A 57,671-nucleotide genomic window follows, 5' to 3' on the forward strand; every position below is an offset into this window, starting at 1 on the left:
TCCGATCGCTGTTATCCCCAGATTTCTTTAATAAATTTTTAAAGGTGGAAATCCAGTGATAAAGGCGCACGCTCCGCTTCTTCAGGTTATTTCTGTCCTCTCCGTTCTCGCATTTTTGTTTCTTCAGATTGGTTCTGCACTCTTCCTTATCGTGCTATGCCAGATTCACAAAAATCGTGTACATATTTTTTTATATAATATAAGACTATTAAGACTCTAGCGCATTGAGAGCAAATTATTGCATACGGATAATTCGGGTTCCGATCGTTTCTCCGCCAAGCACACGGCTCAGGATCTGTGGTTCGCTGCCATCTACGATGATGACCTCACGCACTTTGCCGTGAATACAAGCGATGGCTGCACGCACCTTTGGAATCATGCCGCCATAGATTTCTCCGGTTTGGATCATATCCTCGATCTCTTGTACAGAGACGGATGGTAGTACTTTTTTCTCGCCGCCTACATTCTTCATAATGCCAGGAACATCAGTCACTACGATCATCCGGCTCACTCCGAGATGGGAAGCTACCGCGCCTGCGGCTGTATCCGCATTGATGTTATAACGCTGACCGGATGCATCCACACCAACTGGTGCGATAACTGGCATATAGCCCATTCCCACAATACCTTGAATAATCTCCGCGTTAACGCCCGTCACGTCACCTACCCAACCGATCTCTGCGTGGTTGCTAACCGGTTTCGCCTGGATCAAACCACCGTCCACACCCGACAATCCCAGCGCACGTCCACCAACACGTTGGATTAAACGTACGATCTGTTTGTTAATACTCCCCGCAAGAACCATCTCCACGACGTCCAGCACGGGTTCCGTTGTTTTACGCAATCCGTTCACAAACTCGGTCTCAATGCCCAGCTTCGCCAAGTTATCCGAGATCGCAGGACCGCCGCCATGTACGATGACAGGCTGAGTTCTCTGGGACTGCAAGTCACGCAGATCTGCAAAAAAGGATTCAGGCAACGCCGCCAGCGTGCTGCCTCCGCATTTCATTACAAACGTCTGCTTCTCGGCACCTGCTGCAGTTCCGGTACTCTCATTTTGCAATGTTGAAGTCATGAGGGCACTCCTTTCGTTCAAATATTCTAAATGGCCTAACACTTAATAAATCCATATTAGACGGGTCTAGCCGTTACAAATTCGGATCGTTCTTTTGATCGCTGTTGTCTCCAGGTTTTTTGATTCCCTTTTTAAAGGGAAAACCCGGAGACAAAGGCGCACGCTTCGCTTCTACAGAATCGATTCCGACTTTTTCACTATCCCCGTCAATGATCAAACTCAAAAAGTTTAATCCTTATAGATGTTCTACATATTTTTGTAAAGCAGCTTTTCAATAATGAAGCTGCTAGATTAACTAAAACTAACCACAAAATATTAAGTGCGGTATGCCGCGTTAATTCGTACATAGTCATACGTCAGGTCACAGCCCCATGCAATGGCTGTACCCTCGCCGTGGTGCAGATCGACCACAATCCGTACGGTATCCGTCTGCAAGTAGGCCAGCGCCGCTTCTTCGTCGAATATGACTGGACGGGATTGAGCGAGAACAGAGATATCTCCTAGACGGATATCAACCGTTTCCGGGTTCACGGGCTGTCCCGCGCGCCCTACGGCTGCAATAATGCGTCCCCAGTTGGCATCCGCACCAAACATCGCGGATTTCACCAGGCTGGATCCAATGACGGTCTTTGCAATAGCTTGCGCGGATTCATCACTTACCGCACCCGTTACCTGTACTTCTACCAGCTTGGTTGCTCCTTCGCCATCGCGCGCAATGGCTTTGGCAAGCACTTCGCACACATAAGTGAATCCGGCAGCAAAAGCATCCCAATCCGGATGTTCCACGGTCAGTTCTTCGTTCCCTGCCAGACCGCTGGACATTGCTACAAGCATGTCGTTCGTGCTTGTATCTCCATCCACTGTAATCATGTTAAATGTATGATTCGTCGCCTGACGCAGCAGGCGCTGCAACGCTTCTGCACTAATGACCGCATCAGAAGTCATAAATGCCAGCATGGTCGCCATATTCGGATGAATCATCCCCGATCCCTTGGCAGCACCAGCAATCGTAATCGTTTTGCCGTTCACCTCAACGGAGACGCAGGCTTCCTTTTTCACCAAATCGGTTGTCAGAATAGCTTGGGAAAAATGCTCCGCCTCTTCTGCTTCCTTGCCCAAACGTGCCGGAAGTCCGCTAATCCCCGAGTGTACAGCGTCCATCTTCAGCAATTCACCAATGACACCTGTAGAAGCGACAGCAACATCCTCTTCTGCTACCCCCAATTCACGTGCGGCCGCCGTACGCATGGCGTATGCATCCTCTTCACCTTGTTGTCCAGTACATGCATTGGCATTCCCGCTGTTCACGATGACTGCCTGAAGGCGTCCATTGCTTAAGCTCTCACGTGTGACTTTCAGAGGTGCGGCTTGGAATACGTTCGTTGTATACACCGCAGCTGCAGTTGCCGGCACATCACAGCGAATCGCTCCGATGTCGTTACGAGACGTTTTTTTCAATCCGCAGTGCAGTCCACCAGCAGTGAACCCGCGCGGGGTTACAATCGTTCCGTTCTCAACAATAGTAAAAGCCTTTTGCTCCACATTCGTTCCCATATGTTATCCCCCGTTATGCGTTCGGCTGCATGCCGATTGTCCGCTTGCTTTGCCTGATCCGTCTTCCTCACATGGTTTCGAGAGTGCGTCTAAGCGCACTCCCAATGATTCAAACCTTATGGATATACCGGCGTCATGTTCAGCCCGAGGTTCTCCTCCCATCCCATCATCAGGTTCATATTTTGAATGGCTTGCCCGGATGCACCTTTCACCAGGTTGTCGATGACCGAAATAATCGTCAAACGACCTGTACGAGGATCAGCCGCAAATCCAATGTCACAATAGTTCGATCCGTACACTTCCTTCGTTGAAGGCCAGATCCCCGGCTCACGTACACGCACGAACGGACGATTTTCATAATATTTACGGTACAGATCAACGATTTCACGGTCACTATGTTCACCAGTTAGATTGGCATACATCGTACTCATGATTCCGCGAGTCATCGGCACCAGTTGAGTTGTGAACGTTACTGTGACTGGAGATCCAGTGATATTTCCCAGCACTTGCTCAATTTCGGGAATATGCTGATGTTTGTTCAGTTTATATGCTTTGAAATTCTCATTCATTTCTGCATAATGATTCGTCAGACTTGTTCCCCGTCCCGCACCCGATACGCCGGATTTGGCATCAATGATGATACTGGAAGGGTCAATCCAACCTGCCTCAACAGCTGGAATCAATCCGAGTAACGTAGCCGTTGGGTAACAGCCTGGGTTGGAAATAAAGTTTTTGCCCTTCACTTCGTCGCCATACACCTCTGCCATGCCGTATACCGCCTGTTCCAGCAATGAAGCAGATGGTGCCGGATGTTTATACCACTCTTCATACACCGTTCCATCCTTGAGTCTGAAATCTCCAGACAGATCAATGACCTTAAGACCTGCTTCAAGCAGACTCGGAACGAGCTTTGCGCTTACACCAGACGGGGTTGCTGTGAACACCAGATCTGCACGACTTGCGATCTCAGCCGGGTCTACGCCGTCGAGTGGCCTCTGAATCACTTCCGTCAAATGCGGGAATCCATCTGCGATGGACTCACCACTGCTGGATGAAGAGATTACCGAAGTAATTTCAACCTGCGGATGGTTCTGGAAAAAACGAATCAGTTCCACCCCGCCGTAGCCGGTGGAACCGACGATTGCCACTTTTAATTTTTTATTCACTCTCGCTCCCCCAATCTTGTCGTATGCGCTACTTATACTGTTCTCCTGCTCCCAATGAGCTTTCATACAGCAATTCCGTCGCTTCTATGCATATTTGTGTATTATTATACGACTCTAGTTATATAAATACAACACTCTATCATCAATTTTACATGGATTCTCATCGCTTCCGAACATATCTTTCCAACATCTGCGGACGAACCCGGATACTTCTGCTAAAATACGTATTATAGGAAACATTACAACCTAGGGTCTAATTCATAATCAATCTACACGAGGAAGGGTTTATGAATGGATTCATGATGGTCATTATGAGACATGGGGGACTACAGTGCATATCGAATCCATTTTACTTGTTATACTCCTGGGCCTGAATATTATTTTCGCTGCAGCGGTCGTTTTCTTCGAACGAAAGGATGCCAGTGCATCCTGGGCTTGGCTGCTCGTCTTGAACTTTATTCCGGTGTTCGGGTTTGTACTCTACTTATTAACAGGGCAAAACCTGACGCGCTACCGACTTTTCCAGTGGAAAGAGCGCAAGAAGCTTGGGCTTGAAGAACGTATTGCTGCCCAGCTTGCACAGCTGCAAGACAATAGAACACCTTTCCGTAATCAAGCGACAGAGAGTAGTCAGGACATGATTTATATGAACCTGAAGCAAAACGATGCTCTGTTGACAGAAGACAATGCGGTCGAGATTATTACCGACGGAACAGACAAATTTCAGCGGTTGCTCGATGATATCGAGGCAGCGAAAGATCATGTTCACGTGCAATATTACATTTATAGAGGCGACCGACTCGGTAAAAGAATCCGGGATGCACTCATCCGTAAAGCGCGCGAAGGTGTCAAAGTTCGTCTGCTGTATGACGCACTGGGATCGCGGCGGGTATCCAAACGCTTTTTCAAAGAATTGCGCGAAGCAGGCGGTTTGGTTGAAGTCTTTTTCCCATCCAAATTCAGTCTGATTAACCTGCGTATGAACTACCGAAATCACCGTAAAATCGTCATCATTGATGGCAACCTTGGATATACAGGCGGGTTTAATGTAGGGGATGAATATCTCGGCTTGAATTCCAAGTTTGGTTACTGGCGTGATACTCATTTGCGTATTCAGGGTAATGCTGTTCATGCTCTTCAGACCCGTTTTCTTCTCGATTGGAATGAAGCGTCTAAGCAGCACGATACACCATATGTTCCGGCGCATTTCCCTCATATTGAGGGCACAGGAACAACTGCTATGCAGATTGTATCTAGCGGACCGGATGCAGAGACAGAGCATATCAAGAACAGTTATTTGAAAATGATTAATGGAGCCAAACATTCCATTCTGATTCAGACGCCTTATTTTATTCCAGATGCCAGTGTATTCGAAGCCATTCGTCTTGCGTGCCTGTCAGGAATCGATGTTCGCATTATGATTCCAAATAAACCGGATCACGCCTTTGTATATTGGGCTACGCTATCTTATATCGGTGAGTTGTTAAAAGTGGGAGCAACCGTGTTCATCTACGATAACGGCTTTATTCATGCCAAAACGCTCATTATCGACAGTATGGTCGCATCTGTGGGAACCGCTAATATTGATTACCGCAGCTTCCGATTGAACTTTGAGGTAAATGCATTTATGTATGATGAGGCGATTGCGACTACTCTTGTGCAGACGTTTGAACATGATCTTCTTGTATCCCGTGAGATGACGCTGGAAGAATATAATAAACGCAGTGTGAAGATCAAATTTAAAGAAGCGATTTCTCGTCTGCTGTCTCCGATTCTGTAGATACAGTAGTAGTAGTAGGATTATCATTCAAAAGAAGAACAAAAAGCAGGTGCTTCCTTTCCAGCCATGTCTGGTGAAGGAGTACCTGCTTTTTTAGATTATAAATTTTTTCTTATTATAAGTTAACGAATGACCTCTACACTGCTCTCCTTTATCATGTGAATGTTAAGTTTGATTTATAGAGTGCCCTACTCGCTGTACCTTACAATTCCCCACGCTTAAAGCCTTCGCCCAGTACTTCATGTGCATTGCTAATAATGACAAAAGCCCCCGGGTCCACGGACCGGATCAATGCTTTCAGTCTAGGCACCTCATTCTGTCCGACCACCACCATCAGTACAGTTCGCTGATCGTCGGTGTAACCACCTTTTGCCTCCAGCTTCGTCAGTCCCCGATCCAGATCATCCAGAATCACCTTCGTAATCGGTTCGGTCTGGTTGGAAATAATATAAGCTACCTTCGAGTTACCAAGCCCCATCTCGACGGCATCAATGACTTTTCCGGTAACGTATAACCCGATTAGAGCAAAGAGTGACTGCTCCAATGACAATACAAAGGCAGCCATTATAATGACCGTAGCATCCATCATCACAACGCAAAGAGAGTAACTCAGTCCACTATATTTTTGTACGATCCTGGCCAGAATGCTCATGCCCCCTGTTGAACCTCTACCCCGATACACGATTCCAATCCCGAGACCAACCCCAATTCCTCCATAGAGTGAACCAAGTAGTGGATTCGTTGTTGGAATGGCCCAGTCTTTCGTGAGGTATACAAACAGCGGCAGTACAATGCTGCCGAGTACAGAACGTATCCCATACTGCTTGCCAATCAGGAGAAAACCCGCGATCAGAAGTGGAATATTAATAGCCCACTGGGTGTATGCCGGCTCAAGTCCCAGCCAATGTTTGCCCAATATTGATAATCCGGATACTCCGCCTGAAGCAATCTGGTTCGGAAGTAAAAATAAATTAAAGGCCACGGCAATCAAAAACGAACCTAAAATAATGGATACGGTATCTACAACGTTTCTCCATGGGCCGTTCAGGGGAATGAGCGTGGTTAGCCTCTTCTTGCGGTTATTGTTTAACAGTTGTTGCTGTTGCATGTCATCTTGCTCTCCTTTTTTTGTATATATGCTCAAAAAAAAGCCCCTGTATACACCCAGCATACGCCTACACGTATCGGGTCTATACAGGAACTTTTGATTAATCGGTATCTACTTTAATCTGGCTGCGCAAATAACCATCGATGAATCCATCGAGGTCGCCATCCATTACTGCTCCTGTGTTTCCAGTCTCCACGCTCGTACGGTGATCCTTTACCATACTATAGGGATGGAACACATAGGACCGAATCTGGCTACCCCACGCAATATCCGACTGTTCTCCTCGGATTTCGTCCAGCTGTTGTTTTTGTTCTTCGATTTTACGTTCATACAATTTGGAACGAAGCATCGTCATCGCTCGCTCACGGTTCTTAATCTGTGACCGTTCATTCTGACACGTTACAACCACACCTGTTGGAAGGTGAGTAATCCGTACAGCTGAGTCGGTGGTATTGATATGCTGTCCACCCGCGCCGCTCGCACGGTACGTATCGATCTTGAGATCTTCTGTTCGAATGTCCAATTCAATCGTGTCATCAATCTCAGGAACCACATCACAGGATACGAAGGAAGTATGCCTGCGTCCTGAGGAGTCAAAAGGTGAGATCCGCACCAATCGGTGGACACCCTTTTCGGCTTTCAGATACCCATAAGCATTGTGACCCTTGATGGATAGCGTGACACTCTTGATTCCTGCTTCATCTCCTGCCAGATAATCCAGCACCTCAACCTTGAAGCCACGTTTCTCGGCCCAGCGTGTATACATTCGCATCAGCATCTGTCCCCAGTCCTGTGACTCGGTACCACCAGCACCAGGGTGAAGCTCGAGAATGGCATTCATCTTGTCATAAGGCTGATTCAGGAGAAGTTGTAGCTCGAACTCTTCTACCTTGCTCACGATGGCTGTCACGCTGTTGCCGATCTCCACAGCCAGATCATCATCGCCTTCTTCGTCAGCCAGTTCTGCCATCATGACCGCATCATCATAATCCTGCTGCAGCTTGGTGTATTGATCCACAGATCCCTTCACCGCGTTCAGCTCGGCGATTAAGGATTGTGCCTTATCATTATCATCCCAGAAATCCGGGGCGGACATTTTCACTTCGAAGTTCTCAATCATCTCTTGCTTAAGATCTAAGTCAAAGAGACCCCCTAAGATTTGTTAGTTTCTTGCCTATTTCACGCAGGTCCTGCTTCACGCTTGGATCGATCATGTGCAATTCCTCTTTTCATTAAGATAAGCTCCCCGCATCCAGGGCATTCCTCCAGATCAAGTATCCGATGCTTCACCTTGGAGTCTAGGTTACCTTTATGTCGGCAATCCCCTTCTCCATGATCTTGGTCACATAGTTATAACTATGCACCAATTACAGGTTATGCATCCTTCACTTGATCATTTGGAATACCCGGCTGCAAGGAGCCGTTCATGTCATTCTATTTAAGTTGAGCCAGCATTCGTTACACCTTACCACTCCAATTGCAGTAGCATCTTCCGATCGCTCTTATCCCCAGATTTTCTCGATTCCCTCTCACAAGGGAAAAATCCGGTGATAAAGGCGAACGCGTAGCTTCTCCAGATTGCTTCCGCACTCTCCGTTATGGTGTAAAAAATTCAGATCCAACTTATACACAGGGTAATATAAGAGAGTCTACTCTTGACCGTGGCAGTGTTTAAACTTTTTGCCGCTGCCACATGGACAAGCATCGTTGCGTCCGATTTGGTCAGACACTTTTACCGGACGTTTCTCCGTAGGTTCGCCGCTTGTCGAGATCTGACTTTCGTCAACAACCGCTTGACGCTCCTGATTGCTCTCGATTTGTGCTCTCATCACATAGGTTGCCACTTCTTCCTGAATCGAAGCGATCATCTGATGGAACATTTCGAAGCCTTCGAACTGGTACTCACGCAGTGGATCTGTACCGCCGTAGGCACGAAGGTGGATACCTTGACGCAATTGATCCATCGCATCAATATGATCCATCCATTTGCTATCTACTGCGCGAAGCACAACCACTTTCTCGAATTCACGAACCATCTCTTCACCGATTCGCTCTTCACGTGCATTGTACTTGTTCTGAACTTTCTCAAACAGGTAGTCGATAATCTCTTCTGCTTCTTTGCCCCACAGATCATCTTTCGTTACTGAGCCTTCATCCAGCAATTTGCTGTTCATGTAGTCGGCAACTTCCTGCAGTTCCCAGTTTTCCGGAATATCATCACTGCAATGAGCTTCCACGATACGTTCAATGGAAGGCTTGATCATATCCATAACGATCTGTTTAATATTCTCGGACTCCAGCACCTCGCGACGCTGTTTATATATAATTTCACGTTGTTGGTTCATGACATCATCATATTGGAGAACGACTTTACGTACGTCGAAGTTATTACCTTCAACCCGTTTTTGTGCCGACTCTACTGCACGGGTAATCATCCGGCTCTCAATCGGTTGGTCTTCTTCAAAACCAAGACGCTCCATCATGTTCAGTACATTGTCTGCACCGAAACGTCTCATCAGCTCATCACCCAGTGACAAGTAGAACTGTGTAGAACCCGGGTCACCCTGACGTCCTGCACGTCCACGCAGCTGGTTATCAATCCGGCGGGATTCGTGACGCTCTGTACCAATGATATGAAGGCCGCCCACTTCAGCTACACCTTCGCCCAAGATAATATCCGTACCCCGTCCAGCCATGTTGGTTGCAATCGTTACTGCACCAGCTTGTCCAGCTCCTGTGATGATTTCCGCTTCTTCAGCGTGATATTTGGCATTCAATACCTGGTGACGGACACCACGGCGTTTCAGCATATCGGAAATACGCTCGGAGTTTTCGATGGAAACCGTACCCACCAGAACAGGCTGGTTCTTGCTGTGACGTGCCACGATTTCTTCCACAACCGCGTTGAACTTGCCATCGATGCTCTTGTACACCACATCAGCCATATCATCCCGTTTGTTTGGACGGTTGGTTGGAATCTGCAATACTTCGAGACCGTAGATTTTTTTGAATTCTTCTTCCTCGGTCTTCGCTGTACCCGTCATTCCCGCAAGCTTGCGGTACATCCGGAAATAGTTCTGGAATGTAATTGTAGCAAGAGTCATGCTCTCGTTCTGTACTTCAATGCCTTCTTTGGCTTCGATCGCTTGGTGCAATCCATCGCTATAACGACGTCCTGCCATCAGACGGCCTGTGAACTCATCGACGATCAGTACTTCTTCATCACTCACCACATAGTCAACGTCACGACGCATGATTACGTTGGCTTTCAATCCCTGTACGATGTGATGGTTAAGCGTAACATTGGCATGATCATACAAGTTTTCGATACCAAAAGCCTTCTCCGCCTTCGCCACACCAGCTTCAGTCAAAGCTACGGATTTCACCTTGATGTCCACCGTAAAGTCTTCTTCTGGAACCAGACGTTTCACGAAACGGTCAGCTGCATAGTACAGATCCGTCGATTTCTGAGCTTGTCCGGAAATGATCAGAGGTGTACGTGCCTCATCGACCAGAATGGAGTCCACTTCATCAATGATACAGAAGAACAATGGACGTTGTACCATCTGCTCTTTGTACAACACCATGTTGTCACGCAGATAGTCAAAGCCAAATTCATTATTCGTTCCGTACGTAATATCACATGCATAAGCATGTTGTTTCAAAGCATGGTCCATACCGCTCAGGTTAACCCCTACCGTCATGCCCATGAATTCATAAATTTGTCCCATTTCCTGGCTATCCCGTTGAGCCAAATAATCATTGACTGTTACCACGTGTACACCTTTGGACGTCAATGCATTCAGGTATACCGGGAGTGTTCCCACCAGTGTCTTACCTTCACCCGTCTTCATCTCTGAAATCCGGCCTTCATGCAGGGCAATGCCTCCGAGCATCTGCACGTCATAGTGACGTTTGCCCAGTACACGGCGAGATGCCTCACGTACGGTTGCAAATGCTTCAGGAAGAAGTTCATCTGTTGTTTCTCCCTTTTCAATGCGGGCCCGGAATTCCTCCGTTTTGGATTTCAGTTGTTCATCAGACAAAGCCTGAAATTGTGGTTCCAGTTTATTGATCACATCGACTGTCTTCATCAGACGTTTAACATCACGTTCGTTCATGTCGCCGAAGATCTTTTTGACAAGTCCTAGCATGGTATACCCCTTTCGTGCAAAACAGAATAGACCCCCTGCTGCCGCCACGCGACACCATCGGATGGATATGTATCCACTTGCCCGGGGGTGACAAACGATATAATTTGAGCTTACTGAAGGTTACACTCCATTACTCAGCTGGCAGAATGTCCTTCCGATCGCTGTTATCCCCCGATTTCTTTAACTCCTTCTCAGAGGTAGAAATCTGGGGATAAAGGCGAACGCTTCGCTTCTACAGGTCATTTCTGCCCTCTTCGTCATCCGTGTAAAAATCAAATTCAAATTATATGAAAAATAATAATATAAGATGAATCAACTCCAGGCTTGCCAAGGTTCCTCATGAAGCTGATTCGGTATTCAACCGGATCCGGTTATTAGAAATAAGCCGAATACCGAGCCTTATGAATCATGTTCATGGTGCTGTGCCTGTCATTGATTATGATTAGCGATCATTCGTTGACAATTCCTCATCAGGACAATGATTCTCTTGCATAAATTGTAACAGTTTGTAAGGGTCGCCGCAACACGCCACGGCACACTTCTTTGAACTTCTGAAGCCTCTCAGATGGAGTTTAAGTGCAAAAAATCATAGTCGTTAGCGGAAGCCCTTGATTCTATCGTTTCATTTTCCAGTTAGATAAGGCATGTTAACGAATTTTGGTGGTAAATTTGGATGAAAATCTCAATATAGAGAAAAAGATTACATCTTTAACGACTTCTCCGCAAGTACTTATAATTTTGCATTCACTTTGCACGGATTGGTCTCATTCCTACTATCTATTAGACGCAGTAGCATGGGAAATAGTTTCACAATCTTGCTTCAACGACTTTTTTCCAGCTCCACTACGCACAAAAGAGCCCCATCCCATAAAGGATGGAGGCTCTTGTTAGTTTAACCCAATACAGGAATCCAAAGTATCCCTGTCTTCATTCGTTATCATTAAGGAATCATTTTTCATTTCAATTCATTGGTTTAACCTTGTTCAATCAAACCGTATTTACCATCGTTCCGTTTGTACACAACGCTGACTTCTTCGTTCTCAATGTTGGAGAATACGAAGAAATTGTGGCCGACCATGTTCATTTGGAGGATAGCCTCTTCCACGTCCATTGGTTTCAACATAAACCGTTTCGTGCGTACCACTTCCAGGTCATCATCTTCGGTCTCCGTATCCAGTTCAGCGGTAGCCACTGTACCTGTCGGATCTTCGACGAAGAGCGTTTTCAGGCTGCCTTCCTGGCGGAACTTACGGTTAATTTTCGTTTTGTGTTTACGGATCTGACGTTCCAGCTTGTCCACCACGGAGTCAATGGAAGCGTACATATCGTCGCTCTCATCCTCGGCGCGGAGCACAATGCCTTTCAAAGGGATCGTCACCTCTACTGTATGCAAGCCTCTCGTCGTGCTCAGGGTAACAGCACCGTCAGAGTTAAGGGGTGCATCGAAATACTTCTCGAGTCTACTCAACTTTTTGTCGACATAATCCTTCAAAGCATCGGTAACCTCGATTTGTTGACCTCGAATACTTAAATTCATAGGGCACTCCTCCTTTTCCTTTGCCACTTCATTATAACACGAATGTAAGCGCCATGTAAAAACTCCCGGTGACCGAATAATGACATCTGTTCAAGTCACATCAACCAACATAGGCTTACCGCCATATTTCGCGATATTTCACCATTTTGAGGCATAATCGTTAATTAACATGGATGGTCTTAATAGGCGCTTGATGATGTAATTAACCGTTTCCGAGCTCCTTCAATCTATTATGTAAAATGAATAGGAACTATGTCTTGAATCTATCAAATTCATAAGAATAATGTTCCTCAGCTGATTCTCAAATTTTGAATCTATTAAAACAAAAAAAGACCCCGGAAAAACCGGAGTCTGATGCTAGCGATAATTCAATTGGTAACCATCTAACCATATATGTAGGTCGGATTGTCCGGATGATTATAATTTGATTACGTTAGCTGCTTGCGGTCCACGCGCGCCTTCGACGATGTCGAATTCTACGGATTGACCTTCTTCCAAAGTTTTGAACCCTTCGGATTGAATTGCGGAGAAATGTACAAATACGTCGCCGCCGTCTTCAGTTTCAATGAAACCGTAACCTTTTTCTGCGTTGAACCATTTTACTTTACCTTGCATGCACTAACATTCCCTTCGTCATCAAATGAAGTGAGGTTGTGTCAAAGACCCTTGCCCACAACTCAGATAATACCATCCAAAGTTATCCATTGTCAATTGGTAAAGTAAATGTTTTCTTGGAATTTTTTTGTAGATTAATTGGGGATTGTGTTGAATTTTTTCCTTGATAAGAATTCTTTTCCATACACAAATAGCAACCTTTATTACATTTAAGTTAATCTGTTGTTTTCTTCGCGATAATTTGCAACTGCCCTAGGTACTCAGGTCCTGAAGATATTTTAAGTATTTCGAAACCATGCATCTTCATGAGGATCCTAAGTGATATGTGATCATATAGAATAACATGAAGAGGTGGATCTAAATGTCTCCACTTACTGCCCGAATGAAAACTTGCACTGGAATTTACATTTGGGGTGTTCGCGACAAATAGTCCGTCTTTCTTCAAGACACGTTTTATATTCTCCATAAAAGCATGAGGAGTAGGTATATGTTCTAATACGTCCCACGCTGTAACCACATCAAAACTTCCATTTTCAAATATATCATCATTTATTTCTCCAGTAACAATATTTAATCCGTACTTCTTTCTTCCTTCATTGGCCGCACTCTCGGAAATTTCAATTCCTTGAACTGACCAATAACGAAATTGAGCTTCGGCCAAGAAATGTCCCGTAGAACATCCAATATCAAGCAGTGTCCCCCTTGGAAAACGAGTCTGATCAGCAAAAGATTCTACAAGATCCATGCGCATCTCATAACTACGTAACATTCCTGAAGTTACATTTGAAATTTCGGTATCCCATCCCATTTTTTTTCGAGGTTCTTCTGAATAGTAAATATTTTGATAGAACCAATTCAAGTACTCTTCAGTGGGTTGTGGGTTCATAAACACTGCTCCACAAGCTGAACAACGATGTAAATTGCTCTCAAATTCCCTATGCCCTAGAATTTTATATAGTTGGGTATAATCCTTACCATCACAGATTGGACAACTATCCATTAGTTCCTTATAATGCTCTTTGTGATCATGATCACTTGATTTTTTTTGTACGTTGTCCCTTAGAGAATCATTCAAACTTATGACCTTGAGAATCTCAGCAGCTCTATGTTTATAGGTGTGCTCCTCCAGTATATGATTATATAATTCTGCAACTAACTCATCTCTTTCTTTTTTATGCGTCAAGTAATAGTCAGCTTTTATGAGTAAATCATTCAGGTCTTGAAAAGTTATTGCTTCCCACACCCCTGGAAAAACGCGCTCCATATCCTTTTTATAATCACTTAATACAAAACCTTTAGAAGCAAACACATCAAACACCCGATTGTTTACAGAAGTTTCTAATTGGAGTGAAGAAATATTCAAGTTAACAGCATGCTTTTGGTAAATCATTGATAGTTCATTGTAAGGAACTGCCGAATGAACAATAGTGCTCTCGTTCAGTTTTTCTTCAGCACCATAAACATGCATATCCACTCCACCGAGACTTCCTAATATGTGTTTTCTGAAGATAGAGCTTCCTCTGGAATGAATGGGATAATAGATATTCATCCAAAATAATTCCGAATAGTTTTTATAAAGAAGCTGAACAGGCTGAAATTTTGACATTGACAATGCTTTCATACACACATCATAAAGAGGAATATGAAAGTTATTTACTTTTTGTTTAATTACATAATCAATAAACTGTTGTTCAAGATGCTGCTGATTTGTTGAGGATTGTAAAGCCTTGACACTACCAACAAAAGCTATCTCACTTTCCTGTGTAACAACATTTGTATCCACATAAAACTTTTTAGGATTGGTAGCTAGCATAATTGAATAAATATTAGGAATGCCTGCTTCACGCATTAATTTTTCACAGTAATTATCCCATACAAAATGATAATAAAATGATGGAAATTCTTTAAACTCATTCAAAAATTGATTATTCAGTCCAAAAAAAGGATTATCATAATGTACGCAAATTACAGGGATACCTTCCTCTCTCCATATGAAGCATCCATTTCCATCCCTAGTAATTCCAACATAACCGTAAGCCAATATGAATTGCGGTTTAAAATCAAGAATAGTTTGATAGCCTCTACTTCCAAAGTCCTGATCTATGTTCACAAGCAAAACATCATGTTCTAATTCTTTAAATGCTTGAACATAATCATCTGTTACATGGGGAGCAATAATCCCTTTTCCTTTTAAAATTGCTATTTTCAATTAAAATCTCTCCCCACCAATTATTGAAGACCACCTTGTGCAATCCAATGCCTTGTACGGGCAATCCCTTCTTCAAGAGATACCTCCGGTTGCCAATCCAGCAATTGTTTAGCTTTTGCTGAATTGCATAGAAGCTTTTCAATTTCACTTTGAGGATGAATATGCTCCACATGTTTGATTCGTTCAGGTTCTTTCACAATAAGTTTGGCTAGGTCATTAACGGAAATATCACTGCCAAGTCCTGCATTTACAATCTCCCCGTTCACTGCATCATTAAATCCTGCCTCTGCAACAAATCGGGCACAATCCTCAACATACAGCAAATCCCGTGTCTGCATACCCGAGCCATAAATATTCAACGTCTTACCATCCAGTTCATTTTTGATAAAAATAGCGACTACGCCGCCCTCTCCACCGGTTTTTTGAAACGGACCATACGTATTAAATGGTCTGATTACTACCGTTGGTAAATCATAAGCATGGTAATAGGAGAGCACCATATTTTCGGCTCCGATCTTAGCTCCTGCATAAGGTGAGGCTGGCTTTGTCGGATGATACTCGTCAATTCCCTTTTCATTCACGCAACGATCATATACCATACATGTGCTCATAAAAACTACCTTTGTGTTAAACTTTTTACATTGTTCCAAAATAAAAAATGTACCAACGGTATCATTATTAAAAGTAGTCCGTGGATCATCTATAGAATCCTGTACATTAATGGAAGCACCTAGATGATAACATACAGAATATTTATGATTAGCAAACAACTCAGAAAGCAAATGCTCGTCAAGGATTGTTCCTTTAACAAAAGCTTTTAGACCAGGGTGATCTTGAAATTCCGCAATGTTTGATTCGCGTCCATTTGATAAATCATCTAAAATCCAAAGATTATGACCTTCATCTAGCAAACGCTTGGCAACCCACCGCCCAATAAATCCAGCCCCACCTGTTAGTAAAATATTCACTAAACTTCCTCCCATTCAATTGGCAATCACTTTTCCGTATGGAAATTGATCTTTACGATGCTATTAACATAAATAACCGATATTTCCCATGCGATTTTCAATTTAATGTAAATCATTTATTAATAAACTATAAAACAGAGAGTCATTCCACTTTCCTTTTGACCAATGCGTTTGCCTGTGACGTCCATCCAATTGGAAACCGATATTTTCTAACATTTCTTTTTTCATCACATCAAACTCATAGATTTCACACCATAAACGATGTAAGTTCAATTCTGAAAATGCATAATTAATAAGAATCTCGGCTGCATCTCTTGCTAAATAGTGATCAATATAAGTATTATTGGAACCAATATAAATGGAGAAATCAGCACTCCGATTAATCCAATCGATATAACAGATTCCACAGGCCCCTGATAATTGTTGTGTTTCAAGTTCCTCAATGGCGAACATAATCGTATTAGGATCTTGAATCACTTTGCTTTCAAACCACTGATCTTGATTGTAATGATTTAACTCCCTATACTCTCGAAAATACTGCCTTAAACCAGGATTATTTCTCCATTCCAATAGTTTTGTAAGATCTTCTTTTTCTATGGCACGTAAACCAACACTTTTCCCTCTAAGCATCTTATTCCACCAAATCTTCCATGTATAATGCGTCGCCTTTTACTTTTCTAACAGCTAGGCGTCTACCCAAAATCTCTTTTTTATAGTGAGGCTCAATTGCGCTATGCGGAGCAGGACGTAGCGCTTCTACATCTTCCTCCCGAATACTATCTCCAATTTCCAAGTCTTTTGTTAAACGCAAGCATCTTCTCTGAATAATAACTGTATTTTTCTCATTGTCTTCTACTCTCTTGACACCATCACCTAGTGATGCTTCGAGCTCTCTTGCTCTATCAATCATTTCTCTCCAAGTAATAGGATTCATTGAAAACTTATGATCTGGTCCAACCCTGTAATTGTCATCGGTAAAATGCTTTTCTATAACCTTGGCCCCCAGAGCAATAGCACCCAGAACAGTGGCATGACCAGAAGTGTGATCTGATAATCCTAATATCATTTGCGGGTACTTTAACGCGTAGGATTGAAGAACCTTCAGGTTGATATACTTGAAGTTTTCAAGTTCCCCTGTATAATTCGTATTGCACTGAAGAAGTACAAGTTGACGTGTATGTTTCAAGGCTGTTTCTACAGCCCTCTCTACATCTTCCAAAGATGAGGCACCAGTAGCCAATATTACTGGTTTATTTTGCTTGGAAATCTCCTCAATAAATTCAGTCCAAGTAATATCACCTGATCCAATTTTATATGCGGGAATGTACCGATCCAACATCATAATGGCTTCATAGTCATAAGGTGTTGTCATAAAGTCAATCTCGGCTTCCTTTGCAGTCAATGCAAGTTCTTCGTTCCAGTCACGATTGCACTCATATTGCTTATAAGTGTCAAAAACACTCTTTTGCCATTCTGATTGATGGCTCAAGGCACTTTTTAACTCGCGGAAGCCATAGTCACTGACTATATTTTCAGCTTTGAAGTGTTGAAACTTAGCGGCATCTGCACCAGCTTCTTTTGCCAACCATATTAGTTCCTTTGCCTTCATGAGATCCCCATCATGATTAGCTGCAATATCAGCAATGAAATATGCTGGTGATTCCGCATCAATCGTTTTACCATTAATTAAAATTGAAGTATCATATCTCAAGAATGCTCAACCTCCAAATAATCTGAATAGAGCCGATTAACAACCTGCTCCATATCCGGCATTAAATAGCCCAAAAAGCGTTCTGCCTTCATTACATTAAGTCCCATACTAGTTGACCTTTGAAGCTGCTCTTCGGGAAGATAACTAATCACACGGGTATACTGTGAACTGAATTCAAACTTGTGTACCAGACTCAATATGAAATCTTTTTTACTTACCGATTCACGTGAAGCAATATTAAAAATCCCCTTTGCTTTTCTTGTTACTAAATCATACAAAATTTGGGATAAATGTGATACGGCAATACTTGAACTATAAACATTATCAAAAAGCTGTATATCTTCCTTATTCTTCAGCGAATTTAAGGCCCACTCTATAAAAGTAGGCCTTGTCTCTATCCCGCGAAACCCGACTATATTGGTTCTAATCACCAAACTATTCTCAGCAGTAAGGGCGAAGCATTCACCCGCAAATTTTGTCTTGGCATACTCATTCAGTAGTGAGACTTGTGACGATTCATCGTGCAAGATATTTTCTCGATCCGAATAGTAATGGTCTGTAGAAATCTGAACAAGATATTTATTATTTGATCTTGCATAATTAGCAAAAACAGCCACAGGTCTTGCATTTAACATGTAAGCATCTGCAGGGTTTTTTTCGCAAAATTGTAGGTTCACTATTGCCACTGTATTAATAATCACATCTGGTTCCAGCTTATTCAAAACTTCTTTTAAACTTCCTTCGTCCAAAAGATCTATATTTATATCAGCATTTTTTCGGGCTAGTGTAAATAGTTCAATATCACGTTTGCTAAAATCCTTTACTATAGCTTGACCAAGCATCCCCGTGGAACCACATAGAAGTACTCTCATATATTGAGAACCTCCTTAATTTTTATTCCCCCAACTTTTTCTGTTCAATATGATTATTAATACTTGATAATCCTGGAATTCTCTCCATTAAAGCTATGGCTTCCTTCCAATCAAAAATTTTCCCAGGTTGATAAAGGTAATTATAGATTTCCATAATCAACTTATAATCCTCAACAGTGTCCAGAGTCCATCGGTAATCCGAATAATCAATTGGCCACTTATACTCAGCTATAGAAAATTGATCCGGATGCAAATAAATATACGGGGTTACATGTTCTGTATGAATGTCATTGTATGCTCTTTGAAAACAGGTTTCCAAAGCCTGCTTAGTGAAAACTTCAGTATCCAGTCCTCTTGGGAATGTCGGTGTAGTTTTATTGCTCATATAGTCAGCATTTGTTTCCAAAAATCCTTGTATTATTTGTTCAGTGATACCAGGGTCAATGAGCGGACAATCCGAAGTAACTCTGATAATAACATCCGCTTTATACTCTACCGCTGCTTCATAGTATCTTGATAAAACATGTTCTTTGCTTCCTCTATAATAAAAAGCATCATTAGCTAGAGCTTCGTCAACAATAGCATTATCTTCATCTAATGTTGTCGTTGCAATAACGATATTATCAATAGATGGTACCTCTTTTAAACGTTCGATAACATGTGCTAGAACACTTTTCCCACATAATGGCTCTAGCACTTTTCCCGGAAGACGGGTGGAACCCATTCGAGCCTGCACAATAGCTACAATATTCATTGTATCCCCTCTAATCAAACTATATAATCTTTATTTCAGCGCATTACGTATTATTTTAAACATCAATTTATTATTTCATAAGGCTTTCACTCTTCAGCCAATCCCTAATAACTCTTTTTGATATAGGCTTCATATCTATTTCTGGGATAGACGATAAATTGTCGCTATTCTCACTTTTACTGAAAAATGGAGGAATCACATACATATTATCGGTTTCTTCTGCTACTAGAACTTCATCATTAGTCATAATCTCTTCATATCTTTTTTCTCCTGGACGAAGCCCAATCACACGTATAGCAACTTGCTCATCAATTTTATGGGAATTTGTAACTTCTTCAATTAGGACTTCTGCCAAATCTCCAATTCGTATAACAGGCATTTTAAGTACAAAGACTTCACCGCCCCTCGCTTTTTCATTGGATTGAAGAATTAGATCAATCGCTTGTGAAGGAGTCATCATGTATCGCAACATATCAGGATCTGTAATAGTGATTTCCTTTTTTTCAATAATTTGATTTTTGAATAGAGGAATTACAGATCCTCGGGATCCCATAACATTACCAAACCTCACCGAAGAGAACACTGTGATTTTTGATCCTTTTTGATACTCAGCAGCTGAAATTAGTCTCTCAGCCGTAAGCTTTGTTGCCCCATACGTATTGGTTGGCGATATAGCCTTATCTGTACTCGTGAATAGAACTTTAGTAACGTTATTCTCCAACGCTGCCTGTATTACGTTTTGTGTGCCTATTACATTGGTTTGTACTGCTTCAAAAGGGTTATACTCACATGAAGGTACATGTTTCATCGCTGCAAGATGAAATACATAATCGATGCCTTCCATTGCTCTGGAAAGACGCTTTTGATCTCTTACATCTCCAATCAAATATCTTAATTTCTGAGAATATGCTTGTAGCTCATTTCTCATTTCATATTGTTTATGCTCATCCCTGCTAAAAACTCTGATGACATTTGGTTCATCCTCTAATATGCGCCGAACCAAATGATTTCCGATCGTCCCAGTTCCACCTATGATTAGAATCTTTTTTCCTTGATAATTATATTCTGACATTGAAACTCCTCTCTGGTTGTAAACCATCCATTCTCTCTATCGACTCGCTCAAAACTTCTGTCAAAAAAGAAGACTGTTTAAGAATCTGTTGAAGTAACTCTCCCAAATGCTCTGCAATTAAATCCGATTTACGGATAATATTTATTTCAGTAATAATACTTGGGAGTTCTTTATCAAATCGGCCTATTTCCACGGGAATTAGTGTCTCATAAAGTGGATTGAACCAATCTCTATTTACGATATTCGCCCAATTCTGCTCAATCAATTCTAAGTTTTTTTGACATTTTGCTGGTTTAGTGCGGCTTAATTCCCTAATTTTATTCACTAATTTTAAAGTTTGATCTATGTCAGTTACTAAACTAAAAATATCATCTTTAGTTCGAATCAACTTTTCTTTTACCTTTTCTACTTTAGTTGAATCTAAAGTTAAACTTTTCGATTGCTCTATCAAGTTTGTAATTATATTTTTGTCTATTTCTTCCTTTTTTAGAATCTCAAATACATCCTCGGCTGGTTTCCAAGTAGATCCTTCTACTTGGGCACCATTACGAGTCGAGTTAACAAACTCAATTTCAGGAAGTATAGCAATCAGATTTTCAATTCGCTCCTTCATTTGCAGGAAACCAGCGGTTGTTCGATTATACTCTCCATTAACATTGATAACATTATGCTCTGCTTTCTTAATAGTTTCATCGATGTAACCTTGATCCGCGTGATTAATTCCTTCAGCGTAGAACTGCTCCCCAGGGAAGGATAAATCCTGTCCCATCAAAATGATGCGTGTACATCCCAACCAAGCTGCTGCCTGAATTGCCGTACCTGCTACAGTGGGATTAGGATGTAAGATCTTCTCCTTTTGCCCTATATCCATAAAGTAACTTGTTACGTCGTCGTTGTTCAGAACCCCATAAATGAGCCCATCTTCTTTAGCATCAGATACTTGATAATAAGCAGTTGAGGCAAATAAAAGAGGAGCCCTCTTAGCCTCTTCACTGGAAAAAATTTTCGAATTAATCTCTCCACCATCCATTACAATCGCAAGATGAGGCTCAATTCCATGCTTTGCAAGAGCTTGTATGCTTGAACCTGCAGAAATAATGATAGCATGTTGCTTCAACTTCTCAAGCCAATGTATATCCTTCTCCAATGATGGTCCAGAAGATACTACGATCGCTGTAGCTCCTTTTAATTGCCCAATTACTTGATTGAGAGAAGGTATTTTCAACATTGTTGGTATTTGAAATAAACTATTTCGTATCCAGTCATGACGAAAAAGATCTCGGACGTTTTGATTTGACTCAAAAATCTTTTTATAATCCAAATATTTATTCTTCGTGGATTGCAAGACCTCAATCTGTTGCTCAATATAATAGCGAGAAGCCACAAACGCCATTTCATTCTGTATATGAGTAGACATAATTGAAAACAAATTATCTAACTGTTTATTCCCAACTGAAATAGCATAGATATTGGGATGTTCAAGCACAAAAGTTAAATCTATATGATGCATAGCATTTATAAACGATTGCTCATCGGGTTCATACACAAAAAATATCCGATCCGGATATAGTTCAACTAGATCACTCAATCCTAATCCCTGACCAAAGCCATAAACGAAAATGGATTTTAAGCCCCCAACTGATGCTTCAACTGCAGCTAGCCACTCATGATCCTTCTCTAATGATTCTGTTAGTTTAAGTCCATCTTGTACAAATTCTTTTATAATAAAATTTTCTTCTAAAACGTGTGGGAAACGTTTTTTAATTACAGCTAAATTCCGTTCGTAGTTCAGCATGATAACAACCACCATTCATATTTTTACTTCTATTTACATTATCGGTTACGGCTTTCTAGAAATGAAGTCGGCAAAAGCAAAAAAACCCCTTTTACGAAAGGGATTTTATACCATATAGTATTCCTATATTTTTAATTTCTTTTATCTATAAAAAGGCCATCCATTGTGTACTGATTCTGGTAACCTCTTTGCTGGACACGTGCTCCACCGAATTGTCTAAGCTGCTCTGCCGACTCCTCTTTGAGGAAGTGCATTCTAGCCCTTATGAGGATATCACTCTCCAGTATTTCATTTATATACTGTTTATCAAATTCATTAACTTGAGAACGGTAAGGTTCCATCGCAAGGACCAAACCCTCACGCCGATCAAGAAACTCGACAAAATCTTCTTCAGACCAATCATACATATTGTTTAGCGCTTCATCTGTATCATGCCTTATCCTCTCCAATAACTCAGACAACCCGCTTTGCTCAGTCATACGACTGCCCCACCAATATTCTTACTTGCTTCAACCCAAGTCTCTCTAAGATCTACTAAATACTCAAGGACTTCTTGGGCTTGTGAGATATTTTTATGGACATTAGACTCTATGAGTAAATGAAGCATGTATTCATACACACGGATAAGATCATTGGAGATAGTAAAAGAGAAATCCAACGATGAGATAAGCTCATTGATAATCCCTTGCGCTTTACACAAGTTATTGTTTGCCTTTTCATAGTTTCTTTGTTCAATTCCTTCAATACCAGACTTCACAAATCGAATGGCACCATCATACAGCATTATCAACAGCTTGGGCTTCGAAGCCGTCTGTGCCTGGGCCTGTTGATATTTCTGATAAGGTGAATTAATCAATGGTTACCCTCCTTCACTACAAATAACTAGCTATACTTGACGAAATATTATTGTACTTGTTAATCGCTGTCTCCATGGCTGTAAACTTCTTATAATAATTTGTTTCTTTCATACTAATCTTGGAGGTCAATTCGCTTATTCTTCTATCCATCCCTAACAACTGAGTCCCCATGGTACTGTTTGACAAGAAAGACGCTGTCAGATCGGAGCTGTACTTGGAAGTTCCTGCAGTCTCTGCTAGCTTGATCACAGCTGTATTAGATATCTTCCGCATGCGAGCAAAAATACCATCGTTCTCCGTATAACTGTTGTTTACTGTTGAATTGGAATAGTTTTGTCCGAAAAAGGTATTCACAATATCAGGATTTTTCTCAAGTGATGCTTTTAATTTGTCGTTGTCCAGGAGAAGTTTGCCCTTTGTTTCATATGTCCCCGTAGACATTCCCAGATCCGCAAAGCTGATTTTGGAACCATCTGACAGAGTGACTCCCTGAACCATGGCCGCTCTCATATCTGAAATGGCAGAAGTTAATATGCTATCATTTTTAAGCATCCCGCTCTTAGCCTTGGAAGTCCATAGTTCAATCTCGTCATCCGTCATGGCACTTTTCTCATCCGAAGAAAGTGGAGTATATTTAGAATATCGCTCTTCATTTGTTTTACCATTCATAAAAGTCAAAAGTTCGTTATACGTATCGACGAAACTCTGAACCGTTGCAACTATGGAATCTACATCTTTTGAGACCGTGATCGTTGTGGCCTGGTCATTACTTACACTATTTAAGGTGAGCTCTACTCCATTTACTGTGAGGTTATTACTTGAGCTAGTCATAGTAACACCATTGACTTTCAATGAAGCATCTTCTCCTCCAGTTAAGCTTGAATCAAGCTTAAGCGCAGTAAATATGCTTCCTGTCAAATCAACCTCCTTGTTCCCCGTTGTTTTACTAGTTAATGATACCTTACCAGTGGTACTATCCAGTACTGCTGTGACTCCAGCCGAGCTACTGTTTATCTTGGATATAAATGAGCCTAATGTTGTATCCTCTGTAACATCTGTAATGGTAGTATCACCGATCTTAATCGTGTCACTACTAAATCCAGTAAGATTAGATAGTTTAACATTGCTCCAATTGGTTATCGATGCATCCGTTTTGGTAGGATTCCCAGTTGAAACGGTTCTTGCCGCTGTAGCCATTTGGGATATACTTACCTCCATTACTCCACTTGCAGAGGAAGTAGCATTAGCGGTTACAGCAGTTTTATTTCCTGTAGTGGTTGCTTTTTGAGCATTTAGGGAGGTGCTTTTACTTAGGTTGGATAATTTATCCTGTATGAAGGAAACCAACTTCACACTGGTTTCTCTGTAATTGTCCCGTTTCCACTCCAGCAGCTGCTTTTGTTGATTCAGCTTAGTGAGAGGTTGGCTATCCGCCTTAACCAAATTTTTGACTAGTGTGTCTATATCCATCCCTGAAGCCAAACCAGAAATTCGTGTTACCATTTTGACGTCCTCCTATACCTTTTTATCGATAATAATTCCTGTGATCTCCATCATATGCGCGGCCAAATCTAAAATTTTCTCAGGCGGCACTTCTCTGATTAAATCCCCCGTCGCTTTGTTAAGCACCTTAATCATGATAGCTTGAGTCTCTTCATGAACAGAGATTTCAAACGATTTTTGCGGTCCTTGAATAGCTTCAATAGCTTTATTTAATTCATTTATGGTCTCTTTCTGACTTTCATTCATCTCGGCAATGCTTGTGAATCGGTTAACTATTTCTTGAGATTTCTGCCCCTGCTCCATAGAAACCGTTTCTCTCTTAGCTGAGGCTTTGAACTGAATGTCTCCCTTGCTTGCAGTACTGGACGAGTTGATACTACCCATAACCATCCTCCTAAAATTGCAAATAGATAAATTACACATTTTAGCTACTGAACTGTTACTGTATATATCGGTAAATTCAAAAAAAAATTAATAAGAAGCAAAAAAAAAAGAGCCCTGCATCAAAGTGCAGAGCTCTAAGTTTAAAGATAAAATTAACGAAGCAAGGACAATACACCTTGTGGCGCAGAGTTTGCTTGTGCAAGCATGGATTGCGAAGCTTGCAGCAGGATATTGTTTTTGGACAAAGCAACCATTTCTTTAGCCATGTCTGTATCACGAATACGGGATTCGGATGCAGTCAGGTTCTCAACAGTTGTACCCAAGTTGTTGGAAGTGTATTCCAAACGGTTTTGAACCGCACCCAGGTTAGAACGTTGTGTAGCTACTTTAGTGATTGCATCGCTGATGTTAGTAAGCGTGGTAGTAGAACTCAGGCCACTGAAACCAGTTCTGCTAACACCAGCAATAGAAATTTGGAAAGCACTATCGTCAGCTTGGATTTTCACAGTATCAGTAATTTTAATTCCGTTGAATGTAGTATTAGTCATGATCGCATCAATTTGCGATCCCAGTTGATTCAATTCGGAATTGATATTGGAGATATCACTAGCGCTATACGTACCATTTTCTGCTTGTACATTCAGTTCTTTCATACGAGTCAACATGGAGGAAACTTCATTCATTGCGCCCTCAGCTGTTTGTGCGAATGAGATACCGTCTTGAACGTTACGTTGAGCTTGCTCCAAGCCACGGATTTGACCGCGCATTTTTTCGGAGATGGAGAGACCAGCAGCATCGTCAGCTGCACGGTTGATACGCAGACCGGAAGACAATTTCTCCATGTTTTTGCTAGCTGCTGAATTGTTCAGACCCATATTACGGTGTGTGTTAACCGCTGGTAAGTTGTGATTGATAATCATTGTTTATTTCCTCCCTGAAATGGTTATATGCCCACATCCATGTGGTATTAGCGTCTTCACAGGTCGGCCGCCCTGAAGAATTACCGCCTTAATATATATATCGACGCCATGCCATATTTTGTTTATAGCCATTTCAACTTTTTTTCTATTTTTCATCATAATTTTTCGGACTGAAGTAACTCTTCAATATTAATCAGTTATTTTCCCGAATTCTTTTATCGTTTTTTGCAATGTTACTAGGTTCATCGCCGCATTTTGATTGTTTTGCTCGATCGCGTCAAGAACTTCCTTACGATAAATCTCAATATCCCTCGGAGCTGTTATACCAAGTTTCACATTCTCTCCGTCTACGGATAGCACTGTCAGTACGATATCATCTGAAATGACAATCGATTCGCCCTTTTTACGTGTAAGTACTAACATTAGATGTCACCATCCTTGTTGATTGAATCTTCATCTCTCCATAATGCATGTTTGGTTTTGTACTCGGTATTTTGCAGTACAATTTGTTTACCCCATTTTTTTTGTTTATTGAACACAATTGGAGCCAGAAAGTTTGCTGTAGCATTACTAATTTCATCATGTAAAGTGACAATACAACGGACCTCCACATCATCTGGATCTATTACACCAAGATCCTCTACATTTTCAGGAGAAAGTTCAAACTCATAATCCGGATGAAAATCAAATGGATTTACGGTCACAAAGGCTACAGCCAATTCTTCAACTGAACTAAAGAGACTGAATACTTCGTCATGCTGCTGCAAATCGAAGGATTTCAGTTCTTCAAAACCCGGAATACCTTTATGAAAAGTATATGTTTCCTTTACCATCTGTTCTTCAGTTGTATCTACTTTATTATGCTGATTCATTTTTGTTCACCCTCCCAAAATTAGTAAAAAAAGCTACGGACTCTTCTCTGTCCATAGCTTACTGTGTATTCTAGATTAAAATCAATTATTATCTCATGAAGTCCATCAGGGAAGGTTGCATGATCTGAGCAGAAGATTTAAGCGCTGCTTCATAGATCGTCTGTGCAGAAGTAGCTTGTATCATAAGGCTAGCCACATCTGCATCCTCTGTCTTGGATTGGAGAGTGGTGAAGTTCAGGTCTTGATCTTGCAAACGGTTTTGAACCAACTCGATTCGATTGGTCCGTGCGCCAACCTCTGAGAGAGAAGCCTGCATTTTAGTTGAACGGGACTCAATATTTTGCAATTGCTGCTGCACTCCGGCTTGATCCCCACTGTTTAATGCCGCTGAGAGATTATCGATGATTCTGAATATATTATCCGTATCACCTTTATTACCGAAGAAATCTGCCCCCGAGCTGTTAATTTGGAAAGTGACCTGTTCACTAATAGAGTAAAGAACTCCTTGTGTATCCGTCTCCACATCCGCATAATCGATTACTGTTCCCGATAATTCATAGGGGGCCTTATCGTATGTTTGACCATTAAAAATGAATTTCCCACGAATCTGAGTATTACCAATATCCACAAGATGTTTCTTCAATTCCTCTACTTCCAGATTAACAGCTTCAAGATCAGAATCAGACAAGGTTCCGTTGGAGCCTTGAACTGCCAGTTCTTTCAATCTTTTCGCTACATCCAGTGCTTGCTGCATATTTGAATCCGTCGCATCCAACCAGCTTACCGCTGCATCCGTATTAGATTGGTACTGCTCATTTGCCGCCAACTCTGCACGGTAACGGAGCGCGTAAGTCACACCAACGGGATCATCGGATGGTTTATTGATTTTGCGCCCTGTGGAAATCTGGTTGGACATGTTATCCATACGGTTCAGGTTGCGGTTCAGGTTGCTAAGCATCTGAGTGCTCATCATTCCTGAGGTTACGCGAATAGCCATTATTGGTTACCCCTCTCTACGTCTTAGCGACCGACTACACCGGTGCTGTTAATGAGTTTGTTAAGCAGTTCATCGTAAGCAGTCATAAAACGGGCAGCTGCACTATACGCGTGCTGAAACTTGATCAAGTTACTCATTTCTTCATCTAGCGATACTCCGCTTACCGATTGACGATTCAAGTCAACCTGTTCAGTGAGGAGTTGAGCATTTTGTGCTTGACGGTTAGCTTCTTGGGTCTGTACACCAAGTTGTCCTACAATTGCGCCGAAAAAGTCATCTACCGTGGTTGGTTTGGACAATGCCGATCCAAAATCAAATTTTGCATCTTTTAAGCCAGCTAAAGCCAGCGCCAGGCTATTATTCCCCAGTACTACACTCTCACTTGTACCTGTTCCGGTCGTACGCATCGAAGTTGCGATGTTATTCGGATCATTTTGGATATCTTTACTTAATGTAATATTCCCAGCCGTGATCGTTCCTGAACCGTCTTTGGTTGTAAAAAAGTCCCCGCCCGCAGTTGGTGTACTCCCACTAAGCGTATAACCCAGTTTATGAAGCCCATTAATCCCTTGAACCGTCACTTTCAAATCTGACGTTAACGTTCTATTGTTATTGGCATCTGAATAGGTCACATTGTTGAAAACCGTGCCGTTAGGCAATACGGATCCAGCAGGAAGGGTAATCTCAATATCCCCGGTTGCGAGTGTATTCGCCAGTTGATTGATTTGATTACGATAGTCTGCTACATATTGATCACGGGAATGGATCATTCCGTAGACTTCGCCACCAGTTAAAGTCCCCGCTTGATAGGCATTCTCTAAAATATCAGCCGTGACAGGAACCACCGCAGCTCCAGTGACTGCTACTTGGCCTGCAATCGTTACCTGGTAGCCACTATCCAGTTCTGTTATCTGAACGCCTGCAATCTTGGAGAGCTGGTCTACGGCGTAATCACGTTGGTCACGCAAATCATTGGCATTGTCTCCGAGTTGCTCCACTTTTACGATGTTGTTGTTCAGATCCGCTATGGACTGCAAATATGAGTTGATCTCAGTGGTTTTTAACGAAATGTTATTGGTCAAATCACTAGTCAGTGCATCCAATTGGAGACTGATTTGATTTAAACCATCTGTTAACGCCAAAGTTGTCTCTTTCACAATTTTGCGGTTTGTAACATCCTGTGGATCTTGACTAAGATCGGACCAAGAGTTCCAGAAGTTATTCAGCACTGTGCGAATACCCGTATCCGAAGGCTCATTCATGATGGTTTCAAGCTTTTCAAGTGTACTATTACGAATGGTCCATCCTCCAAGAGAGGTGTTCTCATTACGGAATTGCCCGTCCAGAAAAGATTCACGAACACGCATAATTGAGTTAAACTCCACACCCGTTCCAAGCTGACCTGGTGCTGTTGTACGGTAAAATGCCACTGCATCGATTGGATCTGCTGCCGTCATGTTGACAACTTGTCGTGAATAACCTGGTGTATTCGCATTGGCAACGTTATGTCCTGTTGTGTTCAAAGCGGCCGTTTGTGTGATCAGACTGCGTTTGGCCGTTTCAATTGAATGAAATGTTGAAGCCATATTATTTTTCCCCCATTGTTAACCACGAGTATCAAAAAGACCAGAGCGAGCTATACCATAAGATTTCTCTAAAGGATTCTGATACGTGGCTTCTGATTCAGCATGAAATGACATTGTCTCAATAAAAAAGTCGATGTACGAGAGCGACTGCTTGATAAGCTGTTGATTGGATTCATTAAGATATTTCACCTTTTGTAGCACATCTGTTAATGAAGTTTGAGCTTGAAGAAGCCTCTTTTTCTCTGCGGTATCAAAGACCAGTCTTGTCAACTCACTAATGGTCAGATTTAACTTGGACTTAATACCACGTCCCTCCAGAAACTGGTGGACAGCCAGAAATCTTTGCTGTTCGATCAACTCAATCCTTTTCAGCAGTTTAGATTCCTGGTTAATTAGAGAAATCAGTATATCAACTTTGTTGGCAACAACTGCTTCCTTCTTCCGTTCCCCCAGCTCAAGCATCTCCACATGTGCGGCTTCCAACTGTTCAAGTACATCAATTATCGATTCAATTGCCATGTGTCCTCCTATTGATTAGGGAAGTTCTTAAAGTATGGAGCGAGCTTCTCGGCAAGCTTCTGGCTGTCTACTTGATAAGTTCCCGAATTTACCTGTTCCTTTAATTCTTGAATACGTTGTATACGTCCTGCATCCTGTGTACGACCTTGTTCCTCAAGCATCTTCATCGCCTCCGGAGAAATGGATACTTCGTCCTTACGGCGGCTCTTTTTGGCATCAGCCTGCTGATTGGATTCAACGTTTCTCTGATAGGAATTGATAGCACCAATTCTATTTGGTTCATTGATTTTCATACAAACTACACTTCCTTTACCCTAGGATTTTTTACATTATCTTTATGTTATTGAATGATTGAGATAATAAAAAAAACCGATAATCTTTAATAAGTTTATCGGTACGTTCCAAAACATTTGTTATAGCAAAAACTGTATTTAAGCCCTCGCTCCTATGAATCGCGCAGTTTGTCGACAGCATTGTAGGCTCGCCCGCCTATATTATTGTTATCCTTCTGACCTACTTCACGGGCTGCTCCTGCCAAATCTTTGGTCAAGCGGCTTCGACATGAATCACACATATGTCCTTCACGAATCAGCGTTCCACATACTTCACAAGGATACATCATGTTAGGGGCGTTTTCGATGGAAATCCGACCCTCCCGAATAAAGCGGGTGATTTGCTTAATCGAAATCTCCGTTGCATCGGATAATTCCTGTATATTGGTGCCTTTATTCTCACGTAGGTAGTCTACACATGTCTGGTATTCCTGCTCAATTTCTTTGATACAGTTCGAACATACATCCCGAAAATTCAACGCATATAATCTGCCGCAGCGAGGACAATTACCCAGATTCATTGCTAAAACGCCCCTCTCAAACTTCTACTACGTATACTTTACTTTATAACGTCTTTTCAAGTCTACTTTTTAATATCATACCAAAAATATGAGAAAAAGGCTGCGTCAATGCGCAACCTGTTCCTCAGAATGGAATGTTTATTTTAATGTCTTCACGGTAAGTAACGTGGTCCAGTCACTTAAATTCGAACCACTTATTGCGCGAATGCGATACTTGTGTGCACTCCCCGCAACTAATCCAGAATGTACAAATAAGTGTTCATCTGCGATCCCTACAATATTCCCATCTGCTTCAATTTCATATGATGTAGCGCCTGGGACAGCAACCCACGTCAGTGTAATGGACGCATTCGTCTGAATCCCTTTTAATATCGGCGTTACAAGTTTGGTTAAGCCCAATACTTGTTCGCTCCATGTGCTTACGCCTGCTGCATTTTTGGATCGTATTCTAAAAACATGATCCGTGTCAGATAAAAGATTGCTTTTAATATAGCTTGTACCAGATATAGAAACAGTAACGCCATCCACTTCCAAATCATACGCAGTTGCACCTTTAACAGCATTCCATTTTAGGGTTATTGATTTATTGGTAGAGGCAGTAACGTATAATCCGGTTACAACGTCGGGTTGCGTCACTTGAGAAACGATTCCCGTCCAAGCGCTATCGTTAGTATCACTTAATGCACGAATACGATATTTATGTGATTCTCCCGGGTTTAATCCCTCAACAATGTACGTAGGATCAATAGATCTGCCAACGACGTTCCCATCCATCTCTATTTCGTAATATGAAGCCCCTTTAATGAGTTGCCAAAATAATTGAGTGTCTTTTGATGAGAAAGAATTTGTCTTAAGTACAGGAGTAACTAATTGAGTCAAACCCAATACAGAATTACTCCAGCTTCCTACTTCCAGTTTGTTTTTGGTTCTTACCCGGAAAGTATGCTGCGAATCAGGTGTAAGTCCTGTCTTCGTATAGGATGTGCCTGATACTGAAACTAATTTGCCGTCGATCTCCAGTTCATACCCCGTGGCACCACTCACAGCCTGCCAACTGACTTTAATTTGGTTGGATTTAGCTTCTATGATCCTCAAACCACTCTCATAATCGGATACAGTAAGTTGTGTATAGGTATTACTCCAAAGACTCTCGTTATCAGAAGAGAACGCCTTGAGTTTGTAGGAGTGGTTGGACCCCGGTACCAAATCTGCATGATCATATGAATTCGTATTATTCAGCTGAATCGGTTCATCCTCATCAATTTGCAACTGGTAGAAATCCGCATCTCCTATAGGTGACCATTGAATTGTATTTTTTCTTGCCACTGGAATAACGTTCAGAGAAGGCTTGCTTAATAATGTTTTTACTGAATAAGTATCACTCCACTCACTTGCTCCAAACGAATTCACTGCTCTTACTCTATAGTCATAGACTGAGTTCGAATTCAAAGAATTATCAACCCACGTATTTATGTACGATTTTCCTTTTAAAGTTCCATTGACTTCTACTTCATAAGAAGTTACCTTATTTGATTTACTCCAACTAAGTTCAACCGAACCATCACTCACTTTAGCTACCAATTCGGTCGGGATTTCAATCGGCACAGTAGGTTCTTCCACTTCTACTATTTCAGGTATAAATGAATAATTTTCCTCACTCGAATAATAGTATGGGTTAATGTTGGAAACCAAATCTACGACTTGACCTGTTTCGGCATTAATCACCAGACTCAGAGGTTCGACCTGCGTGTCATACACATCAATCGGAGTCACGTTTCCTAATGGATCGGTTTCAGAAAATAGCCAATCTCCGTTCACAAAATCAACTTGGTGATATTCCTCCCAAAGTTTATTGAATTCAACAACAAAAGCATGCTTAACTTCTCCTGTATAAGTTGAATGATATGTCCCAAAAGAAACTTGAGAAATGTCGTTAGTCTCTCCTGCAATTAACTGGCTTTTAAATGAAGGTAATGTAGACGTTGGAATATTCTCAGACCTTTGCCACCGTAATTGAACTTGATTCATATTTGATTTCAATTTACCTTCTTGGACATACAGAACAAACTGAGAATCATTACTAAAGTAAAGTACGCCTCCTTGAACCGATGCGGCATATGCCCGGCTCCCCCCGTACACGCCAAACTGTCCGAATACCAGCAATAGCACCAGTAAACGGACGGTCCATAAGTAAAACCCATTTTTTCTTTTTCCTGCACCCACTGTTGTTCTCTCCTTCAAAAGATATGTTGTGCCACTCCCTGTGCTGTCACCTATGGTGAACGGCAGAACTATCTATTCTACAAGGTAGAATGAATTCCTCTTTTTTACATGTAAAAATATTCTTATTTAATATATATTCATAATTTCGTTAAACAACAGATATACAAATCATATGTGTGTATATGAAAATCCATAATAGTGATAACGCTGTACATACAAGAACGTACTTTCTCTTTTCTATATAAAAGATATTAATTATTATGATCATATGATTTGAGTATGATAGCCATTTATTAAGTCTATTTACATATATTCCGGTCAGGATCTCGCCAAAGTCAGCGTGTAAATTTCGATTGGAATGTTTATGGAATATCCAGCGTTCAAGGTCACCTGTCCACAGGCATCCAAGGTGCTACCCGTTGTGTAAATATCATCGATTAATAGCAAGCGTAAAGGAGCAACTTGCCAGCCTTGTGGGGTTGATCTGAAATGTGAAGAGACTCCTTCTCCAATGGCGTATGAATTTGTTGCTGGCTGTGAATGCATGTCCTTGTGCGCGAACTGTGAGTTAGCTTGATAGAGGTCGAACATCGTCTCCATTCCAGATGGCTGAATTGCAAATGCATCCTGCATTGTTTGGATACGCTCGCCGCGTGTTTTGAAGCTTTGTTTGGTGGTGTTGATCCGACGCTGCAGCAGATCAACTACAGGTAGGCGGACGGCTGCGGCAAGTCCTGTTGCGAGCCGCTCGGCCTGGTTGAAGCCGCGCTCGGCAAGGCGTTCGTCGCTGACGGGGACATAGGTCACCGCGTCTGGCCGCCATCGCGGCTTATTGTTTTGGAGCAGCGACTGGCGGCTGCGGGTCGCTGCTCCGGGATGAGCGTGCGTGTAGTACGCGTCTGAGCTGTGGCTGTTGTGATGCGCGTGTATATGCACGGGCGCTAACGCGGCAGGTAAGTGAACGGGCGCGTGCGCTGTTACGCGCCCGCTAGGTTGGTGAAAGAATGCGTTTGTTGACGCGCTCGAGCCGGGTGGATGTGAGTTGGCATCCAACCAGTATTGAGCAGGCGTGGCGGGATGAGCCACGGGGGCCAGGGTTTCTTTTGCCAAAACAGGGTTGAGTTCTTCAATCATTGCTTGAAATGCTTGAATAATTAGTGCCGTTAACAGTGGCGCGTAGCGCTCGTGGCCTCTGAATTTGTACATCCCAATCCATTCCTTCATTAAAGCGTTATACTGGACGGCGCTGCGATTGCATATGAAAGAACAGTTTTGCATGTGTGGGCGGACGCAGTCCGGGCAGCCGATCCCCCGACCACAACGTAGACAGCGAATGGAACGAATCCATGGAATTTGCTGCACACAACGCGGACAGATGCCGGGGTAAATCGGAGACAATATCGCTCGTGTACCACAGGTTAGACAAGTCGCTCCGGGTGGGGCGAGTAATCCATGCAGGCGATGGGTGAGTTGGTGCACGTGGTCTGTTATGCTGCTTAGCCAGTTCGACATTAGATTGTTGCCTCCCTCAGTATCTATTGGTGTGTTGGCGGGTGAAGGTAGCCTTTGCGTTTTGCGATGGTGTTCATCTTTTGGATTTGTGCTACCGCCTTTACCTGGGAACGCGTACGGCGGGATGATGCAAAGACGACTCTTCCTGCCGGATCATCCATAGATCGACCTGCTCTACCCGCCATCTGTACCAGAGAAGCTTCGTCAAAGAGGCCATTATCCGCATCCAAAATAAATACATCGCTGCGCGGAATGGTGACGCCCCGCTCCAAGATAGTGGTGGTCACGAGCAGACGTATGGTCCGTTCACGAAAAGCAATAACTTTGCTCGCCCGATCCGGATCTTGGGATGATGTTCCTTCGATATGGATTTGTGGAAACATGCGACGCATGAGATTTACAAATGCCTCAATCTGAGCGATCCGCGTCACAAAAACAAATACCTGAGCTTCCCGTAGCAAGGAGGTTTGAATACTCTTTTTTAGTGTTGCGGGCAGCTCCCGCTTCCGAATACACTCGGCGACGGTAGGCATTTTCAGTAAACGTGGTACGGGTAAAGGGTGGCGGTGGAAGCGGACCGGGACTTTGGCGTGAGTGAGTTTCCCTTGCGATGCTTCCCTCTGTAACCGAGCAGGTGGGGTAGCGGACAGATACACAAAATGGCCATCAGGCTTGCACGAGGATGCAGCCGCATGAGCGAGCATGGGATCATTATGGTAGGGAAATGCGTCAAGCTCGTCGATAATGACCAGATCGAATGCCTGGTAAAAACGCATCAGTTGGTGCGTGGTCGCGAGTGTGAGCTGTGCGTCTTTCCAGCGCTCGGTACTACCTCCGTATAGCGTAGCGAGCGAGATGTCGGGGAATGCCTTCGCCAAACGAGGGGCGAGCTCCAGCACGACATCCCGGCGCGGCGTAGCAACAAGCGCTCGTCCACCTCGCTCCAATATGTATTGGAGCAAAGGGAATATCATTTCCGTCTTGCCGGCCCCGGTCACGGCCCACAGCAAAAACCGCCCCGGCCCATCCCCTGCAGATGACTGGGCCAAAAACGCCAGCGCCGCGGCAGCTGCCGCGCTCTGCGCAGGGCTAAGTCCCCACCGGGCAAGTCCGCCCTCGGTGGGGGAAACGACCGTACCACGCAGCGATGCACCGCGTGGCACGGCCCCTGGCGCTGCGCTACGCAGCAGCAGCGCACAGGCACGGCTGCGCCCCAGCGCGAGGCAAGCCTCGCAGTAGGCGCACGCCGCCAGGCCGCAGGCAGCGCAGGGCACGCGCTGCCCGGCAAAGCTGCCGCATCGGCGGCAGCGGGGCGCGCTGTGCGCGCGACCAAGCCACGCGAGGCGTTGCCGCCGCGTGGCAGGCCCTTCCAGGGCGGCTGCTATGCTCAGCCGCCCACGCAAGTGCGCGAGCTGCGCAGCCGCGCGCCAAACCGAGGCAAGCTGCGGCGATGTGTCCGCCAGCAGCGCCTCTGCCTCGGCCTCCAGCAATTGGCGGCCGCGAAGCCGCTCAGCCAGCAGGGCCGCGCCCCGCTCCAGCTGAGCCCACTCCCCGGCGGGATACGACTCAGGCCTCCCGCCCACCTCCGCACCTCTTTCAGCAGTAATCCCCGCTTTGCCCGCCATCTCTCCACTAGCCTCCAGATCCCCGGAGGCCCGCTCGTACTTTTCCACTTTGAGCTGCACATACGTCTGCCAATGCTCCCCTCCCCACTGATCCATTCCTCGCTCCACCTCAAAATTCTCTACCATCCAAGATGCCTGACTTAAAGGCACCTCCCTGCCTAACAGCAACCATCGCAACACCCGCTGTCCGCTCACCCCCTCAAGCCACCACGCCACATCCACTCGGACATCCAGTGACAGCACCATCTTCCACTCTTCTCTCACTCGGCACACATACAACCCAACCTTCATCTGCTCTCCTCCCTCATTCTCCATGCCCCGAAACGCAAAAAAGCACATGCCAACCGACTATTCGTCGGAGCATGTGCTTCATGTCCATATCTAATTCCATTCAATATCCATTTGTATTATCACTATATCAATTGTGGAGTCGTCCCACAAGTCGTTTAGTTTCCAAAAGCAATTGTTACGATTATTTTACCCATTCAATGAGTAGCGATAATCTTTCTTTGATCATGCGAAACTTTTTCCAATCTGCATCGTCTATACTTTTAACTTAAGAGTTCTGATTTCAAAAAGATTCATGCTGCAATCCCCACAAGGCTCCAACAGGGACAATAACCATAGATTGCATAAAAACCCATATTTAATTTAACAGCAAGCTTGGCTACAATGACAAAAAAAGACTACAGCATAAGCTGTAATCTTTAACCTCGAACATGATGAAATTCTGCAAGCCGGTATGACTTCATTGAAAGTACATTCTGACTGATGACACGCTTTAGCCAGTCTGTCTCAGCAGCTTGCACGATTAATGGACCCACTGTTGCAAAAAAAAGCATCTACTGCTTTGGCTCACGCAAATCGATAAGGCGAATAGAACGATTCCCGGTCTGATTCCACTGTTCCATATCCGATGGGACAGCGGACAAGTAGGATAACTCCATTCCTTGCCTAAGCATAAGCTTTTCAATAATACGAACCGTTTCGGCTTCCGTACGATCAGCGACAACCGTCAATGTGAAGCTCTTTCCACGGTAAAATAATTCCCGGCAAAGCGCTCTTACAATGCCTTCAATCCGCTGCTCCTGATTGGAAGGAATGAGCATAATCTGCTCGTAGCCCTCGGGGTCCGGACGGGAAAGATGGCGCTGGTGCATGGCATGAACGGCCATTGCCGCCAGGAAGTATATGAGCAGAATCATAGTCAGATGAGCAACCATGGCAACTGCACCTCCTCGGAAGGTCATGCTCACCCATGGCGAACATCCCTGTATACAGCAGTATATGCTGCATTCCCCGAAGGGTTACACTTGCAAATCCTAAAGCGCATATTCCATTCTGATCGACACCGGACGAAGAAGACAGGCCAGGTCGTTCAATCATTCATGCCGAAGCTTGAACATAAGTTCTTCTAACTTCACACTTTGCTCATTTGCAGTGATAAAGTCCATTAACCCGCTAACCAGTCCAACACTCTGGAATGGGCGCGAGTAAACAGAATCCTATAATTGCTATAATCAAACTGCATCTAAATACAATCGTATATTAGAGGGTAACCCAACCATATTTGATCGAGTTGATAACCGCTTGTGTACGATCGTCCACTTCCATCTTCTGCAAAATACTGCTGACATGGTTTTTTACTGTTTTCTCACTGATGAACAGGAACTCACCAATCATTTTATTGCTCTTACCTTCAGCCATCAGACGCAATACTTCAGCCTCACGACGAGTAAGCGGATTATTGTCGCCAGCGACAAATTTAACGCCTGCTTCCTTCGAAGCTCCTTCGCTCATTGCCCCTGTCTCATTAAGGTACGTCATACGACGCAACTGCATGATCAGTTTGCCAGTTACTTTAGGGTGGATGAATGCATGCCCTTCATGAACAGAACGAATCGCATTGATCAGGGACTCGGCCTCCATATCTTTGAGCAGGTAGCCATTAGCACCTTTACGCAGCGTCTCGAACACATAACTCTCATCATCATGAATAGACAAGATAATGACTTTGACATCCGGGAACAGCTCACGCAATTTCTCCGTCGCTTCAACCCCGTTTTCCACAGGCATGTTGATGTCCATCAATACGATGTCCGGTTTATCCTGATTACAGAATTCGAGCACCTGAATCCCATCGCCGCATTCGCCGATGACCTCAATGTCGTCCTCCATATTTAAAATGCGTTTCAGACCTTCACGGAACAGCTGATGATCATCAGCCAAAAGAACTTTAATTGATGTCTTTCCAGTATCACGGTTTTCCATCTGCTACTCCTTTCCCTTATCCACGTTTGTCGGGATATGAATCACTATTTTGGTTCCTTGATTTTCCGCGGACTCGATCTCTATTCTTCCTTCTAACAGTTCAACCCGCTCTCTCATCCCAATCAGACCGAAGTGGGTATGATCCTTGCTCTTCTTCGCAAGAAGCTCCGGTTTGAACCCAAGCCCATTGTCCTGCACGACAATCTTAACGAGCTGAGCCTGGTATGTAATTTCCACTACAACATAAGTGGGATAAGCATGCTTCGCAGCATTGGACAGACCTTCCTGCACGAGGCGGTAAATCGCAGCCTCCATTGCCGAAGACAAACGGTGTTCCTTGCCTCTCGTTTCAAAAAGCGAGCGGATTTTTGTTTTTTCTTCAAAATCCTGCACGTACTTCCGAAGCGTTGGAATCAATCCCAGGTCATCCAGTGCCATAGGACGCAAATTGAAAATAACTTTTCTCATTTCTCCAAGACTCGAACGAACCTGGCCTTTCAAATCTACTATTTCGGCCTGGACCATCTTAAAATCCTGCTTTATGAGCATTCTTTCTACAATTTCCGTCCTAAGCACTAGATTTGCGAGCATCTGCGCAGGTCCGTCATGGATCTCACGGGCAATACGTTTCCGCTCTTCTTCCTGGGCCAAAATTATTTTCAAACCAATCATTTGTCGATTTTTGGCGGATTCAATGATGCGGGTCACTTGACCCAGCTCACCCGACAGATACTCCAGTACAACCCCCATCTGGGAACCGATCGTCTCGGCGCGCTCCACGGAAGCTTCCACATTTTTGGCACGCTTCTGCAGATCATCCCGACGGGCTTTCAGATACATTTCCTTCTCACGGTAAATCATCAGATCCAGCTGTAACTGCGTCGCTTTCTCATACGCCTGCTTGATATCATGCTCGGAATAACGGACGAAGTCACGGCTAACCTCAGTTAGCCGGATCCGGGAGCGGCGGTAGTTGAGCTCCAATTGATCTACTTTCTCGATCGTTTCCGCCGTCTCCTTCAGAACTGACTTCAATTCCTCGTTCAGCGTTTTTAGCTCATTCCGAGTCGAGTCCATAATCTCAAACATTTGATATTTACTGTTTTCCATGACTTGTATGGCGTTTTTTATGACGCGGTCTATGGCATCGGCTTGTAAATCCACGTTTGTTCGACTCCATTTCTATCGTTTCCGGTATATATCATACCATATCACGATGAGATGGTAACGGTCTTCGTGTTCTGTTCCCATTTTACAGTCAGTCCAAGCTGCTCCGAAACGAGTCTAAGAGGGACTAAAGTCCTACCACCAGATACGTAAGGTGCTACTGTTGCACTTTGTCTTTTGCCATTGATAATGAATTCTTTCTGGCCTACAACCAGATCAATTAGCTTGCCACCACGTACAACGGTAATCCGTTGATTTTTGCTATCCCAGCTCGCCTGCCCACCAAAAGCATCCAATACATGCTTGATTGGGACATATGTTGTACCATTTTTCAGTACTGGCGCAGCATCAATTGCCTTTTTCGTTCCGTTTACGGTCATGGATTTCTGTCCAAGCACTAATGAAGCAGTTCCTGTAGGCAAGCCCACTTCACTGGATTTGGATGGCATGGTGAAAGCAATATTGTCAAAAGCAACCGTACCCGTCTTCGCACGCTCATCCTGACCTTCTTCCACATTCACCACATAAACCCGTTTCAGCTTCGCCGGATAAGAAATATTCAGCCCATTCAGGTCCACATTCAGCTTTTTCCAACCATCCCAATCAATCGCCTTAGCGAGATCGGCATATACCGTTTTGCCACTGGCATCGGTAAATTCGGCACGCAGCCAGTTCAGACTCTTATCTCCCATAACATCCATCGACATGGAAGTCGCTGTTGCAGATACCTCTTTGCCAGTGGAACCATTCAATTGGGCATAAGCATACATTTTCCCTATTCCTGCGGTCATGTCATAGCTCAGCTGCAGCACCTTGGAGCCAGCTTTTTCACCTGTTCCCGCTGTCACAGAAGCCGATCCAGTTACACCTGATGCATTGGTCGTGAAGTTGATCGGGTAGCTTACATTCTCGAAGTTCTCCCATATTGTTTCACTTGCCGCAGCGGAGAGCACAACCACCGTGCTGTAGCCGTCATAACGACCGATTGCATAGCCAACTTGAGCGCCAGAGTTCACAGAGGAAACGGTTAATTGGTCTGCAACCACTTTACCTTTGAAACCGATAAACTCCCAAGTTAGCGAGTCCGCCGGAACTGTTACACTTTGTCCGTCTTTGGTCTTCGCCGTTACTGGAATGGAAATCGTTGTGCCCGCTTGGAGCGATCCCAAACCAGATCCGGCTGTCAGCGAAGCCAGTTCACTGCCACCCAGCACGGTAACTTTAATGGAAGATGAAGCACCATTACTTGTTGCAGTCAGCGTAGCTGTACCTGGTTTCACACCTTTGATCGTTCCATTGCTTACACTCACGATGCCGTTGTTGCTCGATTTCCATGTCATCTTGATATCGCCTGTCGCAATCGGGTTATAGTAAGTGTCATATCCTTTGGCTGTATACTTGCCCTCTTGCCCTACCAGCAACGTTTGACTGCCACTCACGGCAAAGCCCTTCAGCTTACCTTCTGGAGCCGTAGAGAACACGCCCAGCGTGTTTACGACCTGACGCTGCTCTGTACCGTACTCCGTGTTGAACGTAAGCCCTGCTGTCTCCTCGCCAAGCGGACGAGTTACCATTGTTGTGGAGCCGCCTCCGTCCAGATTCATGCCTTTCCATACACCAATGCTGGTCATGAAGGATTGCAGTTCAGTCAGCGACAAACCGCTGCTGTTACTGTTTTTCTCCGCTGCAATAATGTAGACATACCGACCATCTTGAGAGTAGCCAACTGCCGTTCTTGCGCGAATGCCACCGATGCCGGAAGCAGCAATATCGCGGGAAAAAGTAGCCGCCTTGCCCCCATTCACCAGAATGGTATGACCACCGATCATCATCTGCAGGTTGCTTGGATCAACGGTCTCCCCCGTCGTTTTGGCTTTCAACTTGTAATCTGCATTCAGCGTCTGCCCTACCGCCAGGTGAGTCATAATCCATGTCGCTGCCGTTCCGTGCGCACGCAAAATGTACCCATCCGCCGGCACCGTCATGTTTAACGCCTTTTTATCCGAAATTTGGGTGATTACACCGTTCTGCACAAGTACCTCGGTTGGTGTTGTGGAAGGATCATTCGGCCGCTTCGTTGACGTCCAAGCCGGTGTATAAATATACATCGAATTGGCGTGACTGTACTTCACCGAGCTCGATTCGACCGTGTAGTCCTCTTTATTTATCCCACGCAAAGCAAACGTTGAACCATCATCTGCCTTCACGGTGCCATCGAATGAATATTCATCAATCATCGGCTTGCCGTCCTTGGTTACGGTGAGGGCATACATCCCTGACAGTTCGGATGGAGTAGATACGAGGACCCCATCCGAGACCTGTCCACCGATAGGAGCAAGCTCACCGGATACATTGAAATAATCGCCATTTACGGCAGCTACTGCACCGTTTTCCTTGGCCATGGCACCCGTGCTTTGTTTACTGTTCAGGTTGCCACCCTTGCCTGTCATAACGTCCAGCTTCACATAGGGATTCTGCAAATCCACTTGAATGACGTCCGCCAATACGTTCACCTTTGAGCCGGAACGTGTTGTTGTATAGTTATATTTCATCAACTTCGCACCCGAAGTCAAAATTTCTTCACTCAGTTTGCTTGTCGTTGTAGATGCCGCGGCTGCTAACGATTGCCAGGAAGTGCCTGACCACACCTGCTGTCCCGCTCCCAGAACCGGAGCAATCCAGATGACACCTGCCAGTGTTACAATCGCCCATTTCTTCGCCTGATTACCCTTAACGTCGTTCAGCCGTTTCCCTTGTTTCCCCAGCATGTTTGAAACGTCTCTCCCATCTTGTATATCAATCTTAGATATCACGATCTCTGCCACGTGGCGTAGAAAGCGAGATTTCTAGTATACTCTTCTATTAATAGACTGCTTTTTGTGGAAAAAGTTACGCCCCAAGCCTATATTACCACTCATTGATTCTAAAATTTGGATTCCCCTATATATACACTCATGATGTCCTTTCATATTCAATACCTTTTCGCTCTTTGATGTAACATTAGATGTCACGTTTTTTTAAAAAAATCAAAGTATCTTCCAAAAACTTATTTTCCCTTCATATTCACAAAAAAGAAGCATATCAGATTTGTATCTGATATGCTTCTTTTTGAATAATAATAGCTTCGATTTTATTTTATAGATATCCGACTCTGTTAAGCATACGCTTTAACATGACTGCTGCCTGCGCCCTAGTTACATTCTCCAAGGGCTGGAATTCCGTTTTAGTCACCCCTTGTATAATTTCTGCCTGCACTGCCTTGGCAACAGAATCTTTGGATTTTATATTTTTTTTATCCTTGAATTTAGATAATGTATCTTTAGCTGATGATTGAAGAGCCGCTGGTTGCCCGGTATACTCCATCCCCCTGATCAACATGATTGCCATCTCTTCCCTGGTTATCAAGCTATTGGGCTTGAACTTATCACCCTCAACTCCCTTAATAATTCCAGCTTCAGCCGCAGCACCAATATATGAAATTGTTGTACTATTCCCATTAAGATCGCGGAAACGTTGGGCGGCTTCACGATTCCCTTTAAGGCCCAGTCCTTTGGCAATTAATTCAGCGAATTCTGCTCTGGTAATTTTCTTATCGGGTTTGTAAGCAGTAAGGTTGTCAGTACTAATGATCCATTTAGAGGCCAACTCTGTAATAGCATCACGCGCCCAGGGCTTTGCATCTGGAAAGCTGACCAGATGAGTTACAGGCGCTATGATCTGATTGCCGTTTAATTGGCCTCTGGCAATTATTCCACCTGTCGTGTTTCTGAATGTTGTTGGCACATAGGATAAAGTCTGTGTAGTCGGATCAACAGCAGTGAACCCGGATAAGGTTGTTGACGTGTTTCCAGGGAGTTGCATCCAAAACTGACTCTTGATGTTCTGTTCTACATTTTGCCCGGTATTGCCATTGTAAAGCTCAATATGAACTTCTGTTACATTGGCCAGTCGTTGAGCGTTGGAACTTGACAGCATGTACTCCAGCGTTCCTAACGAGAAAATAGGAAGAGCTTCTAACTGTACGTACAATATAGCAGTACCAGGAGCAGTCGTTATACCTGCACTTTGTCCCATAGCCACGACGTCTAGTTTGGAAAGAGGAACGATCCATACACTGTCACTATACTTAATTCCAATTGAACCCGACCGATAGTTTGCAGCCATCCGAGAGAGCGTATGAAACGGGATTCCAACAGAAGCCGTTGCCTCACTCTCTGGTACTTCAAACATTACAGGTTGATTTAATTTCCCGCTTGAATACGCATATTCAAATGCTTGAGCAAGTTTCGTCTCATCTATGGTAAACTGCCGCGTCGAACGGTTATTGCGTGAGATTGAGGTTTCGACAGAAGCCGTATCACGGCTCATTACGAACATCGCTTGCCCAAATCCGGATTCAGCTGCACTCCATTCGGTGATCCAGGAAGGACGTCCCTCCAATGGAATGGTAGTAGGAGTAGGGCTTGCACTTTGCTGCAACGTCAGTGGGCCAAATGCCCCTACTTCAGAATTAAGAGAGTCCCTAAGCGAAACTAAACCCGGGGCATAGCTAACTGTACCCGTCTGTCCAGCTGTTACCGGGCTTGGTAGTTTCAAGGTAACAACTGCGCCGGACACAGATGCCGAATTAACGAGTACTGTGTTGCCACCGATCTGTACATTGAACTGAGTAGGTGTTAATGCAGACTCTGTCTTCAAAGCATTACGGAAGTTGATCAGTATAGTATCTCCTTGTAACATACCGGACAAGATCGTTCCGTTCCCGTATGTATACGTCACGGGGGTCAAATTCAAGTACCCCGCTGGGTTACCGTTCAGATCCGTTAGACGGCTCGATCCAGGAACGTATGACAGGGTTACGGTCTGAGTGCTCGTAACCGATGAGGCGAGTGTTAGTGTGACCATATCATCCTCGATTTCCGAATCATTTACAAATACGGCTTTACCGTCCACCAGTACGGAATACTGACTTTTCAGTGGTTTGTTTGTGCGACTTAGCGGCTCGTTATAGCGAATCCACAGCTTATTGCCGCTGACTTCTGCACTTTGGAATTCAGGATTCTTCGTATCGAAGCTATTACGGACGTAAAACCCACTAAATCCGGCAAGAGCCTGACTACGGCTATCTTTCACAGCCCATTCGCCCGGCTGATAGGATACACGAACGACTTCACCATTCGTGATTGAACGACTTAAGTTCAGAGTGACAAGTGAGCTATTGTTGGTCGAGATGCTGCTTACACCCACTGCCGATCCATCTGCAGTCACGCTGAATTGTTTAAATGCTTCACTAGAATTAATATATACGGTCTCTGGATAATAGAGATTAATCGTATTATTATAGGCAGTACCTTCTCTTGGTTTGGACATAATCGATTCAAGACTGTTCTCCACATCTCTGGCAGAGAAAGCAGCGGCGGAATTCAGAGACAAATCCTGAATTTTGCGCGTTGATGATCCAGGCGAGTAAGCAATTCGTACCACTTGCCCTACAGCTACGCCTGTATCGAGAACAACGTAAACGCTATCTCCAGACACATAAGATGTGCTCACATTTCGTGATTCTCCGTTAACGGTAACAGTAAAACTTGAAGTAAAAGGATCAAGATTTGAGAGCAATTTATCATAAGTCAGACGAATAATGGTATTACTGTACATTCTGGATGTCTTGAGAACCGGAGCCGTTCGGTCAAGCGTTAATGTTCTGAATGTCCAAGAAGATGCACCGTTCAGCCCCATATACAGATTTCCTGATTTGTCCTGCAATACCCCTCCCGGAATGTCCACGATATAGCTGGTATTACTCGCTAAACTGTTAAGCGGAATGATTCGCAGCTGTCGGTGATTCGAACTGTTCACTGATGTTGTAGTTGCAATTACTGCACCACTGGCAGTTCTAAGCGTCACTGATCCCGGATAACGAGGATCCAGCTCTTTGCTGAACGTAACTATCAACTCTCCTGTCAGCGCCACCCCACTTGCTCCGTTAGATGGTGAAAGGGAAGATACCGTTAAGGAAGTAGGGTCAGATTGGAACACTTTAAAGTTCCATCCATCAAGCCCTGATCCAGCGACATCGTTTCCCTCCTTATCCCTTAAAGCACCTTGAGATATATGAACTGAGTATGTAGCATTATTGGAAAAACTTTTTAAAGGATCAATCGTGAGTGTACTTCCACTAATCACAACACGAGGTTGCGTTAATCTCATATCATATTTCTCAAATAACACACCGTCTTCGAAAATTTCGATATCTCCTACACCGACCTCAATAGGATTGCTATAAGTCACCCGTAAATTGGAATCACGCGCAACGGATACTGCACCGTTAGCTGGAGATAAGGAAAGCGCCTTTGTCGCACCTACTCCCTTGGTGTAGAACGACCAAGCCTCCTGGTTCAATCCATTAAAGGGCTCATTAGCTCCATATTCAAAAGATTTATCACCGATTCTAATTGCATAATGCCCACCTTTAAGAGATTCAGTCAACTGAAAAGTAATAGTCTTTCCTACGTCTGGAGTATCAGGTAAGTCAGGAATGAGGTTTACCTGAGAACTCACAGGGACCTCAGCGACAAGCTTTTCCTCCGGTAATCTGTATATGGATATGTTCTCTTGTGTTCCTGCAACTTTTCTAACTGGCTTCTTAAAAACAAGAATAAACGGTGATGTACTATCAGCATTGCTTACTCCTAATGCTGGTACAGACGACTCAATACCCAAACTTGTCAAATCATCTGCATACACTTTGTTTTCTTTCCAATCAAAACCACTATACCAACCTTGCGTAATCAACAACGCAATTAATAACCCGACGATCCCCTTACGGATCAATCCTTTTATACTCACCTTTCGTTCCTCCTCGTCCATATTCTTCTGTCTGAACAATGTGTAGACCTCTTTATGTACTTCGGTTAAAAGGAAATATTTGATTAGCAAATAGTTATAATATGTAAATTTTATTTCGTTTGCCTTAGTGAGAGAAAATACAAATATCTAAAGTAAAAAAGCCCCTGATTCCTTAGCGGAACCAAAGGGCTTTAAAGGGCATAAATAACTTACAGACCGGCTTGCTCTTTCAAAATATCTGCTTTGTCCACTTGTTCCCAAGGTACATCCAGATCTGTACGGCCGAAGTGACCGTAAGCAGCCGTTTGTTTGTAGATTGGACGACGCAGATCCAGCATGCGGATGATGCCAGCTGGACGAAGATCGAAGTTGTTACGTACAAGTTCAACCAATTTCTCTTCGCTGACTTTACCTGTGCCGTATGTATCCACGTTGATCGATACGGGGTTGGCTACACCAATCGCGTAAGCGAGCTGGATTTCCACTTTGTCTGCAAGACCAGCAGCAACGAGGTTTTTCGCTACATAACGAGCCGCATAAGCAGCGGAACGGTCTACTTTTGTCGGATCTTTACCGGAGAACGCGCCACCACCGTGACGTGCATAACCGCCGTAAGTATCCACGATGATTTTACGTCCAGTCAGGCCTGCATCTCCTTGAGGTCCGCCGATAACGAAACGTCCTGTTGGATTGATGAAATATTTAGTCTGCTCGTCCAGCAATTCAGCTGGAACAACAGGCAAGATTACATGTTCTTTGATGTCTTTTTGAATTTGCTCCAACGTAGTCTCTTCAGCATGCTGAGTGGAAACTACAATCGTATCGACACGAACCGGCTTGTCCCCATCGTATTCAATCGTTACTTGAGTTTTACCATCCGGACGAAGATATTCCAATGTACCGTTTTTACGCACTTCTGCCAAACGGCGAGCGATACGGTGGGATAATGCAATTGGCAAAGGCATGAGTTCAGGTGTTTCGTTGGTTGCAAAACCAAACATCAGACCTTGGTCACCAGCACCAATGTTCTCTGTTTCACGAGCCATTTGTTCCGGGTCGCGGTTCTCCAGAGCTGCGTTAACGCCTTGTGCGATGTCAGCAGATTGCTCGTTCAGAGAAGTCAGAACTGCACAAGTATTATAATCGAAACCGTATTTGGCACGTGTGTACCCGATTTCCTTAACCGTATTACGAACGATGGACGGAATGTCCACGTATTCAGAAGCTGAACTAATCTCACCGATGACAAGCACAAGGCCTGTAGCTACGGAAACTTCGCACGCTACACGAGCGTTTGGATCATTCGCCAGGAACGCGTCCAACACGGCGTCCGAGATCTGGTCGCAAATTTTATCCGGATGTCCTTCAGTTACAGACTCCGATGTGAATAGATGTCGGCCTTTAATAGACATTGAAGTTTCAACCTCCCATAACCAGTAGTATGGCGATTGCCCGAACAAAACATTTACGGTGATTCGTTCACTGTACCCTCGAAAGCTTTCCGGGCGGAATAAGGACGCAGGGTCCGCAGTTACGAAGATAAGGATTTTTCAGGTAATGGCCTCAACAAAAAATCAACCTTTCCCTAGTGGAAAAGGCTGCGTACCTCAAATGCCATCTTAACGTATTTGTCAAGAGGTGTCAAACAAATGGAGATAAGAATAATACCCTATAAGTGCTGCTCTGCCTGGCGAATCAGCCTTTTTGTAATCTCTCCACCGACTGATCCATTCTCACGGGAAGTCAGATGTCCCCAGCCTTCATACTGGCCATAGGAGTGATCACTCACTTCGCCCAATTCAGATCCAAATTCGGTATCTGCACCAGCAAGGCCTCTGCCACCATATCCCACATTCAGCCCAAATTCAGCAGCAATCTCATACTTCATCTGATCCAGCATTTGACGACTTTCCGGCACCACTTTGCGGTTGCTTCTAGCCATGATTCCTGCACCTCCGATTATTGGTTGTGTACAGTTATAGAGTGAGCAGGAACAAGGCTGGCTAGCCGTATTAATGTTTGTTAGAACTGGTTAATCTGCGCAAATAAAATGAATGACAACCGAATAATTTCTTGGACAGATGCACATTCTATTTCAGAGAATATCCACCACGCACCATCACTGTCAGGCTGTACTTGTTACCATCCAACACCGTTATACCCCGCCCATCTCTTGGAAAAGAAAGCAGATGATTGGTCGGCGCCGCCTGCCCATTCGTCAGGTCAATCCCGTCCGTCAGATCAGCTACACCATTCGTACCTTCACTGACGATCACAGCTTTGCCGCTGCGCACGATGAACTCCGCGCCAGACTTACCGATCAGCTGTTGACCCGGCTTCACCGTTACGATCTCAACAGCATCTGTCGCACCAGATACTACTGGTGGAAGTGTTGTATCACCACCTGTGCTTCCTGTTCCTGTAGAGCCGATGTTGTTCCCTGATGTATTACCCGCCCCTGCATTGTTGTTGCCTCCACTATTCGTGTTACCACTTCCTGTGGGAATTTTACCTCCCAAAGCTTGTTGAATTTGCTGGTCTACATAACTCTTCGTTACTACCGGGTCATCCGCTGTTCCTGGCTGGCTTGTACCCGCACCTATCGCGGTGTTGCTGTATACGGACCCAACCCATACGCCAACACCGATTGCCAGCGCTGCCATTGAGATTTTCATATAAGGTTTCATGTAATACCTTCCTTTCTATCAGACTATCCAAAGATATTTATTCTCTTGGTCTATCATATCTTTAATAGAAAGATTCTACAACGACTCCGGTGAGGGATTATTTCCACCATCCGGTAGATTCCCAACCGCAGGCACAAAGCCCATCGCTTGAGTAGCAAGCTTGATCCGTTGTCCCTGGAATTCATCATAAATGGCGATTGTGTAAGCCCCACTGCGACGATCATCAAATACTACATCTTGGATCGTCCAATTTAAGAATTGATTATTACCTTCTTTAAGATCTTTGTCCAACACAATCTCTTTATCAAACACTTTTCCAGTAGGTTCAATAATTTGTACAATGAGCTTGTGTTCATTTTCAGGCAGATTCATATCATTAATCCGGGAAGCATCATAGTTCCATGAAAGGTTGACCGTAGAGCCACCGCTAAGAGATGCTTTGAAGTCTCTCGTTTGAATGGTAAAAGGATAAATATCCACATTTTTAATTGTTGTCAATGTAGACTCTTGATTAGGCTTGAGTTCATAGGAAGCTGCATCCACATATCCCGTACCAGCAGCAACTGCTCCTTCTTTGCCTGTGCTTTCTCCTCCCACAGTTTCACCGATTAACAGCCTCATATCTGATATAACCGTGTTTCTCGGGATTTTGGACCACATCGTCACCAAAGCCGAGTTTCCAGGACCTGCGGGATAATCAATTTGTTTAACGGTCGTTTTGTAGTACTGTCCGTTTTTGGATTCGTAATATCCTGTTAACTGGGCCAGATCAATTTGGCGATTTTCCACATTTTTCACCTGTAGCTCGGTATATACGATGTCGGAAGATGTCCCCGGATAGACGAGAGTTCTTTTCACCTTGATTTCAGATCTCTTTCCAGGCTTATTTAATACATAATTAGTTCCCAAAGCCACTTGTGGTAATGCCGGAAGTTCGCCAATGTGAGTAAGACGAATCAATTCAGACGAATTCTCGCCCACAACCTCAGATAATGCTACTTGCAGTTGAGCCACACCCAGGTCACTAGGAAGAGAAGTCAATAGGTAAATATCCACCGAATTTCCAGGCCCAAGTAAGGCTGAATTTTGGCTAATCATTAATTTCGTATCCGAAATATCCGCCGAGTCAATGGACAACATTCCTTTTAGGTCAGGAAGCTTGAGCGTGTTAGTGGAAATATTACGCAAAGTCACCCTTGCTGACAAGACATCCGAGTTCTCCCAAGGCAAGCGTTGAATCGAGTTCCACGTCACACCCAATGTTCCGTTTTGTAATTGAAGAGTACTCTCCGTTCCAATAGACTGTTGCATCGAGTTTGCTTTAGGCAAAATATAAATACCAGCCGGATAAGAAAATTTAATCTCTTTAGACTCCGAACCCTCAGCGCCCTCGGCCTTTGGCGTGTTCATCACCAATTTCAGCGATTCATCGGCTTCCTCATAAGGCAAACTAAATGTCAAACGTATTAAACGTTCTTCATCCGGCTTTAATTTGAGACTATCCAGTGCCTTAGTAGCTAACGGAAAATCTTTTCCTTTTTTGTTTTGAACCGAGAATTCATACTTAGGAACAGTAACTTCCCGTGTACCCGTATTTTTAATTTTAAAGTTGACAGTATAATAGTTATTGCCGTGGGTCTGACTTACACTGACCTCTCCGATACTTGTAGCCATTTTGCCTTTGTTATCCTCAAGTGTGATCGTATGGACCTTTCCAGCCTTAATTTCTGTATTCTGCAATGAAGTTGATTTTGGCATTTGCATGGTGGCCAGTGGAATGACTGATTTCTCTGCTTCATTTTCTTGCACCATGATAAGCTCAGCCCCGTCCAGCTTCACCTTCTTGGGAATGGTTGTTATATAGTTAATACTCTTTGATTCCTGAGGCTGTAAGCTATACGTTGCATCATTAGCGTTCAAATTAAGCGGGTAGCTGCTTCCACCTTTAGTAATAAGAACCCATTTCACACTAGGGTTTTCCAATCCCTTATACCCCACATTATGCATATTAATCTTCACACTTGCATAATTGGATTTGTCTGAAGCAGAGAACGTCTGAAGACTTTGAACCTTAACCTTCACCGGGATATCATTAATCCGCACCTTTTTAGGTGTATTTACAGGAGTAGCTACACTATACGCGGCAGGAATATTGATTTTCCCCAGAATGCTTTCATAGTTTGGTTTACTGAAATCCCATTTCACAATTTCAAAATTAAGACTGCTTAACTGCACGTTTTTACCCACGGTAGTCACATATGTAACCGAGAGTGTAGAGCCCCCAGCGACACTTTTTTTCTCTGCATCCTGAGCCAGCAGTTTGGAATTATAGGTTGTTCCGCCCTTGCTGCGCACTTTTGTCCAATAATCAACTAACTGCAAGCTTTTCTTATCATTGTTAGTGTATGTGAGAGTATACGTAATTAGCTTGCCTTCGTCCTGTGTTAACACGTTAACATCCGTGAGTCTAACACTACTTTTGCTTGATAATTTGACGGCTGGGACATTAGTCAAGGTTTTTACAACCATTTTTTTCGATTGCTCCGTACTTGAGGATTTTGAAGTCACAGCAGCATCCACAGTAGTCACGTAGCCACCCCATACACTTTGCGTAATCCCCAATAAAGCACCAGTAATAATAACTTTCGTCCATTTATTCTTCACTTGAAACCTCCATACATAGATTTCCATTATGCTATATTATAGACGCTTTTTAAGAGCAGGAAGTTTCAAAGCGGTAACTTTTAATGATATTTAATATTTCCTGATTAAGAACATAACAAAAAACAGCCTTGCATCAATAAGATGCAAGGCTGCTTTAGGAAGATATAAATTACAGCTCTTTACCGAATGAGAACTCACCCAGTGCGTTGCCGTTTTCGTCGTTAATAGCTTTTGCTGCTTTGTTTTTAGCACCGTCGAATTTAACAGTAGCTACTTTACCATCAGTGTTACCAGCTACAGTTGCAGTAACAGTGATTGTTCTCTTATCTGTGTTGTCAAGAGTAGCACCAGTAATTGTTGCAGTTACGTCGCTACCTGCATCAACACTGAACAATCCTTGGATGTAAGCAGGACCGTAGTTGCCATCTTGTTTAAGATTTTCAGAAGCATATACTGTAAATGTAACAGTGTTACCTGTTCTAACGATATCTTTCAAAGTTACTGTTGGAGCAATACCGTCTTTTACAGTTGCAGTGAACGCTTGAAGTTTGTTACCGAAGCCATCTTGAGTGCTAGGGTTAGTAGCTTTCAAAGTATAGCCGTTAACATCGTTATTGATTGTGTTATCAGCAAACTTCAGAACAAGAGTTTTGTTAGAATCAGCCATTGTGTAGCTTGTAGGACGGATTCCGTTCAGATCGAAGTCTCCCAAGTTAACGTTAGACAACGCTGTGTTAAATTTAACTTTTACTTCGTTACGGCTTGTAGCATATACATCGTCAGTAGTAGCTTCAACTTGAGAATTATTCACACTGTTGCCAACGGAGTAATTCGAAGAGTTGAAGTATTTACCTTCAGAATCTTTGATGTAGCTTGCAGATACTTTAGCATTTTTCCAAGAAACAGTAGGAAGGTTATCGCTTGTTACAGTAATACGTACTGTGTTTGTGGAGATCAATGTAATATCGTTGTTCTCTTTAGCGATTTGATATTGTGTACCATTCAAAGTAACCATATATTTTGCTGCATCCAGAGCATTTCCATCACCAGATGTAGCTAATGTTTTGTTAAATTGAATGTATACATATCTAGGCTGATTTGTACCATCAAGTTGTTGTGCTGTAAGGTCAGTCCATACACGTGTTACACTACCGTTTTGAGCAGTGTTAGCATTCAATGTCGCAGTGTAAGGCAACAATACATTTCCGATAGTTGCAGTATCAACAACACCGGACACAGTCAATGTGTACGTAGCATCAGATTTCAAGCTGCTTCCCAGGTTAACTTTAACAGTTTTAGTGTTTTCAGTATAAACTGGTGTAATTACTGGGTGACCTTTAGAAGTCAGTCCAGACTCAGTTACGACTTTACCTTCTGCGTCTTTAAGAACATAGTTCTCAGCGTCTTGTGCAGAAGACACTTTCAAAGATTTGCTGAATTGAATTTCAGCAATGTAGTTACCGTTTTCCATTTTGAACTTAGTATCTACAACTGTAGGACGAACTGTATCCAAAGTTGGAGTTACTTTTGTATCAACGTTAGCAGAGTTATTGCTGTAGTCAGATACTGCAGTCAAGTAAACTGTGTTCTCAGATACATTCAACGGATTGTTGAATTTCAATGTAACTTTTGTGTCGTTGATTTCAATGGATTGTGCAGTGTTGCCTGAAGTGTTAGCATATGCACTTGCTACACTTTTCACAGTCTCATCAAATTCTACAGTAATTTCTTTCAAGTCGTTGGATTTAACGCCAACTACTTTAGGAGCAGCTGTATCTTCAGTTGCTGTGAATTTGCTTTCCACTGGAACGATTGCCAGACCAGAGTAGTCTTGTACGCCGCTCACACGCAATGTGTGCTCACCAGCAGTCAGATCAGTAGTTACAATCGCAACGTTAGGATAAGCGTATTTTACAGAAGCTGCAATTACGTTGTTATCCACACGGAAAGAAGTTGCGTTAACAGTTTCAGGTTTAACTGGCTCACTGAAAACTACTTTGAAAGCTTTTGTTCCCAAAGCTTTAACTTCTTTTACTTCTGGAACTGCAACATCAAGTGGAGTGAACTCTACTTTTTGTGTGAAAGTTTTTGTTGCATCAGCATTCTTAACATTGTTGATTTGAAGACTAGTGGATCTTTGGTTAGTCAAAGAAGTGTTACCTTCAGATACCAACAAAGTTACAGTAGTTTTGTCATCAGACAATGTAGCGCTTTTGAAAGTCAATCCGCTAACAACATAGTTATTAGTGCTTTCAGCTGAGTTAGGATCTACAGTACCATCAAACTTAACTGTGATTTCTTTCAAGTTTGTAGCAGATACAGAAGCTACAGCTTGAGCTACAGTAGTTTTATAAGTAACTTTTTCAGTGAAGTTTTTCTCTTTGTAAGTGAATTTAACTTCAGTTTCTTTGTTAGCTTCCAGAGCTTTATCCAAAGTCACTTTAACGGACTCGCCATCGCTCATTTTGAAAGTAACAACTTTACCAGCTTCAGTTACTTCGTAAGAAGAAACTTTCAAGCTTTGCTCTTGATCAATCGCGTAAGCTGCGCCTACAAGCAATTGACGGGAAGCATTGGATTGGAAGTTCAAGCTAGTGTCAAGCAGACCAGCGTTGATTGCTGCTTGAACATAACCTTTAGCCCAAGCTGTTGCTGAGTTATTAGTTTCAGTTGGAACTTCGAGATCCAAAGCGATTGTCAGAACTTTCGCCATTTCTTCGATAGTTACTTTACCGTTGAAGTCGAAGATTTTCTTCTCAACGTTTTTACCTTCCATGATGCCTGCAGCTGTTACTGCTTCAATGTAAGGAGCAGCCCAGTTTTTAGCATTGTAGTTTTTATCGTTGTAAGAATATACACCAGTAATTTCTTTCAGACCAAGCAATTTAGTGATAACTTTTGCGAACTCAGCGCGAGTCATCTCTTTGTCCAAACCAGCTGTTCCATCTGGGTAACCAGTGAAAACACCTTTTGCTTTCAATGCATCAAATTGTTGTTGTGGTGAAACTGCTGTATCACCGAATGCTACAGATGCAAACATCGAGAATGCCATTGCTGTAGACAATGCTACGGATAAAATTTTCTTCATAACCTTTTTTTCTCCTCCTTGGGCGTTCATAACATGGGAATTTTCTTTAATAGTTTCGCTCGTGTTCCTCATATATTGTTGCACCCCCTTTCCAGAGTCCTGAGCAAGTTAATATAAATGATGTCTGTGAGCATATCACAGAAACTTGTAAACAATTATAATAATAGAATCATACGAAAATAGAGTAGTTTCCTAATCCTACCTAACGTATTATACAATGGGTTACTCTCGCCGTAAAGCAATTTTTTCTAATAAATAGACAAGATTCTTCACGAGGTCATTCTTGGTAAGAGGCCCAATGTTTTTGACTCTACATCTTAAACGCAGCAGATTTCAAAAAGTTGCGGATTCCTCAAAAAAAGTTTTGAACTTATTTATGTATTGATACAGTGCAGGTAATTTTGATGTTCAAAACCATTAATTCAGTGGGAATGAAGCAAACTGTTAGAAATTATATGGTGTAATAATGGATGGGGACGTTTTATTTATACCCGTAAACCCGCTCCATGAAGCGACAAATTCTTCTAAATGTACAATAAAATAAAAGGCATTCCATTTGGAATGCCTTTCGTAAAGTTTCGGTTCTATAACTTAGCGAATTTTCATCGCAAGGTCAATAATTTGAGCACGCATATTTGGATCACTGTTCAATCTTAGATACATATCGTCAATAGGTTGTCTATTTTCTCGGTACGTCTTTTCATGCTTCATCGTGGTGTGAGACCATTCAATCAAGTCATTTTCAGCCAGAACCAAATTGTTATACGCATCATGGAAGCCAGTCGCCTGTACAAGCCCTTCCATCACTTCTTGGGAAACTTCCTGTGTTTTACGTGTATCTTCTATTTTCTTCTCCAGAATGACTGCTTGTTTCTCGAACTGTGTCTTTGCCTTCATGTAGCCCAGCTGGGCTTTCGAATAAATCGGTTTCATTAGCTAACTTCACCCTCTAGATCATTGTGTATTTACCGTTATTGTATCTTAAACTCTAGCAAATTACAAAAATAGTTATTGGTAAAAAACTTATTTCTTCTATTATAAAAGTGTTCTTTATCAGTTACTTAACACTCATAAAAAGGACCTGCCCCTTTAGTGCAAGGGACAGGTCCTTCCTAAAATGCATCCATGCTATCACATAAATTAACTCAAGTTTTTAGGGAATACTTTGGTACTCTTCTTGAGCAATTCAACCGCGATCTTACCTGCTTCTGCACGAGTCAGGTTTCCTTTCGGGTTAAATGCATACTGTGGTTTGCTTTGACCGGCAACTGTTACAGGAGACCCTTCCATGATCTTCGCTTTGGTAACGGCTTGCACAGCAGGACCCGCGTAGTTCTCCATACTGCCCGAGTCGATGAAAGACTTGGCCAATGCACTTTGGAGCTTGTTGTCATTTGCAGCTAACTTGAGCTCAAGTGCTCTCGCTATCATGACCGCTGCCTGTTCACGTGTGAGAGGACGATCCGGCCCAAACACACCATCGGTCAATCCTGTAATGATACCTGCTCTGGCCGCTGTCTCAATACTGTCATAATCCCAAGTATATGAACTTGTTCCAGGCGCCACATCTGTAAATGTTCTTCTGCTATCAGAAGTAATCGGAAGATTCAATCCTTTTACCAAAAGTGTGGCAAACTCTCCTCTGGAAGTCCGATCATCTGTTCCAAATTGTTCAAAACGCAATGGTGCCATAAATCCTTTGGCGTATAATGCATTAAGAATATTTCTGGCCCAACCGTGGTTCGTGATATCGTTGTAACTTCTTCTAAGCTTCATGACTTTATAGTACCCGAAATTATCGAACGGAACAGTTACTGTATGCTTCTTGGAATCCACTTCTCCACCAATACGTTTCCATTCTCTACTTGAAGAGTAGTAGAATACCGAGATTGTGGAGCCCGCGTCATCTACCACATTAGAATCATAAGTCAATGTCAATGTACCACGTTGAGATGGTTTGATTTTGCGCTCAGTAGGTGTTAATGGATTACCATACAATGAATCTATAGTGTATGGACCTACCCCATTTGTTGGCTCTTTGTAGTTGTCAGTGCCTCTTGTGCCCGACTCCCCTAAACCTCCACTAATCCAGTAAATGTCTGAAATCGGACTAAAGTTCACAGAATCTCCCGTGATCGCCGAGAACCTTCTGTAATAATCATCTGGTACGCTTAATGGATTGGGATCTCCTTCTTCTGTTTTGAAACCAACAATACTTCCGTAATCGTTACGACGTTCCACAATACCGGTATTCGGATCCGCAATACCAAACAACAGTTTGTTATTAGGATAGAACTTTGCGATTCCACTGGTGTCTACACTTTCCATTACCGTCCCTTTCGGGAAGCTTAGCTCAAGCTGTTTATTGAAGGCAGAGTACTTAGTGGCTACTTTAGGAGCCATATACTGAGAATCCACTCCAGTAGCACTAGTATAGTACACTTCAATTGTATCCGTTGTTTTTACACCATTACGATCAATTGTTAGTTTAATTTTGTTCACTTTATCGGATTTGAGTCCAACATAATCAAGAGCAAAACGGTCCGTTTCTATTCCTTGAAGCTTTTTAGCTGTCTCTTTATCAATAATAACGGACGTTGCTCCCTCTGCCTCAATATCAAAATGAACAAAGTTTTTGTTGACAACAATTTGACTACCTGAAGTAGGTTGCGGAGCTATAATACGATAACCTGCAGCTTCTCTGACCACTTCTACCTTCTGGCT

46 protein-coding genes (1 of these 46 running past the window's edge) are annotated in these 57,671 nt (G+C 43.2%); 1 reads left to right on the forward strand and 45 read right to left on the reverse strand.

The annotated features are described in order from the left end of the window. Positions 1-235 precede the first annotated feature (235 nt). The 4 genes from argB to argC form a co-directional block, all read right to left on the reverse strand. Entirely contained in the window at positions 236-1,075 is an 840-nt protein-coding gene (gene argB, locus G3352_RS16105) for an acetylglutamate kinase (RefSeq protein ID WP_163757972.1), read from the reverse strand. Between the two features lie 73 nt (positions 1,076-1,148). Further along, positions 1,149-1,298 carry a hypothetical protein gene (locus G3352_RS16110; protein ID WP_163757974.1) on the reverse strand — a complete coding sequence of 50 codons (150 nt, stop codon included), beginning with the start codon at positions 1,296-1,298 and terminating at the stop codon, positions 1,149-1,151. Positions 1,299-1,390: 92 nt separating this feature from the next. Further along, positions 1,391-2,629: a bifunctional glutamate N-acetyltransferase/amino-acid acetyltransferase ArgJ gene (gene argJ / locus G3352_RS16115; protein ID WP_163757976.1), complete on the reverse strand. Its 1,239-nt coding sequence runs from the start codon at positions 2,627-2,629 to the stop codon at positions 1,391-1,393. A 116-nt stretch (positions 2,630-2,745) separates the two neighbouring features. Then, positions 2,746-3,795 carry an N-acetyl-gamma-glutamyl-phosphate reductase gene (gene argC, locus G3352_RS16120; protein ID WP_163757978.1) on the reverse strand — a complete coding sequence of 350 codons (1,050 nt, stop codon included), beginning with the start codon at positions 3,793-3,795 and terminating at the stop codon, positions 2,746-2,748. A gap of 331 nt (positions 3,796-4,126) precedes the next feature. Here argC and cls point away from each other — a divergent pair, with 331 nt between their 5' ends. After that, entirely contained in the window at positions 4,127-5,575 is a 1,449-nt protein-coding gene (gene cls, locus G3352_RS16125; protein ID WP_163757980.1) for a cardiolipin synthase, read from the forward strand. A gap of 202 nt (positions 5,576-5,777) precedes the next feature. Here the strand turns inward: cls and G3352_RS16130 are convergent, their stop codons facing one another. The 41 genes from G3352_RS16130 to G3352_RS16325 form a co-directional block, all read right to left on the reverse strand. Then, entirely contained in the window at positions 5,778-6,683 is a 906-nt protein-coding gene (locus G3352_RS16130) for a YitT family protein (protein ID WP_163757983.1), read from the reverse strand. A gap of 100 nt (positions 6,684-6,783) precedes the next feature. Then, positions 6,784-7,897 (reverse strand): peptide chain release factor 2 gene (prfB, locus tag G3352_RS16135; protein ID WP_099859210.1). Its coding sequence is split into 2 segments (ribosomal slippage): positions 6,784-7,824 and positions 7,826-7,897, totalling 1,113 coding nucleotides; the frame shifts between segments, so codons are not numbered across the junction. Positions 7,898-8,332: 435 nt separating this feature from the next. Next, positions 8,333-10,837: a preprotein translocase subunit SecA gene (secA, locus tag G3352_RS16140; protein WP_163757985.1), complete on the reverse strand. Its 2,505-nt coding sequence runs from the start codon at positions 10,835-10,837 to the stop codon at positions 8,333-8,335. A 973-nt stretch (positions 10,838-11,810) separates the two neighbouring features. Next, the gene (gene hpf, locus G3352_RS16145) at positions 11,811-12,374 is read right to left on the reverse strand and encodes a ribosome hibernation-promoting factor, HPF/YfiA family (protein WP_072733587.1); all 564 of its coding nucleotides are present in this window, start codon (positions 12,372-12,374) and stop codon (positions 11,811-11,813) included. A gap of 417 nt (positions 12,375-12,791) precedes the next feature. Continuing rightward, complete coding sequence (locus tag G3352_RS16150; RefSeq protein ID WP_024631599.1) at positions 12,792-12,989, reverse strand: cold shock domain-containing protein; 198 nt, start codon at positions 12,987-12,989, stop codon at positions 12,792-12,794. A 214-nt stretch (positions 12,990-13,203) separates the two neighbouring features. Further along, a complete protein-coding gene (locus G3352_RS16155; RefSeq protein WP_163757987.1) occupies positions 13,204-15,198 on the reverse strand; it encodes a glycosyltransferase family protein in 1,995 nt (664 codons plus the stop codon). A 20-nt stretch (positions 15,199-15,218) separates the two neighbouring features. Continuing rightward, positions 15,219-16,166 carry a GDP-mannose 4,6-dehydratase gene (locus tag G3352_RS16160; RefSeq protein ID WP_163757989.1) on the reverse strand — a complete coding sequence of 316 codons (948 nt, stop codon included), beginning with the start codon at positions 16,164-16,166 and terminating at the stop codon, positions 15,219-15,221. Positions 16,167-16,268: 102 nt separating this feature from the next. Then, positions 16,269-16,796 carry a GNAT family N-acetyltransferase gene (locus tag G3352_RS16165; protein WP_163757991.1) on the reverse strand — a complete coding sequence of 176 codons (528 nt, stop codon included), beginning with the start codon at positions 16,794-16,796 and terminating at the stop codon, positions 16,269-16,271. 1 nt (position 16,797) lies between these two features. Beyond that, the gene (locus tag G3352_RS16170; protein ID WP_163757993.1) at positions 16,798-17,877 is read right to left on the reverse strand and encodes an N-acetylneuraminate synthase family protein; all 1,080 of its coding nucleotides are present in this window, start codon (positions 17,875-17,877) and stop codon (positions 16,798-16,800) included. After that, positions 17,874-18,749 carry an SDR family oxidoreductase gene (locus tag G3352_RS16175; protein ID WP_163758001.1) on the reverse strand — a complete coding sequence of 292 codons (876 nt, stop codon included), beginning with the start codon at positions 18,747-18,749 and terminating at the stop codon, positions 17,874-17,876. The genes G3352_RS16170 and G3352_RS16175 overlap by 4 nt, the downstream gene beginning before the upstream one ends. 22 nt (positions 18,750-18,771) lie before the next feature. Further along, positions 18,772-19,503 (reverse strand): cytidylyltransferase domain-containing protein, encoded by a 732-nt coding sequence (locus G3352_RS16180; RefSeq protein ID WP_163758003.1) that lies wholly within the window; start codon positions 19,501-19,503, stop codon positions 18,772-18,774. A 70-nt stretch (positions 19,504-19,573) separates the two neighbouring features. Then, entirely contained in the window at positions 19,574-20,575 is a 1,002-nt protein-coding gene (locus G3352_RS16185; RefSeq protein ID WP_163758005.1) for a UDP-N-acetylglucosamine 4,6-dehydratase family protein, read from the reverse strand. Then, complete coding sequence (locus G3352_RS16190; protein WP_163758006.1) at positions 20,562-22,370, reverse strand: motility associated factor glycosyltransferase family protein; 1,809 nt, start codon at positions 22,368-22,370, stop codon at positions 20,562-20,564. Before G3352_RS16190 ends, G3352_RS16185 begins: the two co-directional genes overlap by 14 nt. Before the next feature lie 131 nt (positions 22,371-22,501). Continuing rightward, on the reverse strand, positions 22,502-22,849 hold the full coding sequence (locus tag G3352_RS16195; RefSeq protein WP_163758008.1) for a hypothetical protein: 348 nt from the start codon (positions 22,847-22,849) through the stop codon (positions 22,502-22,504). Continuing rightward, positions 22,846-23,226, reverse strand: coding sequence for a flagellar export chaperone FliS (gene fliS, locus G3352_RS16200; protein WP_163758010.1), 381 nt, complete (start codon positions 23,224-23,226; stop codon positions 22,846-22,848). Before fliS ends, G3352_RS16195 begins: the two co-directional genes overlap by 4 nt. Before the next feature lie 16 nt (positions 23,227-23,242). Beyond that, positions 23,243-24,730: a flagellar filament capping protein FliD gene (gene fliD / locus G3352_RS16205; protein WP_163758013.1), complete on the reverse strand. Its 1,488-nt coding sequence runs from the start codon at positions 24,728-24,730 to the stop codon at positions 23,243-23,245. A 12-nt stretch (positions 24,731-24,742) separates the two neighbouring features. Next, complete coding sequence (locus G3352_RS16210) at positions 24,743-25,114, reverse strand: flagellar protein FlaG (RefSeq protein ID WP_163758014.1); 372 nt, start codon at positions 25,112-25,114, stop codon at positions 24,743-24,745. 152 nt (positions 25,115-25,266) lie between these two features. Beyond that, positions 25,267-26,034: a flagellin N-terminal helical domain-containing protein gene (locus G3352_RS16215; protein WP_163758016.1), complete on the reverse strand. Its 768-nt coding sequence runs from the start codon at positions 26,032-26,034 to the stop codon at positions 25,267-25,269. Between the two features lie 189 nt (positions 26,035-26,223). Beyond that, the gene (gene csrA, locus G3352_RS16220) at positions 26,224-26,457 is read right to left on the reverse strand and encodes a carbon storage regulator CsrA (protein ID WP_163758018.1); all 234 of its coding nucleotides are present in this window, start codon (positions 26,455-26,457) and stop codon (positions 26,224-26,226) included. Then, positions 26,457-26,906 carry a flagellar assembly protein FliW gene (locus G3352_RS16225; protein WP_163758021.1) on the reverse strand — a complete coding sequence of 150 codons (450 nt, stop codon included), beginning with the start codon at positions 26,904-26,906 and terminating at the stop codon, positions 26,457-26,459. Before G3352_RS16225 ends, csrA begins: the two co-directional genes overlap by 1 nt. A gap of 88 nt (positions 26,907-26,994) precedes the next feature. Further along, entirely contained in the window at positions 26,995-27,903 is a 909-nt protein-coding gene (gene flgL, locus G3352_RS16230; RefSeq protein WP_163758023.1) for a flagellar hook-associated protein FlgL, read from the reverse strand. A gap of 23 nt (positions 27,904-27,926) precedes the next feature. Beyond that, on the reverse strand, positions 27,927-29,489 hold the full coding sequence (flgK, locus tag G3352_RS16235) for a flagellar hook-associated protein FlgK (RefSeq protein ID WP_163758025.1): 1,563 nt from the start codon (positions 29,487-29,489) through the stop codon (positions 27,927-27,929). Positions 29,490-29,507: 18 nt separating this feature from the next. Then, positions 29,508-30,008, reverse strand: coding sequence for a flagellar protein FlgN (locus G3352_RS16240; protein ID WP_090903542.1), 501 nt, complete (start codon positions 30,006-30,008; stop codon positions 29,508-29,510). Positions 30,009-30,016: 8 nt separating this feature from the next. Next, entirely contained in the window at positions 30,017-30,301 is a 285-nt protein-coding gene (flgM, locus tag G3352_RS16245; protein ID WP_062329757.1) for a flagellar biosynthesis anti-sigma factor FlgM, read from the reverse strand. A 152-nt stretch (positions 30,302-30,453) separates the two neighbouring features. Further along, positions 30,454-30,861 (reverse strand): TIGR03826 family flagellar region protein, encoded by a 408-nt coding sequence (locus G3352_RS16250; protein ID WP_064641917.1) that lies wholly within the window; start codon positions 30,859-30,861, stop codon positions 30,454-30,456. Between the two features lie 138 nt (positions 30,862-30,999). After that, on the reverse strand, positions 31,000-33,084 hold the full coding sequence (locus tag G3352_RS16255; RefSeq protein ID WP_163758027.1) for a fibronectin type III domain-containing protein: 2,085 nt from the start codon (positions 33,082-33,084) through the stop codon (positions 31,000-31,002). 318 nt (positions 33,085-33,402) lie between these two features. Then, positions 33,403-34,308, reverse strand: a complete 906-nt coding sequence (locus G3352_RS16260) for a ComF family protein (RefSeq protein ID WP_205524898.1) — start codon at positions 34,306-34,308, stop codon at positions 33,403-33,405. A gap of 7 nt (positions 34,309-34,315) precedes the next feature. Then, positions 34,316-34,510: a hypothetical protein gene (locus G3352_RS30905; RefSeq protein WP_205524899.1), complete on the reverse strand. Its 195-nt coding sequence runs from the start codon at positions 34,508-34,510 to the stop codon at positions 34,316-34,318. A gap of 109 nt (positions 34,511-34,619) precedes the next feature. Next, positions 34,620-36,512 (reverse strand): helicase-related protein, encoded by a 1,893-nt coding sequence (locus G3352_RS16265; RefSeq protein WP_163758030.1) that lies wholly within the window; start codon positions 36,510-36,512, stop codon positions 34,620-34,622. A gap of 551 nt (positions 36,513-37,063) precedes the next feature. After that, positions 37,064-37,444 carry a hypothetical protein gene (locus G3352_RS16270; RefSeq protein ID WP_205524900.1) on the reverse strand — a complete coding sequence of 127 codons (381 nt, stop codon included), beginning with the start codon at positions 37,442-37,444 and terminating at the stop codon, positions 37,064-37,066. A gap of 325 nt (positions 37,445-37,769) precedes the next feature. Continuing rightward, the gene (locus tag G3352_RS16275; protein WP_063567747.1) at positions 37,770-38,492 is read right to left on the reverse strand and encodes a response regulator transcription factor; all 723 of its coding nucleotides are present in this window, start codon (positions 38,490-38,492) and stop codon (positions 37,770-37,772) included. Positions 38,493-38,495: 3 nt separating this feature from the next. After that, a complete protein-coding gene (locus G3352_RS16280; protein WP_024631628.1) occupies positions 38,496-39,656 on the reverse strand; it encodes a sensor histidine kinase in 1,161 nt (386 codons plus the stop codon). Between the two features lie 47 nt (positions 39,657-39,703). Continuing rightward, positions 39,704-42,427: a stalk domain-containing protein gene (locus G3352_RS16285; protein ID WP_163758034.1), complete on the reverse strand. Its 2,724-nt coding sequence runs from the start codon at positions 42,425-42,427 to the stop codon at positions 39,704-39,706. Positions 42,428-42,794: 367 nt separating this feature from the next. Then, entirely contained in the window at positions 42,795-46,508 is a 3,714-nt protein-coding gene (locus G3352_RS16290) for a SwmB domain-containing protein (protein ID WP_163758036.1), read from the reverse strand. 209 nt (positions 46,509-46,717) lie between these two features. After that, positions 46,718-47,920, reverse strand: a complete 1,203-nt coding sequence (gene metK, locus G3352_RS16295) for a methionine adenosyltransferase (RefSeq protein WP_062321756.1) — start codon at positions 47,918-47,920, stop codon at positions 46,718-46,720. Between the two features lie 257 nt (positions 47,921-48,177). Next, positions 48,178-48,450 carry an alpha/beta-type small acid-soluble spore protein gene (locus G3352_RS16300; protein ID WP_163758038.1) on the reverse strand — a complete coding sequence of 91 codons (273 nt, stop codon included), beginning with the start codon at positions 48,448-48,450 and terminating at the stop codon, positions 48,178-48,180. Between the two features lie 148 nt (positions 48,451-48,598). Further along, a complete protein-coding gene (locus G3352_RS16305) occupies positions 48,599-49,195 on the reverse strand; it encodes a hypothetical protein (RefSeq protein WP_163758040.1) in 597 nt (198 codons plus the stop codon). 75 nt (positions 49,196-49,270) lie between these two features. Continuing rightward, complete coding sequence (locus tag G3352_RS31590) at positions 49,271-51,859, reverse strand: DUF4352 domain-containing protein (RefSeq protein WP_163758042.1); 2,589 nt, start codon at positions 51,857-51,859, stop codon at positions 49,271-49,273. A gap of 169 nt (positions 51,860-52,028) precedes the next feature. Beyond that, positions 52,029-55,019 carry an S-layer homology domain-containing protein gene (locus tag G3352_RS16315; RefSeq protein WP_163758044.1) on the reverse strand — a complete coding sequence of 997 codons (2,991 nt, stop codon included), beginning with the start codon at positions 55,017-55,019 and terminating at the stop codon, positions 52,029-52,031. A 519-nt stretch (positions 55,020-55,538) separates the two neighbouring features. Further along, positions 55,539-55,880, reverse strand: a complete 342-nt coding sequence (locus tag G3352_RS16320) for a hypothetical protein (protein WP_024631636.1) — start codon at positions 55,878-55,880, stop codon at positions 55,539-55,541. 207 nt (positions 55,881-56,087) lie between these two features. After that, a protein-coding gene (locus tag G3352_RS16325) for an S-layer homology domain-containing protein (protein ID WP_163758046.1) crosses the window boundary here: on the reverse strand, positions 56,088-57,671 show its end. 2,310 nt of this gene lie beyond the right edge of the window; only the last 1,584 of its 3,894 coding nucleotides appear in the window; the start codon falls outside the window, past its right edge; the stop codon is at positions 56,088-56,090.

The organism is Paenibacillus sp. ALJ109b (assembly GCF_010747435.1).
GTDB lineage: Bacteria > Bacillota > Bacilli > Paenibacillales > Paenibacillaceae > Paenibacillus > Paenibacillus taichungensis.

Bases quoted from the DNA above. Each gene is read 5' to 3' on its own strand.
- argB (WP_163757972.1), bottom strand. From the start codon at position 1,075: ATGACTTCAACATTGCAAAATGAGAGTACCGGAACTGCAGCAGGTGCC.
- argJ (WP_163757976.1), bottom strand. From the start codon at position 2,629: ATGGGAACGAATGTGGAGCAAAAGGCTTTTACTATTGTTGAGAACGGA.
- G3352_RS16130 (WP_163757983.1), bottom strand. From the start codon at position 6,683: ATGCAACAGCAACAACTGTTAAACAATAACCGCAAGAAGAGGCTAACC.
- secA (WP_163757985.1), bottom strand. From the start codon at position 10,837: ATGCTAGGACTTGTCAAAAAGATCTTCGGCGACATGAACGAACGTGAT.
- hpf (WP_072733587.1), bottom strand. From the start codon at position 12,374: ATGAATTTAAGTATTCGAGGTCAACAAATCGAGGTTACCGATGCTTTG.
- G3352_RS16150 (WP_024631599.1), bottom strand. From the start codon at position 12,989: ATGCAAGGTAAAGTAAAATGGTTCAACGCAGAAAAAGGTTACGGTTTC.
- G3352_RS16165 (WP_163757991.1), bottom strand. From the start codon at position 16,796: ATGCTTAGAGGGAAAAGTGTTGGTTTACGTGCCATAGAAAAAGAAGAT.
- G3352_RS16175 (WP_163758001.1), bottom strand. From the start codon at position 18,749: ATGAGAGTACTTCTATGTGGTTCCACGGGGATGCTTGGTCAAGCTATA.
- G3352_RS16180 (WP_163758003.1), bottom strand. From the start codon at position 19,503: ATGAATATTGTAGCTATTGTGCAGGCTCGAATGGGTTCCACCCGTCTT.
- G3352_RS16185 (WP_163758005.1), bottom strand. From the start codon at position 20,575: ATGTCAGAATATAATTATCAAGGAAAAAAGATTCTAATCATAGGTGGA.
- G3352_RS16190 (WP_163758006.1), bottom strand. From the start codon at position 22,370: ATGCTGAACTACGAACGGAATTTAGCTGTAATTAAAAAACGTTTCCCA.
- G3352_RS16195 (WP_163758008.1), bottom strand. From the start codon at position 22,849: ATGACTGAGCAAAGCGGGTTGTCTGAGTTATTGGAGAGGATAAGGCAT.
- fliD (WP_163758013.1), bottom strand. From the start codon at position 24,730: ATGGTAACACGAATTTCTGGTTTGGCTTCAGGGATGGATATAGACACA.
- G3352_RS16210 (WP_163758014.1), bottom strand. From the start codon at position 25,114: ATGGGTAGTATCAACTCGTCCAGTACTGCAAGCAAGGGAGACATTCAG.
- G3352_RS16215 (WP_163758016.1), bottom strand. From the start codon at position 26,034: ATGATTATCAATCACAACTTACCAGCGGTTAACACACACCGTAATATG.
- csrA (WP_163758018.1), bottom strand. From the start codon at position 26,457: ATGTTAGTACTTACACGTAAAAAGGGCGAATCGATTGTCATTTCAGAT.
- G3352_RS16225 (WP_163758021.1), bottom strand. From the start codon at position 26,906: ATGAATCAGCATAATAAAGTAGATACAACTGAAGAACAGATGGTAAAG.
- flgL (WP_163758023.1), bottom strand. From the start codon at position 27,903: ATGGCTATTCGCGTAACCTCAGGAATGATGAGCACTCAGATGCTTAGC.
- flgK (WP_163758025.1), bottom strand. From the start codon at position 29,489: ATGGCTTCAACATTTCATTCAATTGAAACGGCCAAACGCAGTCTGATC.
- G3352_RS16240 (WP_090903542.1), bottom strand. From the start codon at position 30,008: ATGGCAATTGAATCGATAATTGATGTACTTGAACAGTTGGAAGCCGCA.
- flgM (WP_062329757.1), bottom strand. From the start codon at position 30,301: ATGAAAATCAATGAACCAAATAGAATTGGTGCTATCAATTCCTATCAG.
- G3352_RS16250 (WP_064641917.1), bottom strand. From the start codon at position 30,861: ATGAATCTGGGTAATTGTCCTCGCTGCGGCAGATTATATGCGTTGAAT.
- G3352_RS16260 (WP_205524898.1), bottom strand. From the start codon at position 34,308: ATGAAGGAATGGATTGGGATGTACAAATTCAGAGGCCACGAGCGCTAC.
- G3352_RS16265 (WP_163758030.1), bottom strand. From the start codon at position 36,512: ATGAAGGTTGGGTTGTATGTGTGCCGAGTGAGAGAAGAGTGGAAGATG.
- G3352_RS16270 (WP_205524900.1), bottom strand. From the start codon at position 37,444: ATGGTTGCTCATCTGACTATGATTCTGCTCATATACTTCCTGGCGGCA.
- G3352_RS16275 (WP_063567747.1), bottom strand. From the start codon at position 38,492: ATGGAAAACCGTGATACTGGAAAGACATCAATTAAAGTTCTTTTGGCT.
- G3352_RS16285 (WP_163758034.1), bottom strand. From the start codon at position 42,427: ATGCTGGGGAAACAAGGGAAACGGCTGAACGACGTTAAGGGTAATCAG.
- metK (WP_062321756.1), bottom strand. From the start codon at position 47,920: ATGTCTATTAAAGGCCGACATCTATTCACATCGGAGTCTGTAACTGAA.
- G3352_RS16300 (WP_163758038.1), bottom strand. From the start codon at position 48,450: ATGGCTAGAAGCAACCGCAAAGTGGTGCCGGAAAGTCGTCAAATGCTG.
- G3352_RS16305 (WP_163758040.1), bottom strand. From the start codon at position 49,195: ATGAAACCTTATATGAAAATCTCAATGGCAGCGCTGGCAATCGGTGTT.
- G3352_RS16315 (WP_163758044.1), bottom strand. From the start codon at position 55,019: ATGAGGAACACGAGCGAAACTATTAAAGAAAATTCCCATGTTATGAAC.
- G3352_RS16320 (WP_024631636.1), bottom strand. From the start codon at position 55,880: ATGAAACCGATTTATTCGAAAGCCCAGCTGGGCTACATGAAGGCAAAG.